Annotated in this window: 60 protein-coding genes (2 of these 60 cut by a window edge); 43 read left to right on the forward strand and 17 right to left on the reverse strand. The window is 35.3% G+C overall.

The window, feature by feature from the left end:
• On the reverse strand, positions 1–246 hold the beginning of the coding sequence (locus tag RT228_RS09790; RefSeq protein ID WP_313138635.1) for a riboflavin synthase. It extends 348 nt beyond the left edge of the window; 246 of the gene's 594 nt are visible here — the first part of the coding sequence; it begins with the start codon at positions 244–246; its stop codon lies off the left edge, out of view.
• Positions 247–303: 57 nt separating this feature from the next.
• Here RT228_RS09790 and pdxA point away from each other — a divergent pair, with 57 nt between their 5' ends.
• From pdxA to trpA, 30 genes are all read left to right on the forward strand, one after another.
• A complete protein-coding gene (gene pdxA / locus RT228_RS09795) occupies positions 304–1374 on the forward strand; it encodes a 4-hydroxythreonine-4-phosphate dehydrogenase PdxA (protein WP_313138636.1) in 1071 nt (356 codons plus the stop codon).
• Positions 1375–1424: 50 nt separating this feature from the next.
• Positions 1425–2048 carry a DUF177 domain-containing protein gene (locus tag RT228_RS09800; RefSeq protein ID WP_313138637.1) on the forward strand — a complete coding sequence of 208 codons (624 nt, stop codon included), beginning with the start codon at positions 1425–1427 and terminating at the stop codon, positions 2046–2048.
• Between the two features lie 9 nt (positions 2049–2057).
• Positions 2058–2255 (forward strand): 50S ribosomal protein L32, encoded by a 198-nt coding sequence (gene rpmF / locus RT228_RS09805; RefSeq protein ID WP_006257684.1) that lies wholly within the window; start codon positions 2058–2060, stop codon positions 2253–2255.
• 161 nt (positions 2256–2416) lie between these two features.
• Positions 2417–3415: a beta-ketoacyl-ACP synthase III gene (locus RT228_RS09810; protein ID WP_313138638.1), complete on the forward strand. Its 999-nt coding sequence runs from the start codon at positions 2417–2419 to the stop codon at positions 3413–3415.
• A 24-nt stretch (positions 3416–3439) separates the two neighbouring features.
• Positions 3440–3928, forward strand: a complete 489-nt coding sequence (accB, locus tag RT228_RS09815) for an acetyl-CoA carboxylase biotin carboxyl carrier protein (RefSeq protein ID WP_006257686.1) — start codon at positions 3440–3442, stop codon at positions 3926–3928.
• 72 nt (positions 3929–4000) lie between these two features.
• Positions 4001–5350, forward strand: coding sequence for an acetyl-CoA carboxylase biotin carboxylase subunit (accC, locus tag RT228_RS09820; RefSeq protein WP_006257687.1), 1350 nt, complete (start codon positions 4001–4003; stop codon positions 5348–5350).
• Positions 5351–5604: 254 nt separating this feature from the next.
• Positions 5605–5805, forward strand: coding sequence for a cold-shock protein (locus tag RT228_RS09825; RefSeq protein ID WP_006257689.1), 201 nt, complete (start codon positions 5605–5607; stop codon positions 5803–5805).
• Between the two features lie 209 nt (positions 5806–6014).
• Complete coding sequence (locus RT228_RS09830) at positions 6015–6380, forward strand: NADH-quinone oxidoreductase subunit A (protein WP_006257690.1); 366 nt, start codon at positions 6015–6017, stop codon at positions 6378–6380.
• A 14-nt stretch (positions 6381–6394) separates the two neighbouring features.
• Positions 6395–6946, forward strand: a complete 552-nt coding sequence (locus RT228_RS09835) for an NADH-quinone oxidoreductase subunit B (protein WP_006257691.1) — start codon at positions 6395–6397, stop codon at positions 6944–6946.
• 1 nt (position 6947) lies between these two features.
• The gene (locus RT228_RS09840; protein ID WP_006262590.1) at positions 6948–7469 is read left to right on the forward strand and encodes an NADH-quinone oxidoreductase subunit C; all 522 of its coding nucleotides are present in this window, start codon (positions 6948–6950) and stop codon (positions 7467–7469) included.
• A gap of 19 nt (positions 7470–7488) precedes the next feature.
• Entirely contained in the window at positions 7489–8724 is a 1236-nt protein-coding gene (locus RT228_RS09845; RefSeq protein ID WP_006257693.1) for an NADH-quinone oxidoreductase subunit D, read from the forward strand.
• A gap of 4 nt (positions 8725–8728) precedes the next feature.
• Positions 8729–9259 (forward strand): complex I 24 kDa subunit family protein, encoded by a 531-nt coding sequence (gene nuoE / locus RT228_RS09850; RefSeq protein ID WP_006257694.1) that lies wholly within the window; start codon positions 8729–8731, stop codon positions 9257–9259.
• 4 nt (positions 9260–9263) lie between these two features.
• Positions 9264–10622 carry an NADH-quinone oxidoreductase subunit NuoF gene (gene nuoF, locus RT228_RS09855; RefSeq protein WP_006257695.1) on the forward strand — a complete coding sequence of 453 codons (1359 nt, stop codon included), beginning with the start codon at positions 9264–9266 and terminating at the stop codon, positions 10620–10622.
• Between the two features lie 41 nt (positions 10623–10663).
• Positions 10664–11689 carry a 2Fe-2S iron-sulfur cluster-binding protein gene (locus RT228_RS09860; protein WP_006257696.1) on the forward strand — a complete coding sequence of 342 codons (1026 nt, stop codon included), beginning with the start codon at positions 10664–10666 and terminating at the stop codon, positions 11687–11689.
• A gap of 12 nt (positions 11690–11701) precedes the next feature.
• Positions 11702–12736, forward strand: coding sequence for an NADH-quinone oxidoreductase subunit NuoH (nuoH, locus tag RT228_RS09865; protein WP_006262589.1), 1035 nt, complete (start codon positions 11702–11704; stop codon positions 12734–12736).
• A gap of 2 nt (positions 12737–12738) precedes the next feature.
• On the forward strand, positions 12739–13284 hold the full coding sequence (locus RT228_RS09870; protein WP_006257699.1) for a NuoI/complex I 23 kDa subunit family protein: 546 nt from the start codon (positions 12739–12741) through the stop codon (positions 13282–13284).
• A gap of 2 nt (positions 13285–13286) precedes the next feature.
• Positions 13287–13802, forward strand: coding sequence for an NADH-quinone oxidoreductase subunit J (locus RT228_RS09875; protein ID WP_006257700.1), 516 nt, complete (start codon positions 13287–13289; stop codon positions 13800–13802).
• A 2-nt stretch (positions 13803–13804) separates the two neighbouring features.
• Complete coding sequence (gene nuoK / locus RT228_RS09880) at positions 13805–14125, forward strand: NADH-quinone oxidoreductase subunit NuoK (RefSeq protein WP_006257701.1); 321 nt, start codon at positions 13805–13807, stop codon at positions 14123–14125.
• 6 nt (positions 14126–14131) lie between these two features.
• Positions 14132–16024 carry an NADH-quinone oxidoreductase subunit L gene (gene nuoL, locus RT228_RS09885; protein ID WP_016650020.1) on the forward strand — a complete coding sequence of 631 codons (1893 nt, stop codon included), beginning with the start codon at positions 14132–14134 and terminating at the stop codon, positions 16022–16024.
• 9 nt (positions 16025–16033) lie between these two features.
• On the forward strand, positions 16034–17467 hold the full coding sequence (locus RT228_RS09890; RefSeq protein WP_131540481.1) for a NuoM family protein: 1434 nt from the start codon (positions 16034–16036) through the stop codon (positions 17465–17467).
• A gap of 54 nt (positions 17468–17521) precedes the next feature.
• Entirely contained in the window at positions 17522–18895 is a 1374-nt protein-coding gene (locus RT228_RS09895) for an NADH-quinone oxidoreductase subunit N (protein WP_006266141.1), read from the forward strand.
• Positions 18896–19388: 493 nt separating this feature from the next.
• Entirely contained in the window at positions 19389–20174 is a 786-nt protein-coding gene (locus RT228_RS09900; RefSeq protein ID WP_313138639.1) for a lipopolysaccharide kinase InaA family protein, read from the forward strand.
• Positions 20175–20610: 436 nt separating this feature from the next.
• A complete protein-coding gene (locus RT228_RS09905; protein WP_131540480.1) occupies positions 20611–21576 on the forward strand; it encodes a carbohydrate kinase in 966 nt (321 codons plus the stop codon).
• A 269-nt stretch (positions 21577–21845) separates the two neighbouring features.
• Positions 21846–23231: an anthranilate synthase component I family protein gene (locus RT228_RS09910; RefSeq protein ID WP_025125774.1), complete on the forward strand. Its 1386-nt coding sequence runs from the start codon at positions 21846–21848 to the stop codon at positions 23229–23231.
• Positions 23232–23234: 3 nt separating this feature from the next.
• Complete coding sequence (locus RT228_RS09915) at positions 23235–23795, forward strand: anthranilate synthase component II (RefSeq protein ID WP_025125773.1); 561 nt, start codon at positions 23235–23237, stop codon at positions 23793–23795.
• Positions 23796–23799: 4 nt separating this feature from the next.
• Positions 23800–24792 carry an anthranilate phosphoribosyltransferase gene (gene trpD / locus RT228_RS09920; RefSeq protein WP_313138640.1) on the forward strand — a complete coding sequence of 331 codons (993 nt, stop codon included), beginning with the start codon at positions 23800–23802 and terminating at the stop codon, positions 24790–24792.
• The gene (gene trpC / locus RT228_RS09925) at positions 24789–25577 is read left to right on the forward strand and encodes an indole-3-glycerol phosphate synthase TrpC (RefSeq protein WP_313138641.1); all 789 of its coding nucleotides are present in this window, start codon (positions 24789–24791) and stop codon (positions 25575–25577) included. Before trpD ends, trpC begins: the two co-directional genes overlap by 4 nt.
• A 6-nt stretch (positions 25578–25583) precedes the next feature.
• Positions 25584–26219, forward strand: coding sequence for a phosphoribosylanthranilate isomerase (locus RT228_RS09930; protein ID WP_313138642.1), 636 nt, complete (start codon positions 25584–25586; stop codon positions 26217–26219).
• On the forward strand, positions 26206–27393 hold the full coding sequence (gene trpB, locus RT228_RS09935) for a tryptophan synthase subunit beta (protein ID WP_006262579.1): 1188 nt from the start codon (positions 26206–26208) through the stop codon (positions 27391–27393). Before RT228_RS09930 ends, trpB begins: the two co-directional genes overlap by 14 nt.
• Positions 27386–28156, forward strand: a complete 771-nt coding sequence (trpA, locus tag RT228_RS09940; RefSeq protein WP_071307104.1) for a tryptophan synthase subunit alpha — start codon at positions 27386–27388, stop codon at positions 28154–28156. The genes trpB and trpA overlap by 8 nt, the downstream gene beginning before the upstream one ends.
• A gap of 110 nt (positions 28157–28266) precedes the next feature.
• Here trpA and RT228_RS09945 read toward each other — a convergent pair whose 3' ends face one another.
• From RT228_RS09945 to RT228_RS09960, 4 genes are all read right to left on the reverse strand, one after another.
• Positions 28267–28398: a FeoB-associated Cys-rich membrane protein gene (locus RT228_RS09945; protein ID WP_006257716.1), complete on the reverse strand. Its 132-nt coding sequence runs from the start codon at positions 28396–28398 to the stop codon at positions 28267–28269.
• Positions 28399–28405: 7 nt separating this feature from the next.
• Positions 28406–30514, reverse strand: a complete 2109-nt coding sequence (feoB, locus tag RT228_RS09950; RefSeq protein WP_313138643.1) for a ferrous iron transport protein B — start codon at positions 30512–30514, stop codon at positions 28406–28408.
• A gap of 26 nt (positions 30515–30540) precedes the next feature.
• Entirely contained in the window at positions 30541–30771 is a 231-nt protein-coding gene (locus tag RT228_RS09955) for a ferrous iron transport protein A (RefSeq protein ID WP_006260493.1), read from the reverse strand.
• Between the two features lie 220 nt (positions 30772–30991).
• Positions 30992–31702, reverse strand: coding sequence for an SCO family protein (locus RT228_RS09960; RefSeq protein WP_006257719.1), 711 nt, complete (start codon positions 31700–31702; stop codon positions 30992–30994).
• Positions 31703–31863: 161 nt separating this feature from the next.
• Between RT228_RS09960 and RT228_RS09965 the strand changes: the two genes are divergently transcribed.
• On the forward strand, positions 31864–33930 hold the full coding sequence (locus RT228_RS09965) for a M13 family metallopeptidase (RefSeq protein ID WP_006266129.1): 2067 nt from the start codon (positions 31864–31866) through the stop codon (positions 33928–33930).
• A 355-nt stretch (positions 33931–34285) separates the two neighbouring features.
• On the opposite strand, the gene RT228_RS09970 is transcribed toward RT228_RS09965, so the two are convergent.
• Both RT228_RS09970 and RT228_RS09975 read right to left on the reverse strand, forming a co-directional pair.
• Positions 34286–35863 (reverse strand): S41 family peptidase, encoded by a 1578-nt coding sequence (locus RT228_RS09970; RefSeq protein WP_313138644.1) that lies wholly within the window; start codon positions 35861–35863, stop codon positions 34286–34288.
• A gap of 12 nt (positions 35864–35875) precedes the next feature.
• The gene (locus RT228_RS09975; protein ID WP_006257722.1) at positions 35876–36304 is read right to left on the reverse strand and encodes a deoxycytidylate deaminase; all 429 of its coding nucleotides are present in this window, start codon (positions 36302–36304) and stop codon (positions 35876–35878) included.
• Between the two features lie 266 nt (positions 36305–36570).
• Between RT228_RS09975 and RT228_RS09980 the strand changes: the two genes are divergently transcribed.
• Entirely contained in the window at positions 36571–36999 is a 429-nt protein-coding gene (locus tag RT228_RS09980; protein WP_313138645.1) for a TerB family tellurite resistance protein, read from the forward strand.
• Positions 37000–37054: 55 nt separating this feature from the next.
• Here the strand turns inward: RT228_RS09980 and fbp are convergent, their stop codons facing one another.
• Positions 37055–38059: a class 1 fructose-bisphosphatase gene (gene fbp / locus RT228_RS09985; protein ID WP_006257725.1), complete on the reverse strand. Its 1005-nt coding sequence runs from the start codon at positions 38057–38059 to the stop codon at positions 37055–37057.
• Positions 38060–38155: 96 nt separating this feature from the next.
• Between fbp and RT228_RS09990 the strand changes: the two genes are divergently transcribed.
• Positions 38156–38629: a GNAT family N-acetyltransferase gene (locus RT228_RS09990; RefSeq protein WP_006262576.1), complete on the forward strand. Its 474-nt coding sequence runs from the start codon at positions 38156–38158 to the stop codon at positions 38627–38629.
• Positions 38630–39883 (forward strand): aspartate kinase, encoded by a 1254-nt coding sequence (locus tag RT228_RS09995; protein ID WP_006257727.1) that lies wholly within the window; start codon positions 38630–38632, stop codon positions 39881–39883. It begins immediately after the preceding gene.
• Between the two features lie 239 nt (positions 39884–40122).
• Here the strand turns inward: RT228_RS09995 and RT228_RS10000 are convergent, their stop codons facing one another.
• A complete protein-coding gene (locus RT228_RS10000) occupies positions 40123–40326 on the reverse strand; it encodes a hypothetical protein (RefSeq protein ID WP_006257728.1) in 204 nt (67 codons plus the stop codon).
• A gap of 122 nt (positions 40327–40448) precedes the next feature.
• Here RT228_RS10000 and RT228_RS10005 point away from each other — a divergent pair, with 122 nt between their 5' ends.
• Positions 40449–40898: a GNAT family N-acetyltransferase gene (locus RT228_RS10005; RefSeq protein ID WP_006257729.1), complete on the forward strand. Its 450-nt coding sequence runs from the start codon at positions 40449–40451 to the stop codon at positions 40896–40898.
• Between the two features lie 301 nt (positions 40899–41199).
• Here RT228_RS10005 and RT228_RS10010 read toward each other — a convergent pair whose 3' ends face one another.
• From RT228_RS10010 to RT228_RS10025, 4 genes are read right to left on the reverse strand one after another with little or no spacing between them, the layout of a single operon-like run.
• A complete protein-coding gene (locus tag RT228_RS10010; protein ID WP_006266128.1) occupies positions 41200–42012 on the reverse strand; it encodes a DUF3592 domain-containing protein in 813 nt (270 codons plus the stop codon).
• Positions 42013–42023: 11 nt separating this feature from the next.
• On the reverse strand, positions 42024–42854 hold the full coding sequence (locus RT228_RS10015; protein WP_006266127.1) for a DUF3592 domain-containing protein: 831 nt from the start codon (positions 42852–42854) through the stop codon (positions 42024–42026).
• A gap of 2 nt (positions 42855–42856) precedes the next feature.
• Positions 42857–43606 carry a hypothetical protein gene (locus RT228_RS10020; RefSeq protein ID WP_006266126.1) on the reverse strand — a complete coding sequence of 250 codons (750 nt, stop codon included), beginning with the start codon at positions 43604–43606 and terminating at the stop codon, positions 42857–42859.
• Between the two features lie 28 nt (positions 43607–43634).
• Positions 43635–44366 carry a hypothetical protein gene (locus tag RT228_RS10025; RefSeq protein WP_071307099.1) on the reverse strand — a complete coding sequence of 244 codons (732 nt, stop codon included), beginning with the start codon at positions 44364–44366 and terminating at the stop codon, positions 43635–43637.
• A gap of 316 nt (positions 44367–44682) precedes the next feature.
• On the opposite strand from RT228_RS10025, the gene RT228_RS10030 reads away from it, so the two are divergent.
• The 3 genes from RT228_RS10030 (at position 44683) to RT228_RS10040 (ending at position 46293) form a co-directional block, all read left to right on the forward strand.
• Positions 44683–44901, forward strand: a complete 219-nt coding sequence (locus tag RT228_RS10030; protein ID WP_006257734.1) for a hypothetical protein — start codon at positions 44683–44685, stop codon at positions 44899–44901.
• A gap of 402 nt (positions 44902–45303) precedes the next feature.
• Positions 45304–45864 (forward strand): 2'-5' RNA ligase family protein, encoded by a 561-nt coding sequence (locus RT228_RS10035; protein WP_025124876.1) that lies wholly within the window; start codon positions 45304–45306, stop codon positions 45862–45864.
• An 81-nt stretch (positions 45865–45945) separates the two neighbouring features.
• A complete protein-coding gene (locus RT228_RS10040) occupies positions 45946–46293 on the forward strand; it encodes a tRNA-binding protein (protein WP_006262569.1) in 348 nt (115 codons plus the stop codon).
• 310 nt (positions 46294–46603) lie between these two features.
• Here RT228_RS10040 and RT228_RS10045 read toward each other — a convergent pair whose 3' ends face one another.
• A complete protein-coding gene (locus RT228_RS10045) occupies positions 46604–48265 on the reverse strand; it encodes a hypothetical protein (protein ID WP_313138646.1) in 1662 nt (553 codons plus the stop codon).
• Between the two features lie 40 nt (positions 48266–48305).
• Complete coding sequence (locus RT228_RS10050) at positions 48306–49409, reverse strand: DUF2891 domain-containing protein (protein ID WP_071307096.1); 1104 nt, start codon at positions 49407–49409, stop codon at positions 48306–48308.
• 139 nt (positions 49410–49548) lie between these two features.
• On the opposite strand from RT228_RS10050, the gene RT228_RS10055 reads away from it, so the two are divergent.
• From RT228_RS10055 to metG, 5 genes are all read left to right on the forward strand, one after another.
• Entirely contained in the window at positions 49549–50991 is a 1443-nt protein-coding gene (locus RT228_RS10055) for a DUF5074 domain-containing protein (RefSeq protein ID WP_313138647.1), read from the forward strand.
• Positions 50992–51137: 146 nt separating this feature from the next.
• Entirely contained in the window at positions 51138–51701 is a 564-nt protein-coding gene (locus RT228_RS10060) for a hypothetical protein (RefSeq protein WP_006266118.1), read from the forward strand.
• Positions 51702–51706: 5 nt separating this feature from the next.
• Complete coding sequence (locus tag RT228_RS10065) at positions 51707–52177, forward strand: cytochrome d ubiquinol oxidase subunit II (protein WP_259637946.1); 471 nt, start codon at positions 51707–51709, stop codon at positions 52175–52177.
• A gap of 31 nt (positions 52178–52208) precedes the next feature.
• Positions 52209–52457, forward strand: a complete 249-nt coding sequence (locus RT228_RS10070) for a hypothetical protein (RefSeq protein ID WP_006266117.1) — start codon at positions 52209–52211, stop codon at positions 52455–52457.
• Between the two features lie 190 nt (positions 52458–52647).
• Positions 52648–54708: a methionine--tRNA ligase gene (gene metG / locus RT228_RS10075; protein ID WP_006257745.1), complete on the forward strand. Its 2061-nt coding sequence runs from the start codon at positions 52648–52650 to the stop codon at positions 54706–54708.
• 76 nt (positions 54709–54784) lie between these two features.
• Here metG and RT228_RS10080 read toward each other — a convergent pair whose 3' ends face one another.
• Both RT228_RS10080 and RT228_RS10085 read right to left on the reverse strand, forming a co-directional pair.
• Positions 54785–55735: an aldo/keto reductase gene (locus RT228_RS10080; RefSeq protein WP_313138648.1), complete on the reverse strand. Its 951-nt coding sequence runs from the start codon at positions 55733–55735 to the stop codon at positions 54785–54787.
• A 93-nt stretch (positions 55736–55828) separates the two neighbouring features.
• Positions 55829–57671: the 3' portion of a carboxypeptidase-like regulatory domain-containing protein gene (locus RT228_RS10085; RefSeq protein ID WP_313138649.1), read on the reverse strand. Its footprint extends 1007 nt past the window's final position; only the last 1843 of its 2850 coding nucleotides appear in the window; its start codon lies beyond the right edge, outside the window; the stop codon is at positions 55829–55831.

Raw genomic sequence — 57671 nt, forward strand, 5'->3', positions numbered from 1 at the left:
TAGATTTAGCTCCTGCCCTACTTGCCACTGCCCTATACTTGTCACATCTATCGTTTCTTTAATAGCAGTAACAGTATATTCACCATCTGCCAGTGCTACTACTGTCAAACAGATACCGTTATGTAAAACGCTCTGATCGATCTGTAACTCACTAACAAATGCAGATTCTACTGTGATATGTAAGTTTTCTTGCTCTTTTTCTATTCTTTTGATATTTCCGATGTTTTCAACTATTCCTGTAAACATAACTCCATTTATTTTATTAAATTTGCTTTCAAAAGTAGGAATAATTTAAACGAAACTATGAGCCACAAAGAAGAAATTATAAAAGTAGGTATCTCTATCGGGGACCTAAATGGAATAGGCAGTGAAGTTATACTCAAATGTTTCGAAGACAGTAGAATGCTAGAAATCTGCACTCCTGTTATATTCGGAAATTCAAAGCCACTATCATATATAAAAAAAACGATTGATAATAATACTGCGATACAAGGAATAGATAGTTTAAGTCAAATCGTTCCAAATAGATTAAACGTATTAAACCTATGGAAGGAAAACGTTAATATTTCATTTGGTAAAAACGACCCTATCGTTGGAAAATATGCTATAAAATCATTTGTTGCAGCAACAGAAGCTTTAAAAAATGGAGAGATAGATGTACTTATAACAGCTCCTATCAATAAATATAATAGCGTAGACGACGAGTTTAAGTACCCTGGACACACTGATTATTTAAATGAACAGTTAGATGGACAGGCTCTTATGCTACTAGTAAGTGAAGATCTAAAAATAGGGTTATTAACAGATCATTTACCAATACAAGATGTAGCGAAAGCAATCACTCCTGAATTAATCGAACAAAAAGTAAAAACGATAAACAATACGTTAATTCAAGATTTCAATATATTTAAACCACGCATTGCTATCTTAGGATTAAACCCACACGCTGGTGACGGCGGTGTTATAGGTAATGAAGAATTAACAATCATAAAACCGACAGTAGAAAAACTTAATGATGAAGGCATTCTAATTTCAGGCCCATTTCCTGCAGATGGTTTTTTCGGATCAGGAACACACAAACACTTTGATGCAGTGATAGCGTGCTACCACGATCAAGGTTTAGCCCCTTTCAAAGCACTTTCTTTCGGTCATGGTGTGAACTATACTGCTGGTCTAGACAAGATTAGAACATCTCCAGACCACGGAACTGCTTATGAAATAGCTGGAAAAGGCATTGCAGACGAAACTTCTTTTAAAGAAGCGCTATATCTAGCTATTGATATTTATAACAATAGAAGTAGAAATATCGAAGCAGCAGCAAACCCTTTACAGCCTCAAGAAAAAGATTTTAGCACAAAAAAATTTGATAACTAGCTTGTAATTATAATAATTTTTTATCTTTGCACGCTCAAATCATGTATTCCATGAATATTGAAAAAGACTTTTTAATACCTTTTACAGGATTAAAAAACGGAAAGCATTCGTTTGATTTTAAGGTAGATGACCGTTTTTTCGAAAACTACAACTACAGTGATTTCAATCATATTAATGCTGACATAAACGTTCTTTTAGACAAGAAAATTAATCTATTTGAGTTACACTTCACTGCAAAAGGTATAGCAAATGTACCTTGTGATGTGACAAACCAAGATTTTGACATGCCAGTAGAGAGTGAAATTGATTTGGTAGTTAAATTTGGAGATTCATTTAATGATGATCACGATGAGATATTAATCATCCCATATACTGAACTTCAAATAAATGTAGCTCAATATATATATGAAATGATCGTTCTAGCTATACCTCAAAAAAGGGTTCATCCTGGAGTAAAAGATGGGACATTAGATTCTGCAGCATTAGATTACTTAGGTTACGTTAATGAAGAAGATGAAGACGAATTTGACAGTCTATTCGATGATGAAGATGACGAAATCTTCGACTTAATAGACGACCTAGAAGATGATGATGTAGAAGAGGAAGAAGAAAATACAAATAAAGATATTGACCCTAGATGGGCAGAATTAAAGAAACTATTAACGGATAAATAATATAGTAAAATGGCACATCCTAAGAGAAAAACCTCGAAAACAAGAAGAGATAAGAGAAGAACTCATTACAAAGCTGTAGCTCCAACAATCGCTACATGTCCTGTAACAGGAGAAGCTCACTTATATCACAGAGCTTACTGGCATGAAGGAAAAATGTACTACAGAGGGCAAGTTGTAATCGACAAAACAGCTGAAGTAGAGGCATAACTTTAGACAAAGTACAAATTAACTCTCACAATGTGTGAGAGTTTTTTTTTGGTATATAGCCCAAAAAACGTACTTTACGCCTCCAAAGAACCGTTAATTCGTTTTTTTTTTGTAATTTTCGCTTCTTTTTGGAATGTTTTTATAAAGTAAAGCAACACCATATGACAAAAATACACGCAGCCATTACAGCGATCGGATGCTACCTACCAGAAACTAAGTTAACCAATACGGACTTAGAGACGATGGTAGATACAAACGACGAATGGATAACTAGCCGTACAGGAATTAAAGAAAGAAGAATTCTTAAAGAACCTGGTGAAGGAGCTTCTTATATGGCTATCAAAGCCGCAGAAGATTTATTAAGCAAATCAGGCACAGACCCTAAAGATATCGATTGTATAATCCTATCGACAGCGACACCTGATATGCCTGTAGCTTCTACAGGAGTTTATGTTGCGACAAAAATTGGAGCAACGAATGCATTTTCATTTGATTTACAAGCAGCTTGTTCTAGCTTTTTATATGGTATGTCAGTAGCTTCTGCATATATCGAATCAGGTAGATATAAAAAAGTATTGTTGATTGGATCAGATAAGATGTCTTCAATCATCGATTATACAGATCGTGCAACTTGTATTATCTTCGGAGATGCTGCTGGAGCAGTATTATTCGAGCCTAACACAGAAGGCTATGGAGTACAGGATGAATACTTAAGAAGCGACGCTGTTGGCCGTGAGTTCTTAAAAATCGAAGCAGGTGGATCTATCTTACCTGCAAGTGCAGAAACTGTTGCAAACAAACAACACTATGTATTCCAAGATGGAAAAACAGTATTTAAATATGCTGTATCAAACATGGCTGATGTGAGTGAAAAAGTTATGCAACGAAACAATCTTTCTCATGAAGATGTGACTTGGTTAGCTGCACACCAAGCGAACAAACGAATCATTGATGCTACAGCTCACAGAATGGGCTTAGATGACTCAAAGGTATTAATGAATATCGAAAGATACGGAAATACAACGTCTGCCACTTTACCATTACTACTTTGCGATTATGAAAAACAACTTAAAAAGGGTGATAATATTATTTTTGCTACTTTTGGAGGTGGTTTCACGTGGGGTGCAATGTACTTAAAGTGGGCGTACACAGCGAAATAAAAACAACTAACCAATACATTAGGTATGGACATTAAAGAGATTCAAAACTTAATTAAATTTGTAGCAAAATCAGGAGCTACAGAAGTAAAATTAGAAATGGATGATTTTAAAATCACCATTAAAACAACTGAAACAGGTAATACTGAAACTACTTACATCCAACAAGTACCAGTAGCTTCTGCTTTATCTCAAACTCCTGTTGCTCAACAAGCTGCAACTCCAGCTGCACCAGCTGCTGCTGCAACTGAAACTGCAGCTAACGAAGATTCTAAATACATCACTGTAAAATCTCCAATCATTGGAACATTCTATAGAAAACCAGCTCCAGACAAAGAACCATTTGCTGAAGTAGGAAAAACTATTAAAGCAGGAGATGTAGTATGTGTAATTGAAGCAATGAAATTATTCAACGAAATCGAATCTGAAATTTCTGGTAAAATCGTTAAAGTATTAGTTGACGATGCTTCTCCAGTAGAATTTGATCAACCATTATTCTTAGTTGATCCATCTTAAGAAATTTATAACACACCAATTTTTACTTTCTAACGAAGTAAACTCACTAAAGTTAAATTAAAGTTTCAAGAGATGTTTAAAAAAATATTAATCGCTAATAGAGGTGAAATTGCCTTACGTGTTATCAGAACATGTAAAGAAATGGGCATTAAAACTGTAGCAGTTTACTCTACTGCGGATGCAGATAGTTTACACGTTCGTTTTGCGGATGAAGCTGTTTGTATTGGACCTGCTCCAAGTAACTTATCGTATTTAAAGATTTCAAACATAATAGCTGCTGCTGAAATTACAAACGCAGATGCTATACACCCTGGTTACGGTTTCTTATCAGAAAACGCTAAATTTTCTAAAATCTGTCAAGAGCACGGTGTGAAGTTCATCGGTGCTGGACCAGAGATGATTGAAAAAATGGGAGATAAAGCTACAGCTAAGGAAACAATGAAATTAGCTGGAGTACCTACTGTACCTGGTTCTGACGGATTATTAGAATCATTAGAACACGCCAAAAAAACAGCTAAAGCTATCGGTTACCCAGTAATGATGAAAGCTACTGCTGGTGGTGGTGGTAAAGGTATGCGTGAAATCTTCAAAGAAGAAGAGCTAGACAGAGCATGGGAAAGTGCTCGTCAAGAAGCTTCTGCAGCTTTCGGTAACGATGGTATGTACATGGAGAAACTAATCCTTGACCCACGTCACATCGAGATCCAAGTAGTAGGAGACTCTTATGGTAAAGCATGTCACCTTTCTGAGCGTGACTGTTCTATCCAAAGACGTCACCAAAAACTAACAGAAGAAACACCTTCTCCATTCATGACAGATGAATTGAGACACAAAATGGGTGAAGCTGCTGTAAAAGCTGCGGAATTCATTAAATATGAAGGTGCTGGTACTATCGAATTCTTAGTAGACAGAGACAGAAACTTCTACTTCATGGAAATGAATACTCGTATCCAAGTAGAACACCCTATCACTGAACAAGTAATCGATTATGACTTAATCAGAGAGCAAATTTTAGTTGCAGCAGGCACACCAATTTCAGGTAAAAACTACTTGCCTAAAATGCACTCAATAGAATGTCGTATCAATGCAGAGGATCCATTCAATGACTTCCGCCCATCTCCAGGGAAGATTACAACTCTTCACACACCTGGTGGACACGGTGTACGTCTAGACACTCACGTGTACTCTGGATACTCTATTCCTCCGAACTATGACTCTATGATCGCTAAGTTAATTACAACTGCTCAAACAAGAGAAGAGGCAATTAACAAGATGAGAAGAGCATTAGACGAATTCGTAATCGAAGGAATCAAAACGACTATTCCATTCCATAGACAATTAATGGATGATCCAAACTATATCGCTGGTAACTATACAACCGCATTTATGGAAAGTTTCACAATGAAACCTTTAGAGGATTAATCTATATCAGATATCTCAAAGGGCTATTCTTAATCGAATAGCCCTTTTTGTTTTTAATAGCACTCTCCCCTACTACCACAAAAAGCAAATTGCGCTGGAAGTAACACAAACTATTCGAAATCTATTATAGAATTAAAAATAAAAATCTCCTCATCAATTAAATAAACATTAATTTTTTAAAAAAAATCAAAAAAAACTAAACTTAGTTCGAAACAAACATTATATTTGAACATAATTTTATTTATTTCAATACAATGCATACAGGCGTAATTAAGTTCTTCAATGAAGACAAAGGATTTGGCTTTATCACAAATGAAGCTACTAAACAAGACATTTTTGTTCACATCACAGGTTTAAAAACTAAAAGCATTAACCAAGGTGACCGCGTTTCTTATACTGAAGAAAAAGGTAAAAAAGGTTTAATCGCTGTAGATGTAGAAGTGATAGGAAATTAATTTTTTACAATATAAATTTTCAATTACGAAGAAGCTATTCATTTCAAAAATGGATAGCTTTTTTTATTACCTTGCCTTCTATTTATAATTAATCTAAATACATATTAAGGCATTAGAGTCAAACTAGGCAACACCTAGAGTACCAAAGCTTTGTAAAACGAGAACTCGAATGTATATTTGTATGTTGTATTAATATAAATACTTTAGATATGCAGGCAAGTCAACTTGATTTCATCCCAATCTTAATGCAAATAGCACTAGCTGCTGGGTTTGTATCCATGACAATTTGGGTTTCTAGTAAATTAGGTCCCAAAAAATCTTCTAAAATTAAAGACAGTACATGGGAATGTGGATTAGAGTCACTAGGTAGTGCACGTATCCCATTCAATGTAAAATACTTCCTTGTAGCAATACTATTCGTATTATTTGATGTAGAGGTAATCTTCTTATACCCTTGGGCAGTTAACTTCCAAGAGTTCGGTTGGGACGGTTTAATGAAAATGGGAATTTTCTTATTCCTAATCATAATCGGATTACTATATGAATTCAAGAAAAAAGGACTAGAGTGGGATTAATAAAATAGATAGAGATGAGCGATAAAAAATATAATACAGTAGAAGCTCCGGAAGGATATGTAGGAGAAGGATTCTTTGCTACTAAATTAAGTTCAGTAGTTGGATTAGCACGTGCTAATTCAATGTGGCCTCTACCTTTCGCAACTTCTTGTTGTGGAATTGAATTCATGGCAACAATGGCAGCTACGTATGACGTAGCTCGTTTTGGTTCTGAGCGTATGAGTTTCTCTCCTAGACAAGCAGATATGCTAATGGTTATGGGAACTATTTCTAAAAAAATGGCTCCAATCTTAAGACAAGTATATGAACAGATGGCTGAACCAAAATGGGTTATTGCTGTTGGAGCTTGTGCTTGTTCTGGCGGGATTTTTGATACTTACTCTGTACTACAGGGAATAGATAAAGTAATCCCAGTAGACGTTTATGTACCAGGGTGCCCTCCTAGACCAGAACAAATTCTAGATGGTGTACTAAGACTACAAGAAATTGTAAAATCTGAATCTGTTAATCGCAGAGGTACGAAAGAATATGATGAATTATTAAATTCTTACAACATAAACAAATAGTATGGCATTAGATAATACTACATTACAAAAAAGGCTAATTGAAACATTTGGTATGTCAGTTAGTGAATTTCATGAACAACATGGAATGTTGTCTTTTGAAGTTGCAACTAATGCTTCACATGATGTTCTTAAGTTTTTAAAAGAAGATAGTGAGATGAACTTTAACTTCCTTACAGATGTTTGTGGAGTTCATTATGCTGACTTACCTTCGGAACGTCAATTAGCGGTGGTATACCACATGCACAACTGGACAGATAATATTAGAGTTCGTTTTAAAACCTTCTTAGATATCAAAAACCCAGTTGTAGAGTCTGCTACAGATTTGTTTAAAAGTGCAAACTGGCAAGAAAGAGAAACGTATGATTTTTATGGAATTATCTTTAAGAATCATCCTCAATTGAAGAGAATATTAAATATGGACCAGATGGAATCTTTCCCATTAAGAAAAGAGTTCCCAATGGAAGATGCAGGTAGAACAGACAAAGATGATAGATTCTTTGGTAGAACGGTTCATAATTCTTAATACTTAAAGGAACGAGACTATGTCAGATTTATTATTACCTCCTGAGCAACGATATGCTAAACTTATTGAAGAGAAATTTCAAGAAGACGGGACAGAATTACAGATATTAAACTTAGGACCTACACACCCTGCTACACATGGTATCTTTCAGAATATCATCTTACTAGATGGAGAGAAAGTACTAGATGGAGAAGGAACAGTAGGATATATACATAGAGCATTTGAGAAAATAGCTGAGAACAGACCTTTTTATCAAATCAACGTATTAACAGATCGTTTAAACTATTGTTCTTCACCAATCAACAATACTGCTTGGTGGTTAACTGTAGAAAAAGCATTAGGTATTGAAATCCCTAAAAGAGTTCAATATTTAAGAGTTATCGTAATGGAATTGGCTCGTATAGCTGACCACATTATCTGTAGCTCAGTAATGGGTGTAGATACAGGAGCTCTTACAGGGTTCTTATATGTATTCCAGTACAGAGAAAAAATATACGAAATATTCGAAGAAATTAGTGGTGCACGTTTAACTACTAATATGGGAAGAATCGGAGGATTTGAGAGAGAGTGGTCTCCAAAGGTATTCCAACTAATCGAAGAATTCTTAAGAGAATTCCCTGCAATCTGGTCTGAATTTGAAGGGTTACTTACGCGTAACAGAATCTTTATGGACAGAACAATAGGTGTAGGTGGAATCTCTGCTGAAGAAGCTATTAACTTCGGATTCACAGGTCCTAACTTAAGAGCGGCAGGAGTTGACTATGACGTACGTATTGCTTCACCATATTGCTCTTACGAAGACTTTGACTTTGATATTCCAGTTGGTACAAGTGGTGACTGTTACGACAGATTCTGCGTTCGTAATGCTGAAGTATGGGAAAGTTTAAAAATCATCAGACAAGCATTAGACAAAATGCCTGAAGGTCCATACCATGCAGATGTACCAGATTATTACCTTCCTCCAAAAGAAGATGTTTATACTAATATGGAAGCACTTATCTACCACTTTAAAATAATCATGGGAGAAGTACCTGTACCAGTTACAGAACTATACAATCCTGTAGAAGGTGGTAATGGAGAATTAGGTTTCTACTTAATCACTGATGGTAGTAGAACTCCTTATCGTTTACACTTTAGAAGACCTTGTTTTATCATCTATCAAGCATATAATGACATCGTAAGAGGAGGTATGTTATCAGATGCAATTATTACACTGTCAAGTTTAAATATTATCGCAGGAGAATTAGACGCTTAAGATTATGGAAGTTAAAAAATACAAACAAAACATAAATATCACACCAGAGTTGCAACAACGCATTGATGAGTTGATTAGCCACTACCCTGCTGATAAAAGAAAATCAGCGCTATTACCAGTCTTACATGAGGTACAAGATGCTCATGACAACTGGTTAAGTGCAGAACTAATGGACAAAGTCGCTGAAATGCTAAACATAACTCCTATCGAAGTATACGAGGTAGTTACATTCTATACAATGTACAACCAAAAACCGGTAGGTAAGTATATGTTCGAATTCTGCTTAACATCTTGTTGTGGAATTAGAGGTGCTGATGATATGATGGAATACGCTTGTGAAAAGCTAGGCATAAAACCAGGAGAAACAACTCCTGATGGAATGTTCTCTATAGCAGGTGTTCAATGTTTAGGTGCTTGTGGATATGCTCCAATGATGCAATTAGGAGATTTCTATAAAGAACACTTGACAAAAGAAAAAATAGATCAAATCATAGAAGATTGTAAAGCTGGTAAAGTAATTCTTCACGACAAATAGTAATATGGCAACAAAAATATTATTAGATAAAATCAATATCCCAGGGATTAAGTCTTATGAAGTATACCGTCAAAATGGTGGTTATGCTTCTGTAGAGAAAGCTATAAAATCTATGACTCCTGATGAAATCACGGAAGAAGTAAAAGCTTCTGGTTTAAGAGGTCGTGGAGGTGCTGGATTCCCAGTAGGATTAAAATGGAGTTTCATCGATAAAAAGTCAGGCAAACCAAGACACTTAGTTTGTAATGCGGATGAATCTGAACCAGGTACTTTTAAAGACCGTTACTTAATGGAACATATTCCTCACTTGTTAATAGAAGGAATGATTACATCAAGTTTCGCTTTAGGGGCTAACCTATCTTACATCTATATTCGTGGAGAATATATGTGGGTTTTTAAAATACTAGAAAGAGCTATAAAAGAAGCTTATGCTGCTGGATGGCTTGGTAAAAATATCTTAGGGTCAGACTATTCATTAGATCTACACGTACACTGTGGTGCAGGAGCCTATATCTGTGGAGAAGAAACTGCTCTTATCGAATCACTAGAAGGTAAAAGAGGTAATCCTCGTATCAAACCACCATTCCCTGCTGTAAGTGGACTATGGGGTAATCCTACAGTGGTAAATAACGTAGAGTCTATCGCTAACGTTCCATGGATTGTAAACAACTCTGGAGAAGCGTATTCTAAATTAGGATTAGGGAGATCAGCTGGTACAAAACTTATTTCTGCTTCAGGACACATCAAAAAACCTGGAGTATACGAAATCGAAATGGGTATCACTGTTCATGAATTTATTAACTCAGAAGAATACTGTGGTGGTATGATAGATGATCGTCCTATCAAGGCATTAGTTCCTGGGGGATCTTCAGTACCAATCTTACCAGCGCATTTAATCTATAAAACAGCTAATGGTGAAGATCGTCTAATGACGTATGAATCGTTATCTGATGGAGGATTCGAAACAGGATCTATGTTGGGTTCTGGAGGATTCATCGTTTATAATGATACAGCTTGTATCGTTAGAAACACTTGGAACTTCGCTCGGTTCTATGCTCATGAAAGTTGTGGACAATGTTCTCCATGTCGTGAAGGTACAGGGTGGCTTGAAAAAGTATTGCACCGTATAGAGACAGGTAACGGAACTATGGATGACATCGATTTATTATGGAGCATCCAGAGCAATATTGAAGGAAACACTATTTGTCCTTTAGGAGATGCTGCTGCATGGCCAGTAGCTGCAGCCATAAGACATTTTAGAGAAGAGTTTGAATATCACGTTTTATATCCAGAGAAAGTTAAAGATAGAAATCACTATGTGAATGAGCCTTTCTCAACAGTAAAACACTTGATCAATAAATAATATACGCTGACTAAATATTCAGCTTAAACAAAGCACAGTTTATGAAAGTTACTATAGACGGACATGAAATAGAAGTAGAACCAGGGACATCCATTCTACAAGCAGCAAGAATGATAGGAGGCGAATCAGTACCTCCTGCAATGTGCTATTATTCAAAACTAGAAGGTACAGGAGGAAAATGTAGAGCATGTTTAGTGGAAGTATCTAAAGGTAGTGAAGCAGATCCACGTCCTATGCCTAAGTTAATGGCTTCTTGTAAAACAGGAGTTATGGACGGTATGGAGGTAAAAAGTATTTCTTCTCCAAGAGTACTAGAAGCACGTAAAGCAGTTACTGAATTCTTATTAATCAACCACCCTCTTGACTGTCCTGTATGTGACCAAGCAGGTGAATGTGATTTACAAAACCTAGCTTTCGACCATGGTAAAGGTCAGAAACGCTTCAAAGAAGAAAAAAGAACATTCGCTCCTGAAAATATCGGAGACAATATTCAACTTCACATGAATCGTTGTATCCTTTGCTATAGATGTGTTAAGACAGCAGAACAACTAACAGATGCACGAGTACACGGTGTATGTGGACGTGGTGATCACGCACAAATATCAACATATATATCAGCTGCAATTGATAATGAGTTCTCTGGAAATATGATAGATGTATGCCCTGTAGGAGCATTAACAGATAAAACATTCCGCTTTAAATCACGTGTTTGGTTTAACAAACCTTATAACGCACATAGAGATTGTCCTACATGTTCTGGTAAAGTAACAGTATGGATGTTCGGAGAAGAAATCCAAAGAGTAACAGCTCGTAAAGATGAATTCCACGAAGTAGAAGAGTTTATCTGTAACAGTTGTCGTTTTGACCACAAAGACACAAAAGACTGGGTTATTGAAGGACCACGTAAGTTTGAGAAATTCTCTGTTATCAATCAAAACAACTACACTAAGAAATTAGATAAAGTAGTAATGAAAACAGAAAAACATATCTTAGAAGGACGTGATCAAGACCGCGTTAAAATTAGTATGAAGGAAATTCCTTTTACAGATAATGAATCTAAAGAATAAATCGGCATAAGTATGGATAAAACTATTATTATAGATAAGGCAGTTATCATTGTAGTTGTGTTTGCAGTTACGATGCTTATGGCGATGTATGCCACGTTAGCAGAACGTAAAATTGCTGCCTGGATACAAGACCGTCTAGGTCCTAACCGTGCTGGTAAAGGAGGTTTATTACAACCACTAGCAGATGGTTTAAAACTATTCGCTAAAGAAGAGACACAACCAAATACACCAAATAAGTTCTTATTTAAGTTTGGACCTTTCCTGGCGATGACATTAGCATTAATGACTAGTGCTGTTATTCCTTGGGGAGATAAGTTTCATTTATTTGGAAGAGATATTATATTACAAGCTGCTGACTTAAATGTTGGCTTACTATATATCATCGCAGTACTTTCTGTAGGAGTATACGGTATCATGATTGGAGCTTGGGCATCAAATAATAAATACTCTTTAATGAGTGGTATTCGTGCTGCTTCTCAAATGATTTCGTATGAAATCGCAATGGGACTTTCACTAATATCATTACTATTAATGACTCAGTCATTAAGCATGCGAGAAATAGCATTACAACAACAAGGAATGAACTGGAACGTATTCTACCAACCAGTTGGTTTTTTAATATTCTTGATTTGTTCATTTGCTGAAACTAATCGTGCACCTTTTGACTTAGCAGAATGTGAGCAAGAACTAATTGGAGGATTCCACACAGAATATTCTTCTATGAAGATGGGATTCTTCCTTTTCGCTGAATATGCAAACTTATTTATCTCATCAGCTATCATCTCTGTACTATACTTCGGAGCGTATAACTATCCAGGTATGTCATGGGCTGTAGAAAACTGGGGAGTGAATATTGCAAACGTAATAGGTATTTTCGCTCTATTCGTTAAAATATGTTTCTTCATATTTGTTTATATGTGGGTACGTTGGACTTTACCACGTTTCCGTTATGACCAATTGATGAACTTAGGATGGAAATCATTAATTCCATTAGCATTGTTGAATTTAGTGATTACAGCTATTGTAATCTTACTAGTAAAAAGTTAAGCATGTCGACAAATACTTATTCATTATCAGGAAGAAAAAAGGAAGTTTCTAATAAGAAGCTGACTTGGACAGAGAAGATCTACTTAGTAGCTATCTTCAAAGGAATGATGGTTACCTTAAAACACATGTTTAAGAAAAAAGTGACTATCGCTTATCCAGAACAACAACGACCTTTCAGTGATGTATATCGCGGAAGACATATGCTAATGCGTGATGACGAAGGTAGAGAGCGTTGTACAGCTTGTGGTTTATGTGCATTATCATGTCCTGCAGAAGCGATCTCAATGAAAGCGGCAGAACGCAAACCTGAAGAAGCACATCTTTATCGCGAGGAGAAATACGCTGAGATATACGAGATTAATATGCTTCGTTGTATATTTTGTGGTTTATGTGAAGAGGCTTGTCCTAAACAAGCAATTTACTTGACTACATCTAAACAAATTGCTAAAGCAGATGTTACTCGTGAGAACTTCATCTTTGGAAAAGACAAATTAGTTATGCCACTAGATGTAGCAATTGAAAATACTAAACAACAGAATCAAGCTTAATCATGGTAGAAATATTATTTTATATTCTTTCGACTATAACACTCGGAAGTGCAGTACTTACCCTATTGAGCAAAAACCCTATCCATAGTGCTCTGTGGTTAGTGGTTAGTTTCTTTTCAATAGCTGGTCACTACATTCTATTAAACTCTCAGTTCTTAGGAATGGTACATATTATGGTTTACTCTGGTGCTATCATGATTTTAATGCTATTTACAATCATGTTAATGAACTTAAATATAAGCCATGAAGTCTCTAAACCTTTTATCACTAAAGTTGTTGCTACAATAGCTTTCTGTTTAGTAGGTTTATTATTGCTTTCTATTACTATGCGTGGAGCTCAAACTTATGAATTGCAATACGCAACTCATGGACAAGACTTCCAATCAGTACAAGTACTAGGTAAAGTATTATTAAATGAATACGTAATGCCTTTCGAAATGGTAGCTGTTCTATTATTATTATCTATGATAGGTGCAGTACTAATCTCTAAAAAGGACAAAACCGATAAAGAAGCATAATTATGGAGAATGTAATTGAAATAATTGGTATAGACAGATACATTTACTTATCGATCATATTATTCTGCATCGGAGTATTTGGTATTCTATATAGACGTAACGCAATTGTAATGTTTATGTGTATCGAGATTATGTTGAACTCTGCTAATATGCTATTAGTAGCGTTTTCTACATATCATCAAGATGCACAAGGACAGGTATTCGTATTCTTTACTATGGCGGTAGCAGCAGCAGAGGTTGCGGTAGGACTAGCGATATTAGTAACGATATACAGAAATATTGGATCAATTGATATTGATAAATTAAAAAACTTAAAAGGATAATTCCGCATGGATACGAACGTAATTTTACTTTTATTACTGGCTCCTTTATTAGGGTCACTAGTTAATATTTTCTTCGGAAAGAAATTAGGTAATAGTGCTGGAATGATTGCTACCCTTGCAGTTTTAATTTCATTCATTATTACAGTAATAGCATTTGTACAAGTAAACGGTACAGGTGAACCAATACAAGTTGACTTATTTAATTGGATGTCAACAACGAGATTTGATATCTCTTTCGGATTCTTATTAGATCAACTTTCATTGTTATGGTTATTATTTGTTACAGGTATTGGTACACTGATACACTGGTACTCTACTAGCTATATGAAAGGTGATGAGAACTATGGAAAGTTCTTTGCTTACCTTAACTTATTTATCTTCTTCATGATTTTATTAGTTACAGGTAGCAACTTACTAATCACATTTATTGGTTGGGAAGGTGTAGGACTTTGTTCATACTTACTTATCGGATTCTGGCATAAGAACCAATCATATAACGACGCAGCTAAGAAAGCATTTATCATGAACCGTATAGGAGATTTAGGTTTCCTAGTAGGGGTATTCATTTTAGCATTCTTATTCCAGTCGTTAGATTATATGACAATTAAAGAAGCTATTCTAAGCGGAACTAACCACCAAGTAAATACTTGGATTGGATATGCTGCTTTAGCTCTTTTCATTGGAGCAGTTGGTAAGAGTGCACAGATACCTTTGTACACTTGGTTACCAGATGCGATGGCAGGACCAACTCCTGTATCAGCATTAATCCACGCTGCTACGATGGTAACTGCAGGTATATTCTTAATCACTAGATTAAACTTTGTATTTGATCTTGTACCTCATATTCAAAACATAATCGCTATCGTTGGAGCATTTACTGCTTTATTCGCAGCAACTATTGGTCTTGTACAAAACGATATCAAAAAAGTACTTGCTTACTCTACAGTATCTCAGTTAGGATTAATGTTTATGGCTATTGGTTTTGGAGCTTATGAGATTGCTGTATTCCACGTAATCACACACGCTTTCTTTAAAGCTTGTTTATTCCTTGGATCAGGATCAGTTATACACGCTATGGGCGGAGAACAAGATATGCGTAAAATGGGTGGTCTACAACCATTCATGAAAGTGACTTACTTAACGTTCTTAATCGCTACATTGGCTATCTCAGGATTCCCATTCTTCTCAGGTTTCTTCTCTAAAGATGAGATCTTATTAACAGCGTTTAAACACAATACTGTATTATACATTATTGGTTCATTAGCGTCTATTATGACAGCTTTCTATATGTTCCGTCTATTCTTCTTGACATTCAAAAAGAACTTTAGAGGAACTCAAGAACAAAAGAACCACTTACACGAAAGCCCTGCTGCTATGACTACACCATTAGTAGTATTAGCTGTACTTTCTATTGTTGGTGGACTTATCAGCTTACCTGGTAATGGAAACTCTTGGTTAAACGAATATCTTAAACCTGTTATCGTAAATACAGTGACTAAACACAGTCATGAACTAGGTACCTTAGAATATGTTTTAATGGGGGTTGCTACTATTGGTTTCTTAATCGGACTAGGTCTTGCTTACTCTAAGTACATTAGTAAAAATGAAGTACCTCAAGAAGACGAACAAATCGTTGGTTTCCATAAAGTACTTTACAACAAATACTACATTGATGAAATCTATCAAAAAGTAATTGTAAACCCTATCTACACACTAGCTACATTCTTAAGAGATGTAGTAGAAGTAGCTTTATCAGGAACTATATTTGGTTTAGGAAAGATAGCAGACGGATTATCTCTACAAGGTAAAAAAGCTCAAAACGGTAATATCGGATTGTACTTATTTGCTTTTGTATTCGGAATCTGTTTGATTTTATATTATTTATTCATTGCAAGATAACTTAGAGAGATGAACGTAACTATATTATTATTAACGTTATTAGTCGGAGCTATAGCGACCTACTTAGTAGGTAAACAATCAGCTGCTAAAGTAGCCTTGTTATTCGGACTAGTTGCTTTTGTAGAAACTTTAGTTCTAATCTGTTCACATAATTCTGGGGTTGACACAGGATATGTAACGCAATGGATGACTAACCCTAATATTCATTTAGCCTTTAAAGCAGATGGTTTAGGATTAGCTTTAGTTTTATTAACGACAGCATTAACTCCTGTGATTATATTATCATCATTAGGAGATCACATAGAGAAATCTAATGCATTCTATGCATTAGTAATGTTTATGTCATTCGCTATGACAGGAACATTCTTAGCATCTGATGGATTCTTGTATTACATCTTCTGGGAGTTATCATTACTACCTATTTACTTCATTGCTTTATTATGGGGTAATGACAGTTTCGAAGCACGTAAGAAAGCAATCTTTAAGTTCTTTATTTACACATTTGCAGGTTCATTATTCATGTTAGTTGGATTTATCTATCTATACCAACGTGCTGGTAGCTTTATGCTAATCGACCTGTATAATGCTAAACTATCAGCTACAGAACAGTACTGGATCTTCTTAGCATTCTTCATTGCTTATGCGATTAAGATTCCTGTATTCCCATTCCACACATGGCAGGCTTCTACTTATGAGAAAGCGCCTACTGTAGGAACAATGTTATTAGCTGGTATCATGCTTAAGATGGGGTTATACTCTATCATCCGTTGGCAATTACCGATCTCTCCTATAGCAGCGAAAGAGGTAATGCCTACTATCTTAGTACTGTGTATCATCGGTGTTGTATATGGATCTATCGTAGCATTAAAACAATCGAATATCAAAAGATTCTTTGCATATTCTTCATTAGCACACGTAGGTCTTATTGCAGCAGGAGCATATTCATTGACATTAGACGGATTAAGAGGAGCTGTTTTACAAATGATAGCACACGGATTCGTTATCGTAGGTTTATTCTACGTAGCAGAGATTATTTACAAACGTTACCTGACTAGAATGATTGGTGAAATGGGAGGTATTAGACAACAAGCTCCTAAATTCGCTTCATTATTCATGATCTTAATGTTTGCTTCAATAGGATTACCAGGAACATTCAGTTTCATCGGAGAATTCAACCTGCTTTTAGGATTATCACAAGTGAATATATGGTATGCTATCATCGGTGGTACCTCTATTATCTTAGGTGCATTCTATATGCTTAGAATGTTCCAAAAGTCGATGTTAGGAGAAACTAATACTAAAGTATTCGCTGATGTAAATACTAAAGAAGTAGTGATCTTAGGCGTATTAGCAGTAGCTGTTATATTCTTCGGAATATTCCCACAGCCATTATCTGACTTGATCACACCTAGTTTGGTTGAAATAATGTCTTATATTAAGTAATAAATAGTAAGGAGTCAGTACTTAACTGATGAATTTAATTCCAAAATAAAACAAATGAATACATTAATAGCAATTGGAGTATTAGCGGTTTTAGTACTTGTACTAGAAATCATCAATTTGCGCAAAGTAGTCATTCCTGCGACACTTTTAGGATTACTAGGTATCTTGGGATATACTGTATGCAATATTGATGTGGTGCAAGCATATTATAACAATATGTTTGTGAGCACTAAATTTTCTACCGCATTTTCATCTTTATTTATAGCCTTAACTATTTTCTTAGTAGCATTAAGTAAAGATTTTTATAAAACAGAATTCTCAAAGATATCAGACTATATCTCATTAAAACTTTTCCTTTTAATGGGAGCGATATGTATGGTAAGCTTTGGTAATATGGCTATGTTCTTCCTAGGACTTGAGATCCTTTCTATCACATTATACATCTTATGTGGTACAGATCGCAAGAACATTAAGAGTAACGAAGCTGCGATGAAGTATTTCCTTTTAGGATCATTCGCTTCAGGAGTAGTATTATTCGGTATTGCTTTAATCTATGGAGCTACAGGGTCTTTTGACGTAGTTAAAATAAAAGAAGTAGCACTAGCAGGATCATTACCGATATGGTATGCACTAGGAACTACGATGATTATCATAGGTATGTTATTTAAGATAGCAGCTGTTCCATTCCACTTCTGGGCACCAGACGTGTACCAAGGAGCACCAAGTCTTACGACAGCATTGATGAGTACATTAGTTAAAGTAGCTGCTGTAGCTACGCTATACAGACTAAGCATGTACTTATTAGTAGATATGCCAAGTCAATATATCAACGTAATCGTAGTAATCGCTATTCTAACGATGACGGTAGGTAATATCATGGCTATCCGTCAAGATAATATGAAGCGTCTATTAGCATACTCTGGTATATCACATGCTGGATTTATGATGATGGCACTTACAGCATTAGGTACAGCATCAGCTAACCTATTCTACTATGCATCAGCGTATGCTGTAGCAGGTATAGCAGCATTCACAGTATTAATCATCGTGACAAAGAATAAAGAAAACGAACAAATATCTAACTTCAATGGGTTAGCGAAGAAGAATCCTCTTCTTGCTATTATCCTTTCTGTAGCGTTATTATCTATGGGAGGTATACCTATTTTTGCAGGATTCTTTGGTAAGTTCTTCTTATTCTCACAGGCGATAAGTAATGGATTTATAGCATTAGTTATCTTCGGGGTGATTAACTCATTTATCAGTATCTATTACTATCTAAAAGTAATCATTGGTATGTACGCTTCTACAGAAGAAGATACAGAGCACATCCAAGTACCGTTAACTTATAAGATCGTTGGGGTTACAGCCATCGTTATTAACATCGTTATCGGTCTATGTCCATCGATACTTTTAAACCTATTCAATTAGAACAAAATAAATAACAACTCGATAGATTACCCTAAAGGTGGCGTTTTATTAATAAAACGCCACCTTTTTTTATAACCCACATCACAATCAGTGTGATACAACCGAAAACCTCTAAAATATAAGTGATCATTATTTTGTTTAATTTTCATTTAAAAGACATTTAATTTTAAAAAGCATATCTTTTTAAGACATTTCTATCTAATTCCGTATAACTTCAAAAAACTAAAAAAACTCGCATTTTATCACGTTTATTTTATTCTAAATCAGCACTTGTGACAATTATCTAGACTTAATAAAACTTATCACTAGCAATATCTCATTATAAGCATTAAAATAGTTAAAAAGCACAAAAAAAACAAATGCTAAATCCTTCATAAAACAAACATAAATACAAATCAACACACTGAAATACAACAATTTAACTCCTTTAGTTTAATAATTTCGTTTCCTAAGCATTCTTTATCTTTAGTGCTTAATTGTAATTACTTTTTATATGAAGAAGTTGAAAGTAAATGCGATAATACACACTCAATATCAAAACCTTAAAAAGGAACTAACGGAAATCATTGAAGCCTATGACGAAATAGATACTTATATTGCTAAAGGGACTAGAAATAGTATCAAGCTTGTAGAGCTATCTACTGGTCAGAAGGTTGCTATCAAGTCCTTTAAAAAGCCAAATCTCATCAATAGATATGTATACAGAAATATACGTAAATCTAAAGGTCTGAGATCTTTTGAAAACGCCGAAAGATTAAACAACTTAGGGATCAATGCTCCACATTCGATCGCTTATTTTGAATACGTCTCTAAAGGCGCATTAAGAAACTCATACTACATATCAGAATCTATTGATACAGATATCACTTATAGGGATCTAGCACAAAACCAAGATTGTCCTAACAGGGAGAGAGTTCTTGAGGAATTCGTTGAATTCTCTTTTAAATTACATGAGAATGGTATTAATTTCTTAGACCACTCACCAGGTAATACTCTAATCAAGGTAAGAGAAGATGGTTCGCATGAATTTTATCTAGTAGATATCAACAGAATGAAGTTTGACCAAGAGATGAGTTTCTCACATCGAATGAAAAACTTGTCACACTTGACTACAAACATTCAAGATATCGAGAAGATGGCTACCCATTATGCTGAGCTTATTGGTAAGAGCTCACGTGATGTGTTTATAAAACTTTGGTTAGAGACTATCAAGTTTCAGTACAGGTTTTATAAAAAGAAATCCATAAAGAATAAAGTAAAAAAAATGTATTATCAATAGCGTTTAAAACACCTCAGTATCATCTAGAGGTGTTTTTTTATATCCCTTCTGCAGTTATTTGGCTCATAATACCTCCTTATGCCCTTATTGATCTCCTTTGCTCTTTTTGCCTAAGATTGCACCATCTAAAAACACTTAAACAACTACTTATCAGATTATTAAAATAAACACATCCCAAATCCTTCGGAAGCCATTCGGAAACAACCAGTATCTACACGGGTTAAAGATCATTTTTCAAAAGCACACCCTATCTCTACCCGAAGCATCTACTACCTACCACCTCATCACTTAAAACTTCTAAAACCAACATTTCTTACTTAAACTAAAAAACCTTATCAATACGCATATACCAAATAGAATATAACTAACGTTATTTATCTTCAACAAAGATTTTTGTAACTTAGTAAAGTCTAATTATATATAAGAACTATCCTTTATGTCAGATAATACACATTCTCCTATAGTAGTTTGTTTTGGTGAAATACTATGGGACATCTTCCCAACGTATAAGAAGATCGGCGGAGCGCCCTTAAATGTAGCTTATCACCTACATAAGATGGGAATAGACTCACACATTATTACCAAATTAGGTACAGATGACGCTGGTCAAAAAATTATTTATAGACTAAAAGAAGTAGGTGCATGCACTTCCTACATACAGACAGATACTACCAAAAAGACAGGTACAGTATTCGCTACATTCGATGATCACAATGAAGCTAGTTACGAATTTTTAAAGAATAGCGCTTGGGACTTTATCGACTTTAAGCAAGAAGATAGTGATCTAGTAGCGCAGTCAGATGCCTTTGTATTCGGTACTTTAGCGAGTAGAACTCCTCATACTAGAGAAACATTACATAAACTGCTAGATGTAGCGAAGTATAAAGTCTATGATGTCAATCTTAGACCTCCTCATTATGAATTAGAGTTCGTAGTAGAACTCATGCATAAAGCAGATCTACTAAAGATGAATAAGTTCGAACTAAAAGAGATTCTTGAGTATCTAGAAGAACCCTATACAACAGAAGAAGACGCTATCAAGTTTGTTCAAAAACACTTTGATTGTGATGAGATTATCATTTCTAAAGGGGATAAAGGAGGACTGTATTTAAACAAAGAAATGCTCTATAGCTATCCTGCAGTTGATATCGTGATTAGAGATACCGTAGGTAGTGGAGACTCTTACCTTGCAGGTTTCTTAGCAGCTAAGTTGAACGGGCATGATCCTATTCAGATTATTAAAACAGCAGCATCACTAGGTGCCTTTGTCACTTCTCATACAGGAGCTAATCCGGAGTATGAAAGAGAAGATTTTGACATTTTTTATTATGAAACAATATTCAAAGATGAATTAATTACGAGTAAAAACATCTTAGAAGAGCTGAAAACACCTGAAAAATAAGAGAAAAACAGCTTTTTTGAAAAAAAAACACTTTGATATTAAAAAAAAGTATAATTTAGCACCTATAACAAAAGACGAAAATGAATACACAATTTTTAAATACTAATTGGTGGTGGCTAGCTAAATCCTATCAGGGTTCGGTTGGTCGTACTATGTATTTAAGTTGTGATTAGTTATAGATAGAATTATATACACATATTATATAGATAAAGCCTGCTAGGACCCCCTAGCAGGCTTTTTTTTGCTTTAAAATCAAATAATTACAAGAAATGAAACTTCACATCAATCACAAAAAGATACTTGGAGACCTATACACTCCTATCGAAATATACCTCAAACTAAGAGATAAATTCTCTAATAGCTTCTTATTAGAGAACTCTAGTAACCACTCTAGAGAGAACAGTTGTTCTTACATCTGCTTTGAGCCGATGATGTCTTATATCGTTACTGCAGATACGACTACAATACAGACCTTAGAGAACACCACGACATATCCTACAGCAGATATCAATGTATTAGATCAGTTACAATTATTTATCAAAGAGATCAAGGTAGAAAATGCCAATCAATATGATTACTTAAAGGCAGGTATCTATGGATATACGAGCTATGACAGCATCCCACTAGTACACGATATACAGTTTAAACCAAGTGATAACAGCCTTCCATTAATGCAGTACCACTTCTTTAAGTACATCATAGTATATGATCACTATAAGAATGAAATGCACTTAGTAGAATACACACTTACAGGAGAAGAAAGCCAATTAACTAAGATACATGCCTATCTAAACACCAATAGCATTACTCCCTACCCTTTCAAAACGGTAGATGCTCCGAAGACTCCTTATACAGACGAGGAGTTTCTAGAGATTATAAAAAAAGGAAAAGAACACTGCTATAGAGGAGATGTATTCCAGCTGGTACTCTCACGTAAGTATAAGCAACAGTTTACCGGAGATGAGTTTAATGTATATAGAGCACTTCGTTCTATAAATCCTTCTCCTTACCTATTCTACTTTGATTATGGAGCATTTAAGATATTCGGTTCATCTCCTGAAGCACAGGTAGTCGTTAAGGAGAATAAAGCGTATGTCAATCCAATAGCAGGCACCTTTAGAAAAACAGAAGACAAGGCTCAGAACGAGATACTAACACAGCAGTTACTTAATGACCCTAAAGAGAATGCAGAACACATTATGCTAGTAGACTTGGCTAGAAATGACCTAAGTATCACAGGAACAGAGGTCACAGTAGAAGAGTATAAAACGGTAGAACAATACTCTCATGTCATCCATCTAGTGTCTAAAGTCAGTGCTACTATAGATATGCAAAAAGATAGCCTTAATGTATTCGCCAACACCTTCCCTGCAGGGACACTATCAGGAGCGCCTAAGCACAGAGCCATGGAACTAATAGATCAATACGAACCAGAGAGTCGAGGGTTCTATGGAGGTACGATAGGCTTTATCACCTTAGATGGAGAAATTAACCATGCCATCTTTATCCGATCAGCTCTGAGTTATCAGAATGAGTTACACTATCAGGCAGGATGTGGTATTGTGACCAAGTCAGATGACTTATCAGAATTAAAAGAAATAGAAAACAAACTAAGTGCTATCACTCTAGCTATCCGTGAAGCCCAAAACATATAAGTTATGAAAGTATTAGTAATCGACAACTATGATTCCTTTATCTACAATGTGATACACATCTTAAAAGAACTAGGAGTAGAAACAATAGATATCATCAAGAATGATAAGATCGAACTTGAGCAAATAGATCAGTACGATAAGATTATCCTTTCGCCAGGGCCAGGTATTCCATCAGAAGCAGGAAAACTAATGGACGTGATAGCCTACGCTGCTGACCATAAAGACATATTAGGGATCTGTCTAGGACATCAGGCTATAGGTGAGTACTATGGCCACCAATTAAAGAGATTAGAAACACCCTTACACGGAATATCATCACCTATGCAGCTCGCTGCACCTGATGAACTATTCCAGTCTATTCCAGATCACTCCCCTATCGCACATTATCACTCGTGGGTAATAGAAGAAAGTAATAGTGAACTAGCGATAACAGCCTATGACGAGCAACAACATATCATGGCGGTGAAGCACCGAACACTTAATGTCAGAGGAGTACAGTTTCACCCAGAGTCGATACTTACTACTTATGGGAAAGAGATAATTAAAAATTGGATTAAAAACTAATGCTATGAAAGAGATACTAAATCACTTAATACAACATAAAACACTTACTACAGAACAAGCCAAAGAGATAGTCATCAACATGGCTAATGATAAGTACACAGATGCACAGATGGCTTCTCTACTGACTACATTTATCATGAGACCCATCATATTAGATGAGCTAAGAGGCTTCCGAGAAGGAATGCTACAGCTTGCTAATAAGGTGGATCTATCCGACTATAACCCTATGGACTTATGTGGTACAGGAGGAGACGGAAAAGACACTTTTAATATATCTACACTATCATCCTTTGTGACAGCTGGAGCAGGTGTACCTGTAGCTAAGCATGGTAACTATGGTGTATCATCTATCTCAGGATCATCAAGTGTGATGGAGAACTTGGGTATACATTTTAAAAGCACAGAAGCAGAGCTAAAAGAACAATTAGCTGAAGCCAATATCTGTTTTCTACACGCACCACTATTTCACCCTGCTATGAAGAGAATCGCTCCTATGAGAAAAGCACTTGGAGTGAAGACATTCTTTAATATGCTTGGCCCATTGACTAATCCTGCTCAGCCTAAAGTACAATTAGTAGGACTGTTTAACCTAGAGTTATTGAGAATGTATAAATACTTCTTACAAGAGGAGAATACACAGTATAGCATTATACACGCCTTAGACGGCTATGATGAATGTAGCTTGACTAAATCAGCTAAGCTAATCAATAACAAAGAAGAGAAACTAATAGACGCTTCTTACTTTAATAGTCCTGTCATCCGTGAAGAAGATATCAAAGGAGGAAAAACAGTAGAAGAGTCAGCTTATATCTTCTGGCAAATACTTAAAGGTAAAGGTACTCCTGCTCAGAATAGTGTAGTCCTTGCTAATAGTGCATTAGCTATTAATACTTACTATCCTGAACTAAGCATCTTAGAGGCAAAAGCAAGAGCAGAAGAATCACTACTAGGAGGAAAGGCAAAAGAGAAGTTTGAAATACTAAAAGAATTGAGATGAAGATATTAGAACAAATAAAAGCACATAAACAAATAGAAGTAGCCCAACGCAAGACTATAAAGAGTATTGCTGAACTAAGAAATACTCCATTATACAACAGAACACCGATTGATTTTAAAGCTTGTATCACGGCTAAAAACAACAGAGCCATCATCGCAGAGTTTAAAAGACAGTCTCCTTCTAAAGGAATCATTCATCCCAACGCGAATATCACTGAGATAGTAAAAGGATATGAAGCGAATGGAGCAGCGGCTTTATCTATTCTAAATGACAGTCAATTCTTCGGTGCTCTACCCACTGACTTTGCTAACGCACGTGCTTCGGTAAACCTGCCTCTATTACAGAAAGACTTTATCCTAGACGAATACCAGATAGAAGAAGCTAAATCTATAGGTGCAGACGCCATTCTATTGATTGCTAAAATGCTTCCCATAGAGCGTGTCAAAGTATTGACTGATTATGCACATCAGCTTGGCTTACAAGTCTTATTAGAAACACATACTGAAGAAGAAATACGAGGCCATTTACATACTGAGTTTGACCTCATCGGGATAAATAATAGAGATCTAAACACCTTTGAGGTAAATATTCAGCACAGTATCGCTCTAGCTAATCTATTACCTCAGCAGGCAGTGAAGATAGCAGAAAGTGGTATACAGAATGCCGCTACGTTATTAGAATTAGCTGACAATGGATTCTCAGGGTTCTTAATGGGAGAATACTTTATGAAGATGGCTAATCCTGCTGAACAATTAAGGCTATTACAACAAGAGATTAAATTGTAAACAGCGATGAAGAAGATAAAGATCTGTGGGATGTTTGATATAGAAAATATTAATTCTGTTGGACAAGAGCACATTGACATGATGGGATTTATCTTTTATCCGAAATCAAAGCGATATCTAAGTAGAGATATTAACAAGGCTGTTGATAACCTACCTCATCATATTCAGAAAGTAGGTGTATTCGTCAATGCTACAAGACAAGAAATAGCACAACGCATAAAGCAGTATAAACTAGACTATATACAACTTCACGGTAACGAAAGCCCAGAAGATTGTGCTTACCATAAAGAGCAAGGAATAAAGGTAATCAAGGCTTTCTCTATAGGAGTAAAGGAGGATTTCAGTCAAATAGAACAATACGAAGCATACTGTGACTTATTTGTATTCGACACCCCTACTCCAGAGTATGGAGGTAGTGGATTATCATTTGATTGGGATGTATTACAGCATTATCAAGGTAGTACCCCTTATCTACTAAGTGGAGGATTAGGATTACACAACATACAGTCCGCTTTGCTATTACGAGATGATAGATTAGCAGGCTTTGACCTCAACAGTAAATTAGAAAACGATCAACATCATAAAGACATAACACTAGTGAGAAAACTAGTAAAAGAAATAAGAGACTATGAAAGAATTTAACCCAAACGAACAAGGATATTACGGAGAGTACGGAGGTTCATTTATCCCTGAGATGCTGTATAAGAACGTATCAGACTTACAAGAGAGCTACCTAGATATCATACAGACAGAAGATTTTCAACAAGAACTAAATAAGCTACTTAAAGATTATGTAGGAAGACCTACTCCTCTATTCTATTCTGCTAACTTGTCTGCTAAATATAAAGCAAAGATTTATCTGAAAAGAGAAGATCTAAATCACACAGGAGCCCATAAAATCAACAATACGATAGGACAAGTACTCTTAGCCAAACGTCTAGGCAAAAAGAGAATTATAGCTGAGACAGGTGCAGGACAGCACGGGGTAGCTACTGCTACTACTTGCGCACTATTAAATCTAGAGTGTACTGTATTTATGGGAGCACATGATATCGAACGTCAGAAACCTAATGTAGAACGCATGCGTATGCTAGGGGCAAAAGTAGTAGCTGCTGAGAGTGGGAGCAAGACTTTAAAAGACGCTACAAATGAAGCCATACGCGAATGGATCAATAATCCACAAGAGACCTATTATGTGATTGGTTCTGTAGTAGGTCCTCATCCTTATCCTGATATGGTAGCGAAGTTTCAATCTATCATCAGTAAAGAAATAAAAGCACAGCTCATAGAGCAAGAGAATACTCCTAATCCAGACTATGTAGTAGCATGTGTAGGTGGAGGAAGTAATGCGATGGGCGCCTTCTATCACTTTATAGATAATGGTCATACAAAGTTAATTGCAGTAGAAGCGGCAGGTCTAGGAGTAGAAACAAGACAGACTGCAGCTACTATCGCCTTAGGAAAACAAGGTATTATCCACGGTAGTAAGACTTACCTTATACAGACTGAGGATGGACAGATTATAGAGCCTTATTCTATCTCAGCCGGATTAGATTATCCTGGTATAGGACCTGCACATGCCTATCTGAGTGATACAGGTAAGATCACTGTAGGTAGTATCACAGATGATGAAGCGATCAAAGCTGCTTTTGAATTAACGCGTATAGATGGGATTATACCTGCACTAGAATCAGCACACGCCTTGGCTTACCTAAATAAGATGGAGCTAAAAGAAAGCGATATCGTAGTGGTAAACTTATCAGGACGAGGCGATAAAGACATGATTACTTACTCTAAATACTTTAACCATGAATAACAGAATCAACACACTCTTCACCGAGAAGAAATCCAATATACTTTCTATATACTTCACAGCTGGTTATCCTGCTATAGAAGACACCATGACCATCTTAAAGAATCTAGATAACGCTGGTGTAGATTTAGTAGAAATAGGCATGCCTTTCTCAGATCCACTAGCAGACGGGCCAGTTATACAGCACAGTAGTGAGCAGGCTTTACTAAACGGTATTACAGTCTCTAAGCTATTCGAACAATTAAAAGAAATGAGACAGCACATTACTATACCTGTTGTCTTAATGGGGTATCTAAATCCAGTACTAAGATATGGTGTAGAGGCATTCATAGCGAAATGCGCAGAAGTAGGTGTAGATGGTATTATCCTTCCAGACTTACCTATAGACTACTACTTATCACATTTCAAGACACACTGTGATAAACACAACGTCAGTAATATCATGTTAATAAGTAATGATACTTCGATAGAACGCGTGCGCCATATAGATGAGCAGACAGATGGTTTTATCTATTTAGTTTCTTCTAATGGAACTACAGGCTCTAACAAGTCTTTAGAAGAACAACAAACATACTATAAACACATTCAAGATTTAAAGCTTAAAAACCTAGCACTTATTGGCTTTGGGGTAAGAGATAAACACACCTATGACCTCACGAATCAATATAGCTCAGGGGCGATTATAGGAACAGCCTTTATGAAGCATATTAATGAACATGGTATTAGTGAGGATAGCATTCTTAACTTCGTCAAGAGCATTAGGTAAGTATAGCCCTAATTATGGCGAATTCGCCACATTTAAGATTTAACGATATATACTAAACAAAATAGGCAACTCGCATGAGTTGCCTATTTTGTTATTTTAAAGAATGGTGATTAAGAACATCCGCAGCTACCTCCGCCACAAGAACCTTTCTTATTCGTTTTATTCTTCCAAAAGCCTTTTTTAATGATGTACCCCAATGCAATAATTACAATTGCATAGGCAATTATTTCTTGGTAACCCATAATTACTTTATTTTAAAAGTTGATATGCTATTAAAGCTGCGACATACGCAAGAACAGTCATAAACACTAATTGGTAGATAGTCCATTTCCAAGACTTAGTCTCTCTTTTCACAATCGCTACTGTAGCTGTACACTGCATCGCAAAAGCATAAAAAAACATTAGTGACACCCCACTGGCTAGCGTGAAGACTGGTTGTCCTGTATCAGGCCATATCTCAGCTGCCATTTTTTGTTTAATACGTCCATCTTCATCATTCTCATCCCCAGATCCTACATTATAAATAGTTCCAAGTACTCCTACGAAGATTTCACGTCCTACGAAAGAAGACAATACTGCGATACCTACTTTCCAGTCATACCCTAGAGGTTTGATTACAGGCTCTATTGTTTTACCTAGAATACCGATATAAGAATTCTCTAATCTATAACTAGCGATATGCTCGCTTAATTCTTCTTCGCTTACCTCTTTATCTTGATATACTTCTGTAATATGTTTCTCAGCATTCTCAAAGCGTTCTCCTGGTCCATGAGCACCTAAGAACCAAATGATGATCGATAATACGAATATAATCTTACCCGCACCTACTACGAATGCTTTAGTCTTCTCATACATATTCACCACTACGTTCTTAATAATCGGAGTACGGTAGTTTGGCATCTCGATTACGAAGTATGACTTGCGCTCGCTTTTGATGTATTTACTCAATGCCCAAGATGATAACAAAGCTGCTAAGAATCCTACTAGATAGAATAACGTCAATGTCAATCCTTGTATACTTAAGAATCCAAATACACGTGTATCAGGAATTACTAAGGCAATAATGATAATATATACTGGAATACGAGCAGAACACGTAGTAAACGGTGTTACAAGTATTGTAATCAATCTTTCTTTAGGGTTCTCGATATTACGAGCTGACATAATCGCTGGAATAGCACATGCATTACCAGAGATAAGTGGCACTACTGATTTACCACTTAATCCGAATGGACGCATTAATCTATCCATTAAGAACACCACTCTACTCATATACCCTGTCTCTTCTAAGATAGAAATAAACATAAATAGAATAGCAATCTGAGGAATGAAAGGCATTACCCCTCCGATACCTGGTACGATACCATCCGCTATCAAATCTGTAAGCTTACCTGGCTCCATCGTATCGTGTACCCAAGAACTAAGATTAGCAAACTGCTCATCAATCCAATCCATCGGAATACTTGACCACTCAAAGATAGCCTGGAAGACCAACATCATAATCGCAAAGAAGATTAGGTATCCATACACTTTATGGGTAAGTATTCTATCTACTTTAGAACGAAGATCTGTAGCTTTATTGACATCACGTGAGTACGTTTCTTTTAAAACGTCGTTGATAAACTGATATCTCTTGATTGTCTTTTTGTGTTGAAGTTTTTTGATTTCACTTTCTGACAACTGAACTCCTTTAGCCTCTATCTCTTTCTTCCCTATATTCCCGATCTTGATGTCTTGTGAATAGATCATCCACAATTTGAATACAGAAAGGTTAGGGAATGTCAAAGCAAGTTTACTAAAGAACTCTGTGTCTACAGCTGTAGCATTCACACATGGTTCTATAGAATACGTTCTATAATTTAATATTGCTTGTTTTAACTCTTGAATACCAAGTTTTTTCTTCGCACTGATTAAAACAATCTTTGTATTTAATTTCTTTTCTAACTCCGCTATCTTAAGACTAATCCCCTTCTCGTCCATATGATCAGCCATATTAACAGCTAATATCGTAGGAACACCAAGTTCTTTAACCTGAGTAAATAGTAATAAGTTACGCTTTAGATTTTCTATATCAGCTACTACAACAGTAACATCTGGAAAGTCATCATTAGTAGGATCAAATAATAAGTCTAATACAATGCGTTCATCTTCAGAACTCGCATTAATACTATATGTTCCTGGTAAGTCGATAATAGTAGCATTTACTTTATCATCTAACTTCGCTACTCCAGATTTTTTATCTACAGTAATACCAGGATAATTTCCTATCTTATGGTTAAGACCCGTCAAGGCATTGAATACAGAGGTTTTCCCTACATTAGGATTACCTATTAGGGCAACTTTTATATCTTTTTTCATCAACTATATGTAATATCTTAATCTAATTAGCCAATTAATTCTACTTGTATCTCTTTAGCTAATTCTTTTCGAATAGATAAATGTGTATCATTAATACACAGATATATTGGGTCACCTAGAGGGGCTACCTCTAGAAGTTCCACAGCATTACCTGGTAGACATCCCATCTCTAATAGTTTTAAAGGAACCTTGTGCATATCGAAGTCTGCTATCACTCCTTTTTCATTTCTTTTTAATAAGTCTAAAGTTGTACTCACCTTATTTAGATTTAATTCATATTGCAAATTTAGTCAATTAAAAAGATTATAGAACTATATTCCTAATAAATATCAGTATTAATACTACTATAATTACCACACAACTTTTTCATTATTAGCTTATTTTGATTCATAACTTAGAAACAGAAATATTCATATATAAAAAATCCCTCTACATCAACTAATAAATGTAGAGGGATTATACTGTATAATTATTTAATTACTTTGACTTACTATTTTCATGCTCATACAACCATTGGATGTCTTCCCATAGCTGCTGCATATTCTTAGCTTCTTTATCAGGAGTATCTAGATTAGTACCGTCATAGAACCCGCGGATACGGCCATTGCCATCTACTAGAATAAAGTTTTCGGTGTGTACCATATCATACATCTCTTCTGGAGACCCTGTCTTGACAGCTAAGTAAGAATTACGAGCAATATAATAGATATCTCTTTTATCCCCTGTTACTAAGTTCCATATCTTATCATCAGCGCCTTTGTGTAATGCATATTCTTTTAGCACAGGTACACTATCGATATCAGGAGTTACTGAGTGTGATAATAATTTAACGCCTGGCAGAGTCTTAATCTTATCTTGAAGCCAAACCATATTATCACTCATGATAGGACAGATCGTAGTACATGTTGTAAAGAAGAAATCAGCTACATAGATATGTCCTTCATAATCTTTATTCGTAATTGTATCACCATTCTGGTTTAAGAACTTAAATGCAGCTATCTTGTGCTTCTGTTTATTGGCCTCATGTTGGATTAAACTATCTACCATTTCAGGGTTCACCATAGCTGGTGTATATACTGGTAGTGATTTTCTATACTTCAGTGCATTGTAGAACATCACCATGATTCCTGCACATAAAAGGAAGAAGAAAATAAAAAAGTATTTATATTTCTTGAAAAAGTGTAACATTTTAAATAGAGTTTCGACAAACTTACAAAATCCCTTTTAACCTGAAGGTTAAAGACATGATAAATACAAGATGTCTTATTTAAAGTATAGAAAAATACGATTATAAAAGATATTTTCTATTTTTGTTAGAATATCAATAGGAACAAAATTAATTATATACTATGAACAAAAGAGTTTTATTAACCTCTGCCTTCGCTGTAGTATCATTAGTAGCTTGTAAAGATGCTAAGAATACAACAGAGCAAGAAGATCAAGTAGCTCATGGAATCAACCTAGAATACATGGATAAAAATGTAAAGCCTGGTGATGACTTTTTCCGTTATGTAAACGGTGCTTGGTATGACAAAACAGAAATTCCAAATGACAGAACACGTTGGGGAAGTTTTGATGAATTAAGACAAAACACTGATAAGGATGCCCTTGCTATCCTTAGAGAGGCTGCTGAAGACTCTAAACTTGATCCTAAATCTGATCAAGCTAAAGCTGTAGCTGTATTCCAAACTTACTTAGATGAAGCTAAGAGAAATGAGTTAGGAGTAGCTCCTCTTAAACCTTACTTAGATAAAATCAATGCAATCAAAACTCCAGAAGATGCGACTAAACTAATCAACGAATTAGTAGCTGAAGGAGGATTAGGATTATATTCTATCTACGTATATGCAGATGCAAAAAGCTCTCAAGAAAATACAGTATACATCAGTTTAGGTTCTTTAGGTTTACCTGATCGTGACTATTATGTATTAAAAGATAAAGACATCACTGAAAAACGTGACCAATACGTAGCACACGTAGCGCGTATGTTAGAATTAGCTGGTGAGCCTAAAGAAGAGGCTACTACAGATTCTAAACGTGTATTAGCGATCGAAACTAAAATGGCAGAACCTCGTCTTACTAGAGTAGAGCGTAGAGATAGCCGTCTTACTTATAACCCTATGACAGTAGCTGAGCTTCAAAAATTAACACCTGCTGTTGATTGGAATGCTTATATCGCTGCTACAGGATTAAAGAACGTTGAAAAGCTAATTGTATCTCAACCGAAATACATGAAAGCACTTAACGAAATCCTTTCTGCTAAAAATATCGAAGATATCAAAGCATATATGAAATGGACTTTAGTGAACAAAAACGCTAGTTACTTATCTACTGAGATGGAGAAAGCGAACTGGGAGTTCTACTCTAAAACATTAGAAGGTGCTAAAGAACAAAGACCTGTTGACGAAAGAGCATTAGCTGTAGTTAACGGTACTGTAGGAGAAGCTTTAGGACAATTATACGTTGCTAAAAAATTCCCTGCTGAAGCGAAAGCAAAAGCTCAAGCAATGATTAAAAACGTACTTACAGCTTTCGGTGATCGTATCAAAGCATTACCATGGATGGCTGAAGAAACTAAAAAAGGTGCTTTAGAAAAATTAGCAACTACAACAGTGAAAATCGGTTACCCTGACAAATGGGAAGATTACTCTGCTATGGATATTAAAGCTCCTAAAGACGGTGGTAATCACTTCGAAAACATGAAGAATGCTACTAAATGGGATTTTGCTAAAAACATGGAAGACTTCGGTAAACCTGTAGATAAATCTCGTTGGGGAATGGCTCCACAGACAGTGAACGCTTACTTCAACCCTATCTATAACGAAATCGTATTCCCTGCTGCTATCTTACAACCTCCATTCTATGATTATAAAGCTGACGAAGCGATTAACTATGGTGGTATCGGAGCTGTAATCGGACACGAGATCTCTCACAGTTTTGATGACTCAGGAGCTCGTTATGATAAAAACGGAAACTTAAACAACTGGTGGACTGACGCTGACTTAGCTAGTTTTACTAAATTAGGTGATGCTTTAGCTGCTCAGTACAGCGCATTAGAGCCTCTACCAGGTGTATTCGTAGACGGTAAATTCACTTTAGGTGAGAATATCGGAGACTTAGGTGGTGTTAATGCTGCTTATGACGGATTACAAATCTATTTAAAAGAAAACGGTGATCCAGGTCTAATCGACGGATTCACACCTGAGCAACGTTTCTTTATCTCTTGGGGAACTATCTGGAGAACTAAAGCTCGTGATGAGGCAATTAAAAACCAAGTGAAAACTGACCCTCACGCTCCTGGACACTACAGAGCGTATGTACCTCTTCAAAACGTAGATGCTTTCTACAAAGCATTTGATATTAAAGAAGGTGATAAATTATACATCAAACCTGAGGAAAGAGTTAAAATCTGGTAATCAGAACACAATAAATAACGATAAAGGAGTCTCAATGAGGCTCCTTTATTTTTTTATCCATACGACAAGGCTAAGCCTACACAAAACCCAAACAACAACCTCAACTTCAACACCATACATTCAAAAACAGCGCTTCGCTATATCAAACCTAATTGGACTTATCGCATAGTGGTCGCATAGTTATGGGATACTGCTCGCATAAAAAAGGGCTAAAAGTATGCGACCACAATGCTATCGTTATCCTTTGACTGTTCTATCATAGACTACAAGAAATAAACAAGTAACACTATATCCCACAAAAAAAGCATTGTGATAATCACAATGCTTTACTATTAGTATTTTGAGTTCTTCCTAACTATAAGGTTTTCTCGTCTATCTTTTTAATCATAGGATCTACTTCTAACATCCATAGATAGTAATCCTCACTAGTGTATAATTGACTTAAAAACTCTCCGACTAAGAATCGCTTCACAATCTGTTTTCGCTTATCTAATTTGAAGAATAGTTTATTGCCTTCTAGATGTTTAATATAAGCTTTAAATACTTTATCAGAAGACATCACATAGTCTATCACCTCTTCTTTAGACATATTAGTAAACTTCGCTCTTTCTTTATCGATCTCTTGGAATACAAAGAAACTCACAATACCCGATTTCATCAGAAGTACCACAGTGTCATCTCCATGCTTATTCCCTATCGGAACAAAGATATCCGGTACTATACCACCACCTCCATAGACTACACGTCCTTTTAAGGTTTTGTACTGTAGGCTATCGGCTACTTTTATACTATCAGCAGCATATAACTCTCCATGTGCATATCTCGTTCTAAAATCGTTATTATACTCTTCTACCCCCATCGTATAAGGCTTCTGTATAGATCGTCCAGAAGGAGTGAAGTAACGAGCTGTAGTCAATCTAATAGCAGAACCATCCCCGAGCATCAATTCTCGTTGTACAAGTCCTTTACCGAAGCTTCTACGCCCTACGATAGTACCTCTATCATTATCCTGTATCGCTCCAGCTATAATTTCACTAGCAGAAGCAGAATTCTCATTAATCAATACATAAAGAGGCTTATCTGTAAAGAGACCACTTCCTTTAGACTTTGTGACTCTCTCTTGACCACCTTTATTTACAGTCTTTACGATTACCTGATCTTTCTTTAATAAATCATTTAGCATATTCACTGCTTGATCCATATACCCTCCTCCATTATCTCTCAAATCTAGGACTAGGCTAGAAATATCTTGCGTAATCAGATCCTCTAACGCCTTTTTAAACTCCTCGTAAGTTGTACTAGAGAATCTATTGAGCTTAATATATCCTCTACCGTCTGATAACTTAAATGCAGCATCTACACTCTTGATAGGAATAGGCTGTCTATTGACCACAATGTCTAGCTTCTTACCTACAGTCTTACGATAGACTTCTAATTTTACATCAGTATCCCTTTCCCCTCTTAAGTATTTAGCGATACTATCAGAGGTCATCTCCTTTCCATACAGATGCTGTCCGTCAGCACTTATGATACGGTCACCCGGCTGTATACCAGATTTAAAAGCGGGGCTATCTACGATATCTTTGATTACAGCGACACTATCTTTATAGTAATAGTAGTTCACCCCTATCCCTACGAAACTACCTTGCATAGACTCTGTCACAGACTGTAGCTCACTCTTGCCGATATAGATAGAGTGTGGATCTAGTTGTTCTAGAATAGTAGTCACCGTTCTATCGACGATAGAGTCAGTATCTACATTATCTACATACTCCTTCTCTATAAAATCAATTAGCCGATTTAATTTAAGCTTATTGTGATTGGTATAAAAACCTGTTTTTCCACGATAAGAAGCAGATACAAGAAAGCCTCCTAGTAAAATACCTAAGGATAAAGAAATCGATATAATCAGAGGCCAAAAAAACTTTTTCATCTACAGTGGATATTAATCAAGGTCAGGAAGAAATACGACATCCACCCCTGCTTTTTCTAAAAAGTCTACCCCTTCTGTATCACGGTAACCTTCACTGTACACCACTCTAGTAATCCCTGCCTGATGGATAAGTTTACTACAGTCTCTACATGGAGACATCGTGATATAAAGTGTAGCCCCTTGACAACTCTGTGTAGAACTAGCTACCTTCAAGATAGCGTTAGCCTCAGCATGTAGCACATACCAGTGCGTAGTATCGTTTTCGTCTTCACAACAATTCTCAAAACCAGTAGGTGTCCCATTGTATCCGTCAGAAATAATCATTCTATCTTTTACAATAATAGCGCCTACCTTTTTTCGTTTGCAATACGATAGTTGTCCCCATTCGCGAGCCATACGCAAATAAGCCTTATCATATTTAGTTATTTTTGATTCATTCATATCAGAAATATTTACAAAGTTCTCTATCCCTTTGATCTAACAAAAATACACAAACCTTTTTGTTAATTCACCAATCTTAGAATAGGAACTTACTTCGTTTATCTAATTTACTATCTAAACGAATAATCTATTATAAACTCACTACTAAAAACACACATCATTATGATAAGCATAAAAATATCATAAAAAAACTATGGACTCCATAATTTATCATTATATTAGATATAATAAACCGAACCAATTTACTAACCAAAAAACAAACAAAAATGTCATACTCAGAATTATTTGATTTAGGATTTAGAGAGAGAAACAAAGGCCACTTTGCTTCGATAGTACGTGTGGCGTTAGCGAATGGACATTGTAGTACAGAAGAAAAGGCTTTCTTAGATGAACTAGCTATTCGATTAGAAATCAGTGATGAGGACTATACGAATATATTAAAGAACCCAGAGAGCTATCCTGTTAACCCTCCCTATCTAGAGACCAATCGTATCGAAAGATTATACGATTTGGCAAGAATGGTATATGTAAATCACGTATTAGGACCAAAACAAAAAGAGATATTAAAGAAATTTGCTGTTGCCTTAGGTTTCACTAACAATATAGATTTCTTAGTAGATAAATCTCTATCGTTATTAGTCTTAAATGTTGATATAGATACCTTCATAGAAGAAATTCACAACCTTAAAAAATAAAAAAAGTGAGCTAATCTTTAGGATTAGCTCACTTGTTATTTTATAGAAATACTTCTTATTTCTTCATAAACTCTTCAGCCTTTTCTACCATGTTTTTACTACCACAGAAGAAAGGAACACGTTGGTGTAACTCCGTTGGCTCTATCTCCATGATACGAGTATAACCATCAGATGCTCTACCACCAGCTTGCTCAATGATGAATGCAATAGGATTACACTCATATAACAATCTTAGTTTCCCTTTAGGAGCTTTAGTACTAGTAGGGTAAATGTAGATACCTCCTTTTAGAATATTACGGTGAATATCAGATACTAAACTACCGATGTATCTAGAAGTATATGGTCTATCATTCTCTTCTGCTTGACAGTACTTTAAGTAATCTTTTACCCCTTGTGGGAAGTGTACATAGTTCCCCTCATTGATAGAGTAGATATGCCCATCCTCATTAATCTTCATATTCGGGTGAGACAAGAAGAATGTACCGATCGCTGGATTTAATGTAAACCCGTGTACTCCATTACCTGTAGTATAAACTAACATCGTAGAAGAACCGTATACAATATATCCTGCTGCTACTTGATTCTCTCCTTTTTGTAAGAAGTCTTCTTTTGTTACAGGAGTTCCGATAGGAGTCACACGTCTATAAATAGAGAAAATAGTACCTACTGATACATTCACATCGATATTAGACGAACCGTCTAGTGGATCCATTAGCACTACATACTTGTTCTCGTTGCTATTATCTCTACCGTGGATAGAAATAAAATCATCCTCTTCTTCAGAAGCGATACCACATACGATTTCTCTATTGATAAGTGTTTTAATGAATACTTCGTTTGCAAAAACATCAAGTTTCTGCTGTTGCTCACCTTGTACATTTTGTTTTCCAAAAGCACCTACGATGTCAACTAAACCTGCTTGGTTAACTTGGTGACTTACTACTTTAGCAGCTAGTCTAAGAGAGTTAATTAATCTTGATAACTCACCAGAAGAGTATTTAAAGTCTTCTTGTTTTTCAATGATAAACTCTCCTAAAGTTTGAGATCTTTCTGTTGTCATTTTCAAAAATGATTCTTAAGTTGTGTATTTTACAGTGCAAATATCGTTAATTTTGTTGTCTAACCGAAGACATTAACCATTAAATCAATAACTAAAATGAATATTAGATCTGCAACCCCTCAAGACATGCCTAATGTATTAGCATTAATACAAGAACTAGCAACTTTCGAAAAAGAACCTGATGCTGTCGTAGTTACCGCTGAAGACCTAATCAGAGATGGTTTTGGAGCAAATCCTTTATTTAATGTTATTGTTGCTGAGCTAGACACTAAAATCATCGGCATGGCTTTATTCTACAATAGATATTCTACCTGGAAGGGTAAGACGATTCACTTAGAAGATCTTATCGTCACAGAAGCTGCTAGAGGTACAGGAGCGGGATATGCACTGTATGCAGAAATAATGAATATCGCGAAGAAAGAAGGTGTACGAAGAGTAGAATGGGTAGTTCTGAACTGGAATGAACCGGCTATTAACTTTTATAAAAAATCCGGAGCGACAGTATTAGAAGATTGGTATACTGTACAAATGGATCAAAACGGAATAGAACAATTTAGTCAATCTAAGTAAATGAGAGTATTCAAATTTGGAGGAGCCTCAGTAAGAGACGCAGAAAATGTAAGAAACGTTTGTAACGTATTAAAAACAGTGGGCTATGAAGATAGCCTAATCATTGCTTCTGCAATGGGTAAAACGACGAATGCCTTAGAGGTAGTCGTACACAACTATTTTCAGAATAGATTTGACTTAGCAGAGTCTGTTGATGTAGTTAAAGATTATCACTACACGATCGTTAGAGAATTATTCCCTAATGAAGATCACGATATCTATGCATCGCTAAAAGAGCTATTTGATTCTATTACTTACTTCTTACTGAACAATAAATCTCCTAATTACAATTTCGTTTATGATCAAATCGTAAGCTATGGAGAGATTATCTCTACGACTATCTTACACTATTACCTACTAGAATCAGGTATAGACAACACTTGGCTAGACTCAAGAAACTTAATCAAAACAGATACAGTCTATAGAGACGCTGATGTAAACTGGGATATCACGATAGAGAATATCAAAAAAGAGATTTGTACAAAACAATTATTCATTGTACAAGGATTTATTGGATCTGACTACAACGGTTTCTCTACTACATTAGGCAGAGAGGGGTCTGACTACTCAGCCGCTATATTTGCTTATGCCTTAGACGCTGAGAGTGTAACGATATGGAAAGATGTACCAGGGGTACTGAATGCTGATCCACGTTATTTTGAAGATACGACTCTACTACAACATATTTCTTATCAAGAAGCAATAGAACTAGCATTCTACGGTGCGTCAGTCATCCATCCGAAGACCTTACAACCATTGCGTCAAAAAGAAATACCCTTATATGTAAAGTCATTCTTAAATCCATTATTACCAGGAACGAATGTATCTAAAGGAGCACCATTGACTCCTCATGTTCCATGTTTTATTGTGAAGAAGAACCAATTATTAATATCACTATCTTCTAAGGATTTCTCTTTTATCATGGAGCAGAATATCAGCGATATTTTTAAATTATTCGGAGAGTATAATATTAAAGTGAATGTCATACAGAACTCTGCTATTAGCTTCTCTGTATGTGTAGAAGATAAGTTTAATCACTTCGAAGATGTAAGACTATTGCTTACAGATAAATTTAAGGTGAGCTATAATGAGAATGTGTCTCTATATACCATAAGACACTTCGATGATCACTCTGCACAGAAGATACTTGGTGATAAAACATTATTATTAAAACAAGTGAATAGAGAGACAATGCAGATTGTCACTAAAGAATAATATCACAAAGGCTGTCTCACGAAGACGGCCTTTTTAATATACTATACTAAATAACCATACATTGACCATAGTTATAAGACTCATTGTCTAATCTTCTTTTTACCTAATCTACAGGTGTGTAAAAAGAACTTAGCCACTGCATATATCAGGATATAGATTCCCCATAATAGCAACCCGTGTATATAGACTATACCCATTAAGACTTTCTTCATAAGCTATTCATTAAAACCAAATATTAGCTATAAAGCAAGATAAAACAGCACCCACTCAAAGGCTAATGCGATGATAAAGCTACCTATAAAAGCAATGATATACTGCACTTTAGTCACTTCTTTCTTTTTAATATCCTGTATTACTTTATACAATATAGCACCGAAGACACCTATCACAATACTCGATAGTATCCATACCATATAAAATCTACTTTCATAATCTAAGTCCATATCTACACTTGCTTTTAATAATCACGTTCTATAAAGATACGCAACTTTAACGAATAGTTTTTCTCTAATGAAATAAATAGCACTTTAAAAAACAGTATTTTTAACCCACAAAACATCAAGCTATGCTAACCATTACAAGAACTAACTCTGACAATAAAGACTTTCTAAACCTCATCACAGAACTAGATAAATACCTCAAAACAACTGATGGTGATGAACATGACTTCTTTGATCAGTACAATAAAGTAGATCATATCAACCATGTTATTGTTATCTATGAAGATAGTCAGGCTATAGCCTGTGGAGCTATCAAAGAATATGACTCACATACTATGGAAGTTAAGCGTATGTACACTGCTCCTATCGCTAGAGGTAAGGGTGTCGCTTCTATTGTACTAGCTGAACTAGAAAAGTGGAGTCTGGAGCTAGGTTATACACGCTGTATCTTAGAGATGGGTAAGCTACAGACACAAGCAGAGATATTATACAGAAAGAATAACTATACTGTTATCCCTAACTACGGTCAATACGAAGGTGTGGAGAGTAGCCTGTGTTTTGAGAAGGTGTTGTAGATCTATTTATTTGATAATTATACTTATTCCTATATTATCTTTGAAATTAATAACTCTATATAGCACAAAAAACATAACTTAGTAACAAACAAATAATTATGAATAAAAAGATATATTACTTTTTATGGGTTTTACTAGTTATTAACCTACTTTGGTCTTTGCTAATTGACAGAAAAGACTTTATTAGTTCTTTGTTGTATAGTCTATTTATGTTTTTGATATTAGGTATATACTATATTTTTGAATCTAAAAGAAATAAAAAACCGTCTTAGTATTTCCTAAGACAGTTTATATCATTCAACTAATTTGGTTTCCATGCTATTATCTTCTGAATAATACCATTCTCAGACATAACAGTTTTTAATACACCATATATTCCCGCGATTATAAGCAAAATAACGAAGATTAATACTAATGACATTCCTGCTGATACAGCATTACTATACAATAGTGTATAGATAAAAGCAAACATTAAAGACAACATACTTATAGGAATGACAAACAGAAACAGAAGATAAGTTCCTACCTTTTTATACTTCATCATAGGGGCACCAATCGCAAAACTAAACATTGTCACAAATACAAAAGCGATAAGAATAAATACTATACTAAATCCAGTAATCACAATCACATCACTTGTATTTAACGTTGTTATCTTTTCTGTCTTAGGATTATAATAGATTACATAGCCTTGTCCTTTAATAGGCATATCCCCTACAGAAGAATCAAGGGTATGAGTTATACTCACTTTATCCTTAGTTGTAAATGTAACTATTGGTTTATAATTGATACTTCCACTTCGACTCCCTCTTTTACTTCGACTCCCCTCAGTCTTATATGTTGTATAAGACACTACCTTAGCCATGTACTTATCACCATTACTAATAATATTAACTTTATTAGACACTACATTGTACAATAATGAGCCAGTACTATAAGTAACCCACATAATACCCAACAATATAAAATAAGTCCCCTTACCTAGGTCCTTTAAAATAGGAAGTGAGTTATATCTCTGACATCGTCTATTAATTAATTTACCTAATATTATACTAATGACTATCCCTATTATCACAGGTAATAAAAACATTAATTCTCTCTTAATTATATCCATACTTCCCGTATTTATCCCCTTCTCGTTGCATTCCCAAACCTAGTGTTATCTACTCTTCTTATTCCCTTTCTATTCATCCCCATATTCTTTAGACCATCTCCATAGATATTTTTGAGATAACCCCAAATAGCCAATGTCAGTACCAAACTAAAAAACACTAAGATGATATTAACCCAAAGCGGTTTATCCTTACCATCAAATAATGCCCATATCATAGCTCCATCAAACAAAATCATAATCAATGGCAATACTATAGCCAGTCCTAAGAATGCCCCTATCTCTTTATATCTATCCATAGACCAGTTCATCGCATATATCACCATACCGACAAAAAGATATACAAGTATAACGATCATCACCCCAAAAGCGAGTATCAACGCTACTGTCCCTAGCCCAAAGGTAGTTACACGCTCATTAGTCTCATCATAATATACTGTGTGCTGATCGCCTACGGTAGGCATACCACTACTAGAATAGTCAAGCTCATATTCTACCACTTCACCTCCTCTGGTAGTGAAGTGTACTGTAGGTGTATACATCGTGGTATAGCCATTATCATCAGAGTTACGACTCTCATAGCTAGTATAGGATACCACACGCGCCTCATATTTATCCCCGTTATATACAGTCTGTGTCTTCGTAATGATCATCATCGTCAAGGCTACAGTCCCACCTATTGCCAATGAAGAAATAGACGCCACGATAAGATAGATATACCCAATTCCCAGACATCCTGTTTTGGTTCCATTATGAGAAGAACGCTTTATTATTTTATAAGTCAGCCATATTGTATACAATATCCCTAACCCAAATGCCAACTGATTAATTCTGATTTCGTCCATTACTATCTTTTTTTACGTCTATTACTTCTGCGCTTCCACTCGTCATTATGAGGATTAGGCTTGTTAGTACGTTGAGTACTTCTATTGCTTTCTTGTCTAGAGTGATTAGCAGTCTGAGACCTTGTCACAGATTTATCTTGTGTTATTCCTTTTGTCTTATTCTCCTTACTTCTACTAGCGTTCTTTTCTTTTTCTATTAAGTCTGTTATCTCTTCCCTGATAATCTTCACATACAGTATAATCCCGATTAACAAGATCAAGATAAATACCATTAATAATACAGAAAGGGGAATATTGTATATATTAATAACAAGTGCGTAAATCAAAGCCCCTTCGAATACAAGCATAATCAAAGGAACTAATACTCCTAGTCCTAATAATCTAGCCAATCTATTATATCGGCGCATATCTCTTCCCATACCATAGAGCATAACACCTATAAATGCGAATACTAGCACCGCTACCATCGTCCCATAACAAATCAACTCTGCAAACAACTCAATACTGAATACTAGAGTTCCATTAATTAAGCTAGATAGTGTACGAATAAACATACTTCCAAAAGCAACACTCCCGAAAACAGTCAATCCAAACAAACCTCCGATAATTAAGAATACGCGTATTACATCTACACAACCCGCTTTTTCTTTTCGCCCTTTCGTAGTACGTTTCACTATTCTAGACGTTAACCAGCCTGTATATAATAATCCTAGTATTATAGACCACTGATTATAAATCACATCTTCTATCATAACTATTTTTCTGTTATCTAGATATTAATCACCTCAACTTAAACTCTTCTATTCTCTGTTTTATAGTTGACCTTAATGCTCTTATTGTCAAATATGTTGATATAATCAGATACACTACAATCATCACCCAAGAATAACGATATCCACTAAAAAAAATCAAACATATACACAACTGTATAATACTAAAGAATACTATAGTAAGAACCGCATAAGCTAACTCAACTCCTACCCACTTATACTTTATATGATTAGGCAATACACTATATGCAAGTAACCCTATAAGAAAGTATACAGCACCTATTAAAATTATGGCTATCAAAACTATACTAATCATCATCTGTACATCTATTACATAAGCTACTTTATCTACTTGATTATAATAGATTCTAAAATGACTTCCTTCAATAGGTTTCCCCATTGATGAATTTTTGGCTTTATATTCAATACTATCACCTGACTTAGTCACAAATTTATAAACAGGAATATATGCTATAGTTTTCATCTTACCACTCCCTTCTGTCACTGTATTATATCCAGTAAGTACAGCAGTATATCTATCCATACTTTTAAACTCTTCACTTTTTATTTGCCACTGTTTAGTAGCATAATTAATCATTCCAAATGCTACAACGGTGATAGACAAAATAAACAGACGTGTCCCACTGGCGCCTTCTTTAACATATACTCCTTTGTTTTTATGTATAGTTGGTACTCTATACATTAACCATCCTATTATCACAATACCTATCAGTACTAACATTTCTATCAACTTAACTTCTAAACTTAAACTCCTTCAATACCAAAAAATAGTATCAAGACTGCACCTGTTAAAAACAAATAACGCAAGACTATACTCATATTCTTTTTCTAAATCCTCAAACTACTTTACTAAACCTACTGCAAATGCAACTTTACTTTCTACTCCCTCTAAACACCGTTAAATATTAATGAAAATTTTAACAAATATAGTTTTCTTAAAAGTAATAAAGCACTGATATAAAATATTTTATCAACTCTATTTTTCTATCTACTTTATTATCCGTAACTTAATATATAATTTCAAAAACAACACAATCATGAAATACGTAAAAGAATTTTCAGCCTTAGATTTTGACAACGACATACTAGTTGTTGACTTTAAAGACCACCAAATAGAGAATCCTATTGTACAGGTATCTGAGATTATAGATGAATTTGTCTATCAAGTAAAGCCTTGTAAGATATTTATCTCTAAAGCTCATAATATAGATATAGCGACTGATGTCCCATTTAGAGGAAGAGTGGTTATACGATAATTAGAATGTTATTTATACTTCTATAAAGCAAGGAGACCTATCGAGAGAAGGTCTCCTTATTTTATTAGATACATCTTACTCCCTCAATACAATCCTTCATTAGAGATCCTTCGGATACAATCTGAATCTCGTTTGCAAAACAACCTCTAATCCCAAGTAAACACAGCTTATTTCCGAATAGCTTCCGAACAAAATCAAATCAAAAAAACACAATAAATTAGATCACAATTACTTACAATCAAAAAGACACTCCATATTAAATCAAAAGAAGCATATCTGATCAATATCTCCAAATAGAGGCAGAATAAGGCAATATGAACAGTGAAATAACGCAGTATTCATATCATAAAAAGAGATAAATACACTTGATATTGTTTATTTTTACTCTTTTAAACTTATGCTATGATTTCTAAATACTCCCTTTGTTTTCAACCTGATGAAGCTACACTCGAACTAGTAAAGCAAATGAAGCTACAGCTAGCCGATGAGATAGGGTGGTATAACAGTAAGAATTCCTTAGCTCATATCACTATCTCTAAGTTTAAAACTGACCTGAATGGTATCAAAAAAATAGCCGAATTAGTCAGAATACAATGTAGTACATTCACTCCTGTACAAGTACTATTTAACGACTATGGTCAATATCCTAACGGAGCGTTCTTCTTAGCAGTAGATGAGTTCTCTAAGCCTATTCTTCAAGAATATGCAAAAAAGGTAATGCGCAAAGTCGTTTTGCCCGAAATCTATAAGAGTAATGAGCCTCATATGTCTATCGCGCGCAAGCTAGACCCTGAGCGATTAGAACGTGCATTGGTTTATTTTCAGAAACCTGCTATCTCTTGTCTGTGTAATCATATCGCCTTACGCCAGTTTAATCCTGACAGAAGACAATACGATATCATCGCTACCTTCCCTTTCTTAGGATTGCCATCTAATGAACCAGAGCAGTTGTCGTTGTTTTAAAGCTATTCCTGTTAAAAACAAACGAGCTAATCGATTTTATTTTATTTTCCTTATTTTTGAAATTAATCACAAACCTAAAACATGGAAAATAACAACAATACATTGACTTGGGATGAGTTTTCTAAAGTAGAAATGAGAGTAGGTACTATCGTTGAAGCGGAAGTATTCGCTGAAGTGAGAAACCCTGCTTATAAGTTAGTAGTGGACTTCGGAGAAGAAATCGGAAAGAGAAAATCTTCTGCTCAGATTACTAAACTATATACGCCAGAAGAGCTGATCGGTAAACAAGTAGTAGCTGTAGTAAACTTCCCTCCTAAACAGATAGCTAATCTAATGAGTGAATGCCTAGTAATGGGAGCTGTAGAAGGAAAAGAGGTTACGTTAATGACTATGGATAAGCCTACTAAAAATGGCTTAAGAATAGGGTGATTTAGTTAACGGTTGACCGTTTACAGTTTACAGTATTTGCATACAATACATTGATGGCAAATAGTTGACAGTTTATGGTTAACGATTAGCTGTTGACAGTATTTGCCTACAGTACATTGATGATAAATAGTTGACAGTTTATGGTTAACGATTAGCAGTTGACAGTGTTTGCCTATGATATATCATATATTGAATATGGGCAGTTGGCGATTTTTCAGAGATATCAATGTTTTGCATCCCTCAGTCCTATAACAATAAAAAAATAACGGTTCACAGTCTGTGAACTGTAAACCATCAAATATTAACTTCATTATATCTTACCTAATTTCTTTAAAAAGGCTTCTTCTGCTTGATTAAAAGCATACATAGCTGAGTGAGTAGAGGTAAAGTTATCCGTCAGCTTTGATCTAAAAGCGCTATACTGTGTCTTACCATCTTCTTTAAAAAAATCAACTATAGCCGTATATTCTCCTGTATCTATATTATGTAGAATACGTGCTTGATAGTTACTCGTCTTATCTTTTCTACCGAGTTCTCTATACTTCTGATCATTATACATATATACATTAAAGAAGTAATCACTTACATATCCACCATCTATACGCTCTGAGGCCATCCCGTTACTCTCTATTAACTCTATAAATAGTCTATTAAAGCGCTCTGCTACAGTATCGTTGAAGTCCTTATAGACAGAGAAGACACTCTCTTTTAGTAACGTTTTGCCCATGCGCATCGCTTCTATAATGTCATCGTCATCTGGAAAGTATTCACCCCAAGTATGCTCTTCTTTGATCTCGTCTATAAACACATCACGTGTACGGTGTGTAGTCGGATATATATTAAGCATAAAGAAGGGTAGTCCGTCTTCGCCCTTTACTTGATCTAGAGCATGTACAGAGTTGTCTGAAATAATACTAGTAATGCGAATCTTATTAATATAACATGGCATATCTATAGAGACAATACATCTCACATCTAAGGTTCCCTTCACATGCAGTTCACCATGGTTATACTTAGCATATACTACCTCACCATAAACACTACCTCCTATATAATGTGTGTTTCCACAGAAATAAGCGTTCTTCACTACCAAGTCTCCCATCACAATCAACATCGGAGAAAAGTCTAGTTCCTGACAAAACAAAGAATCTGTTACCTTTAGATCACCTAAGAATATATATCCCTGTATGTCTATCTCATAGTCTTCTATGAAGTTAAGTACTTCTAGTTCTTCTAGTTCTGCATCATTATCTACTACTAAGAAGAAAGAGCTCTCATCACTTAAGTCATACACTAAATTGTCTAATGTAAATAACTCTTCGTTCTGATCATTTACTCCTTTTAGCCCTTTAAGTAGATCTAGTCCATTGCGTATACTGACTACGCGATACATAATCCCATTGTAGAATATGGAGTCTATCTCTGGCTCTTGATTAATAGCCTCTATGCTAAACATCTGTGCATGCTCCACCATATTAGCTATCTTGTCGTCAAACTCAAAAAAGTGATTAACAGAATACAATAGATCACATACACTACTAAACCAATCTACTGCTCTACTCTTATGCATTTCATCTTTAGGAGTCAGCAATGATAACTGATCATTATAAGCATTGTGCTCTTGGTAGAATACAAGTACATCACTTACATCCATCCCTACTCTGCGTATAAAGTAGTGATACATCTCTGCATCTTTTTCTCCTTCCCCATTAATATAATCTCGTGAGATAACGATACGAGTATTGAACTCGTCTTCTTGAAAATATATAGCAAACTGATTACTCGTTTCCTTATCCTTACCTATCACATCAAAAGCTTCTAAAAAATCTTCTACATTCTCATCATCTCTTAATAAAAGCCATCTATTATAATATAAACTCTGTACAATAGATAAGCTGAATATATTTCTTACTGCCTCTACAGATAGGTCTCTATCCTTATCCTCGATGCTAAACATTTCTCTTAATGTCATACTACTTCTATTGTGTTTTCTTATTTATCTACTATTAAGGTTACTGGTGTATTAATGTGTACAAGGCAAAAGTACCTAACCAGTGGCTACCCATATAATCGTCTCCTGTAATATTGCCAAACGAATTATTAAAGTGTTGAACTGACAACGCATTCAGATTAGGCGCTAACTCTGGTAATGCCTTCCCTATTTCTTTAAAACAAGTAGCTCTACTAAAGTTCAATCCATCTAAATGTACTAAATGTCCGTCTGATCGATCAGATACCTTAGCTACTTCTATGGTAAAGTTCTGATCAAATAACTGTGGTAAGAATGCCTTAGTCCAAGTGCGATACTCATCTTGATTCATTACTTGACTCATCAGACGAGCTTCCTCTAAACATGGTGATAAAAAGTCATGTCCACTAGGTTCGAAGGCAATATTACACCCCTTATCCTCACCATACAGGCGTTTAGCATTCGTTACTATTAATTGCTCAAATGCTTTATTACCCATCTGACGTGCATAATCTAGTGATAGTGATAGCCCGAAAGCAGTATTGTCATGTGTACCTGTGCGTATTGGGTATAATAGCTTAGGTAAGTACTCCGCATAACGCTCTTCCATAATCTTCGCTAATGGCTCTATCGTCTTCGCCCAGCGTTGCGCATCAGCATCTTGCCATTGGGTTAAAGCTCCATGAAGCTGAAACAACCATGCCCAACCATACGTACGTTCAAAGTTCTTATTATTAGGGTCATGGAAAAAAGCTAACTCCACTGCTACATTCTCATCTGTAATCAGATTATTTAGTCTAGTGCGTATCTGTCCATCTGCGTCTAACTCCGGAAACTTCTGTAATAAAGTAACAATAGACCAAAAGCCGTGTACTGAAGAATGCCAGTCAAAACATCCATAAAATATAGGACGCAATGCCTTAGGATTCTTTAGGTCATCATTACTGCCTAGTGTTTGTCCCAGTCGATTAGGATATTCTAATTCTATACAATGTAAAGGCAACTCTATAATCTTCTTCGCCTCAGCTACTGTAAGTGTTAATGCTGGTTGGTCTTCTGTATTGATTGGATTATTTGATGACTGTTGTTTCTCTGTACACGAAAACAACAATACACTCGCAAATAACAAACTTCCTATTTTTCTCATATTACTCTATTCTTTATTCCTCTAAAATAGTAAAATACTCCTATTTATAGGTGTTCTTTAAAAAAAGAAAACAAAAAGTCTTTGTTCGCATGGATGAAGCCTTATTTTTGTAGATAACATAAAAAACAAATAAACTACTATGACTAAAAAAATTTTGACTCGCTCACTAGTTTTTTCGCTTCTGGCATTAACCTTTGCTTGTAGCTCTGACGATAATAATCAAAATGAAGATGGTTTTAGAATCATCCCGCCTTCTGCACCTACTCCTCTGATACAACCTAGTGGTTTCTATATCGCTAATGAAGACTGGTTTGGAACAGATAAGGGAAGTGTGAATTTCTTAGACTATGGTTTAAATAGAAAATATAGAATATATAGAGAGGCTAATAATGGTAATACTTTAGGAGCAACAACTACAATGGGGGTAGCGTTCGGTGAGAATTATTACATTATCTCTAAACAAGAAAATAAATTAGTAATCACAGATAAGGACTTTAAGGAAGTAAAAACTATAAAAGAGATACCTGGTGTTGAAGCGAACTCTTTCGTAGGAATTTCAGATCATAAAGCATACATCGCTACGACTAACGGAATCGTTATTCTAAATACCAATGACAAGGTGGTTAGTGGTAATGTAGCAGGTGTTACCTCAATGACAGGTAATATGGTCTATGTAGATGGTAAAGTATATGCGGTAGTACAAGGTAAAGGCTTAACAATCATCAATACGGATACAGATACTATAATCGATACAAAGGCAGGTGGATATACACAAGTAACCTTAGACAAAAATGGTATCGTATGGGCAGGTAAAGGCAGTGAAATAGAACGTATCAACCCTAAAGACACACAAGACATTAAAACTTATAATATTGCAGCTGCTCCAATCCAAGGTAAATGGGGTGCATGGAATCCTGGTTCTATGTCTCCAAGTATGAAAGAAGATGCTATCTATTGGATAGCAAATGACGGAGCTTGGAATGGTGGAAACAAGATAGCTAAATTCGATACCAAAACAGGCGAGTTAAACAGTGAATTCTATGAACTAGGTCAAGATGATATGGGGAATAATCTAGAGTTCTATGCTGCTGGACTTAGAGTAGACCCTATCAAAGATGATTTAGTATTATTAATAAAAAGACCAGGATGGGGGAGTAATGGAAGTTATAACTGGACTAGAATAGTATCTAATACAGGTGCTCTAAAAGGTCAAGCCTTCATGGAAGGTGGAAATCAAGAATCTTCTTCTTATAATGACGTTAATGGTTATTTTTGGTTCCCTTCTGTACCTTTCTTCCAAGATAATAATGCTCCTGAAATCTTAGTGAACCAAATAGTATTAAAACCAAACAAAGAATTCAGAGTAGCGCTTAAAGATATCGTAGTAGATCAAGATAGCCCATATAACTTAATCGAAAAGTCTGTAAAGAACTTAGAAAATGAGTTTGGATATGCTACTATAGAAGGTGATGAATTAGTCATCAAAACAAATGAAAAAACAGGAAAAACATCAATGAATATGAAGGTTAGTTCTAATGGAAAGAAACTTCAAAAAGATGTTGAAATCTGGGTAAGAAACTAAATATTACTTAAGCATAAATAAACTAGAGGTCGCTACACAGCGACCTCTTTCATTATACATAAACACCTAATATTCAAACGACAAACATTTTTAAAATAGTTATCCATATAATCTCTTTTTTTGTACTTTTGGTTAAAATTTAAGCTATGAAAACAAGAACAATGCTTACTACATTATCACTATTTTTAGTGATATTATTGAGTAGTTGTAACAATAAGGATATTACTTCTTCTAAAGCTCTTGATACTATAGAAGCTCACTTAGAAGACAAACCTGAGTTTGAGAGTACAACAATTCAACTAGGAACTAAGAAATTTAGAAAGAAAAAAGACAGCCTTCAGATCAATCAATACAAAGTATTGGAAAAAGAAGGTTATATAGAATTTGAGAATGAGTCTGCTAAGAAAAAATGGTTGTCTAAAGACTCTATCTGGAATGTAACGGTAAAGCTAACTGAGAAAGCACACCCTTATGTGATCAATCAAAAAAGTGATAAGGTAACTGTCAAAACAATAGAATATACATTAGATAAAAGCAATAATCTACAACTGAATAACAGAAGTAAGAAATCTGCTACTGCCTCTGTCATGCTATCTAAACAGTACACTCCTTTTATCGTGTTCTCTAAAGATAAAAACCCGAATACTAAATTTATTACTAAGAAGTACAAACTTCGCTATAGTGAAGAAAACGGATGGTCTATTAACTAGAAATAATGGGAAAGAATATTACTATTTTAGTATTTATACAACTTAGTCTAGCGATAATATCTGCTGTACTTATCTCTAAGATGTCTTTCTTAGGAAGAGTAGGTATCTCACTAATGTATAAACAGTACGCTATATTTAAAACGCCTTGGAAGACTGCATTAATTATATTTGGTATTCAGGTAGCGCTAATTATTATCTTAGCTCTATTTAAGTATTTCTCTTCAAGACCGATTGCTAATATCGTTACAGTAGTTTTACTTATCATAGGAGTTATAGGTGCTTATTATACGTATATCGACTTTACTAGAACTTCGCACAAGCATATGAAGTTTTACTTCCATCTAGGAGGTTATATGTTTTGGTTTAACTGGATCTTCAGTTGTCTATTCTTCTTTTGTTTAAAAGGTAAAAGAAAAGCTTTACCTTTATCAACAACTGAATTAGATCAATCTGACATTCAACCCAAAATAGATTAGATTATATAAAAACAACAATACTACTCACACCATGAATAAACACATTATACTAATGGCTGCTATGGCAATCATGACTTTAGGCTGCAAAGAAAACAAAGCCACTACTCCTGCCGAATCAACATCAATAAAGTCTTCTACTACGAAAACAAATGATGACAATGGTACAATGGCTATACCTATGCACGGCACTGGAGAGAATAGTTCTTCTGCTACTAATGGAAGTTTCAAAATGGATGAGAGTATGAAAAAAAATATTCAAGAACAGAAAGCTCAGGAGTAAAAAGCTTTCTTCATTTGATAAATTAGTAAGGCCTTAGAATTATTTGACTAGTTCTAAGGTCTTTTTAATTTAAATTCAACAATAGATAACCTATCGCGAATTAAGCTCAAAAATAAATAGTCGTAATCCGTTACTATTGTTTATTTTTGCATTCTTATTAAATTCGTTTGATATTAACAGTAATTGATATATGATACAAGAACCTAAAAGATATACTATTACAGCAGCATTGCCTTATACGAATGGACCTATCCATATCGGGCACTTAGCTGGTGTATATGTACCTGCTGATATTTATGCAAGATTCTTGCGTTTGCAAGGAAAGGACGTAGCGTTTATATGTGGAAGTGATGAGCACGGAGTAGCTATTTCTATGAAAGCTAAAAAAGAGGGAATTACTCCTCAACAAGTAATTGATAAATACAATGGTATTATCAAGCAATCTTTTATGGACTTCGGTATCTCTTTAGACAATTACTCTCGTACTTCATCTTCTATTCACCATCAGACAGCTTCTGAATTCTTCAAGAAGTTATACAATGAAGGTAAATTCATAGAAGAAGTTACAGAACAATTATACGATGAGAAAGCTGATCAATTCTTAGCTGACCGTTTCGTAACAGGTACTTGTCCTAAATGTGGTAATGAAGAGGCCTATGGAGACCAATGTGAAAAATGTGGTACTTCATTAAACGCTACAGATTTAATCAATCCTAAGTCTACTATCACTGGAACTAAACCAATCTTAAAGTCAACTAAACATTGGTTCTTACCATTAGACCAATACGATACATTCTTACGTGAGTGGATCCTAGAAGGTCATAAAAATGATTGGAAACCTAATGTATATGGACAAGTTAAGTCTTGGCTAGAGGATGGGCTAAAGCCTCGTGCTGTAACGCGTGACTTAGACTGGGGTATCCCTGTACCTGTAGAAGGTGCTGAAGGAAAAGTTCTGTATGTATGGTTTGATGCTCCTATCGGATACATCTCATCTACTAAAGAATGGGCTCAGAGAGAAGGTAAAGACTGGGAACCATATTGGAAGTCTGATGATACTAAGTTAGTACACTTCATCGGTAAGGATAATATTGTATTCCACTGTGTGATATTCCCTGCGATGTTAAAAGCAGAAGGAAGCTATATCTTACCTGATAACGTACCTGCTAATGAGTTCTTAAACTTAGAAGGTAATAAACTATCTACGTCTAAAAACTGGGCAGTATGGTTACACGAGTACTTAGAAGATTTCCCTGGTAAACAAGATGTATTGCGTTATGCTTTGACTTCTAACGCTCCTGAGACAAAAGACAACGACTTTACTTGGAAAGACTTCCAAGCTAGAAATAACAATGAGTTAGTAGCTATCTTCGGTAACTTTATTAACCGTGTGGTAGTATTGACTAATAAATATTACGAAGGTGTAGTGCCTCAACCAAATGAGTTCTCTGAAGTTGATATCGCAACATTAACTGAGTTAAGAGCATATCCAAGTGTAATCGAAAGTTCTGTAGAGCGCTATAGATTCAGAGAGGCATTATCAGAGATGATGAATGTAGCTCGTCTAGGGAATAAGTACTTAGCTGATGAGGAACCTTGGAAACTAATCAAGGAGAACCCTGAAAGAGTAAAAACACAGATGTATGTAGCCTTACAAATAGCTGCTGCATTAAGTACTTTAGCTGAACCATTCTTACCATTCACTGCTAACAAACTGAAATCTATTCTAAAAATAGATACCCCTATCCAATGGAGTACTATCGCTGAAGATAAAGTATTATTACCTGCAGGACACACTATCGGACAAGCTGAACTATTATTCGCTAAGATAGAAGATGAAGAGGTGCAAAAACAATTGGATCGTCTAGAAGCTTCTAAAAAAGAAAATGCTGCTGCTGCAAAAGTAGTAGAGCCACAAAAAGAAACAGCTGTATATGAAGACTTCGCTAAGTTAGACTTACGTGTAGGGACTATCGTAGAAGCTGAGAAAATGCCAAAAGCAAATAAGCTATTGGTATTAAAAGTAGATACTGGTATGGATGTGCGTACTATCGTATCAGGTATTGCTGAACACTTCAAACCTGAGGATATCATCGGTAAGAGAGTGACGGTATTAGCTAACCTTGCTCCTCGTGCTCTAAGAGGGGTGGAGAGTCAAGGTATGATACTAATGACTGAAGACCAAGATGGCAAGTTAGTATTCGTGAATCCAGACGAACAAAATGTAAAAAACGGAGCTACGATTAATTAATCAGAGCTTTTACAATAACAAAAAGGCAGACTTTTAAAAGAGTCTGCCTTTTTATTTATTTTGAATTTATTATCTATTAATATTCACTCACTTTATCTAATAAAGCTATCTCTTCTACTGATAGCTTAATCTCAGTAGAACGTATTAAACTTTTTAACTGAGAGCTCGATGTAGCACTAACGATAGGGGTACTAATAGAAGGTTTGTGTACTTGCCATGCTATAGCAATCTCTGCAATAGTGGCATTGTGTTGTTTTGCTAATACCTCTAATTGATCTATAATACGCATTCCCCTCTCATTAATATACCCTTTCACCATATCCTTTCTAGAACTACCTTCTATATCATCTAAGTTTCTATACTTTCCACTTAAGAAACCACTTGCTAATGCAAAATAGCTCATTACAGCAAGTTTTTCTTCTTCTACCAAGGGCAAATATTCATGCTCATACTTCTCTCTATCATAAAGGTTATAAAGGGGCTGTATAGCGATATACTCTGCCCATCCCTTTTCTCGTGCAATAGCATTACTTGATTCAATGCGTTCAACCTCTAGATTAGACGCTCCTAAATATCTTACTTTACCAGCCTTAACTAAACTATTAAAAGTCTCCATCGTTTCTTCTTGTGAAGTCTCTAAGTCATCATAGTGAGAGAAATATAAATCAATATAATCTGTATTCAACCTCTTCAATGAAGCATCTACACATCCTTCAATATATCCTTTCTTAAGTCCTTTTGTTCCATCTCCCATAGTACCACCTACCTTAGTAGAAAGAACGATATCGTGACGCTTCTTACTTTCTTTAAACCACTTCCCTATTATTGCTTCAGATTCACCACCTACATTACCTGGCGCCCAATGAGAATAGTTATTAGCTGTATCTATAAAAGTTAGTCCATTGTCATATAACTCATCTAACATCTTAAATGATTCTTTCTCATCTAAAGTCCATCCAAACACATTACCTCCGAAAGACAAAGCTGGAACATATAACTCCGACTTTCCAAATTTATATTTTGCCATAATTTTACATTTTTATTATACCCCTAAAGTTAAGCAATAAAAAAAGGAGACCATAAATGATCTCCTTTTTTGTATATATTTTGTGATAACTTATTAGAAGTTATAACGTAATGTAAAGTTCCATGTTCTACCCGCACCTAATAAAACCTCGTTCTTCTCGCTAACGCCTTTCCAAGTTGCTTCACCTGGTCTAGCTTCATAGTTAGTTCTTGCTGAAGAAATATAAGTTGTATCAAATACGTTATTCACGTTAACACGCATAGTAACAGAATTTGTTTTTTCTTTACCAACAGGTAATCTATAAGAAAGACCAGCATCAAATAAATTAAATGCAGGAAGTTTCATAGATCCACTCTTACCTTCTGCATCAGCTTTATCTATTGCTAAAGATCCATAGAAATTATCATTGTATCTATAATTAGCATCGATTTTAAGTCCCTTAGCAATTTCGTAATTAGCTCCTAAGTTAATAATGAACTGTGGTGCTCCACCTACTTTTGCTCCATCGATGTATAATGTCTGCGTTTTGAATCCAGAGTTTGGATCACCTGGTGTATTATAGATAGGTGTATTATTTTCTTCATCGTAGTAGATACCAGATACATTAGATGCATATTTCCAATCTCCCCAAGAGAAAGACCCAGTAATATTTAATCTATCGATTGGATTATATAAGAAATCCATCTCTACTCCTGTATGAATTTGTTCAATTCCACTTAATGTAGCAGTAGCATTATTTTCAACCTCTTTACCATTCTCACCAATAATACCAGTCTTATATCTAGTAGATGCTCTTAGCACTCTGTCATTCCAAGAAGTTCTATAAACGTTAACGTTTGCTCTAAACTTCTCACTTCTGAAACCATAACCTGCTTCAAGTCCAAAAATCTTTTCGTTTGTACTACTTGGATTAACTGTATTTGAATTATTTAGGAAAACCCCATTATTCATAAATGGCTGTCTAGAATAATATCCAGTATTAAAGAACACATTATGATTCTCATTAATGTTATAGTTCACACCCCCTTTAACATTTCCTCCTAAGATACTTTCCCAAGATGTCTTTTGTTCACCAGAAGCAGCAGTATGATTAAAGTAATCTACTCTTTGCATCCATTGATTAGAAACAGCTCCTTGAACGAATACAGACAAATCATCTTTAGAATATTCAACTTGTCCAAATCCTCCTAACCACTTAACATTTCCATCATTGTGGTATCCTACTTTTTCTCTTCCGTTCCAATCAACCCAAGGATTCATTGAAGCTTTAGCATCATAAGTTTGACTCACAACATAAGAACCAGTATAATTTTTATTGTTATTAACAACAAAACCATCAGCCCCCATTAAGTTATCTAATAACTGGTAGTGATAACCTTTATAAATACGAGCGTCTAAACCAAAGTCAACAGTCCAATTCTCATTAACTTTTGCATTCATATTCATAACTGTTCCATACCAGTCATGTGAATTAATACTAGACCTTCTAGCCCATCCACCGTCTCCAGCATTTTTATAATTTGTATCCACATAATATTTACCATCTTCGCTAGCAATATTATTAGGATGCTTCCAATCAGCTACTGTCTCACCTCTATTCCATGCCGCGATATCGTCAAAACGCATATGTCCATTAGCATCTCTTACTTCAGTTCCGAAGTCTCTGTATCCACTTGGTCCACCACCAATTGTTCCAGTTCCTCCTCCACGTCCCCATGAAGCATAAACTACAGTACCAAATGTCCATGTCTCGTTAATATTGAAATCATAGTTCAAAGACATAACTGGTTTGTTATAGTAATTAGATTTAAAATTAAATCTCTCACCATTATAGAATCCTGTATCAGGATTATATCTCTTATTTAATTCTCCGTTATTATACTTCTTAATATTTTCGATTGACATAGAAGTACTACGTTGATCGTGATCTTGTTTA

This window comes from Myroides sp., assembly GCF_032073645.1.
In the GTDB taxonomy this organism is placed as follows: Bacteria; Bacteroidota; Bacteroidia; order Flavobacteriales; family Flavobacteriaceae; genus Flavobacterium; species Flavobacterium odoratimimum.

Coding starts and splice junctions, on each gene's coding strand:
- pdxA (WP_313138636.1), top strand. CDS start 304: ATGAGCCACAAAGAAGAAATTATAAAAGTAGGTATCTCTATCGGGGAC.
- RT228_RS09800 (WP_313138637.1), top strand. CDS start 1,425: ATGAATATTGAAAAAGACTTTTTAATACCTTTTACAGGATTAAAAAAC.
- rpmF (WP_006257684.1), top strand. CDS start 2,058: ATGGCACATCCTAAGAGAAAAACCTCGAAAACAAGAAGAGATAAGAGA.
- RT228_RS09810 (WP_313138638.1), top strand. CDS start 2,417: ATGACAAAAATACACGCAGCCATTACAGCGATCGGATGCTACCTACCA.
- accB (WP_006257686.1), top strand. CDS start 3,440: ATGGACATTAAAGAGATTCAAAACTTAATTAAATTTGTAGCAAAATCA.
- accC (WP_006257687.1), top strand. CDS start 4,001: ATGTTTAAAAAAATATTAATCGCTAATAGAGGTGAAATTGCCTTACGT.
- RT228_RS09825 (WP_006257689.1), top strand. CDS start 5,605: ATGCATACAGGCGTAATTAAGTTCTTCAATGAAGACAAAGGATTTGGC.
- RT228_RS09830 (WP_006257690.1), top strand. CDS start 6,015: ATGCAGGCAAGTCAACTTGATTTCATCCCAATCTTAATGCAAATAGCA.
- RT228_RS09835 (WP_006257691.1), top strand. CDS start 6,395: ATGAGCGATAAAAAATATAATACAGTAGAAGCTCCGGAAGGATATGTA.
- RT228_RS09840 (WP_006262590.1), top strand. CDS start 6,948: ATGGCATTAGATAATACTACATTACAAAAAAGGCTAATTGAAACATTT.
- RT228_RS09845 (WP_006257693.1), top strand. CDS start 7,489: ATGTCAGATTTATTATTACCTCCTGAGCAACGATATGCTAAACTTATT.
- nuoE (WP_006257694.1), top strand. CDS start 8,729: ATGGAAGTTAAAAAATACAAACAAAACATAAATATCACACCAGAGTTG.
- nuoF (WP_006257695.1), top strand. CDS start 9,264: ATGGCAACAAAAATATTATTAGATAAAATCAATATCCCAGGGATTAAG.
- RT228_RS09860 (WP_006257696.1), top strand. CDS start 10,664: ATGAAAGTTACTATAGACGGACATGAAATAGAAGTAGAACCAGGGACA.
- nuoH (WP_006262589.1), top strand. CDS start 11,702: ATGGATAAAACTATTATTATAGATAAGGCAGTTATCATTGTAGTTGTG.
- RT228_RS09870 (WP_006257699.1), top strand. CDS start 12,739: ATGTCGACAAATACTTATTCATTATCAGGAAGAAAAAAGGAAGTTTCT.
- RT228_RS09875 (WP_006257700.1), top strand. CDS start 13,287: ATGGTAGAAATATTATTTTATATTCTTTCGACTATAACACTCGGAAGT.
- nuoK (WP_006257701.1), top strand. CDS start 13,805: ATGGAGAATGTAATTGAAATAATTGGTATAGACAGATACATTTACTTA.
- nuoL (WP_016650020.1), top strand. CDS start 14,132: ATGGATACGAACGTAATTTTACTTTTATTACTGGCTCCTTTATTAGGG.
- RT228_RS09890 (WP_131540481.1), top strand. CDS start 16,034: ATGAACGTAACTATATTATTATTAACGTTATTAGTCGGAGCTATAGCG.
- RT228_RS09895 (WP_006266141.1), top strand. CDS start 17,522: ATGAATACATTAATAGCAATTGGAGTATTAGCGGTTTTAGTACTTGTA.
- RT228_RS09900 (WP_313138639.1), top strand. CDS start 19,389: ATGAAGAAGTTGAAAGTAAATGCGATAATACACACTCAATATCAAAAC.
- RT228_RS09905 (WP_131540480.1), top strand. CDS start 20,611: ATGTCAGATAATACACATTCTCCTATAGTAGTTTGTTTTGGTGAAATA.
- RT228_RS09910 (WP_025125774.1), top strand. CDS start 21,846: ATGAAACTTCACATCAATCACAAAAAGATACTTGGAGACCTATACACT.
- RT228_RS09915 (WP_025125773.1), top strand. CDS start 23,235: ATGAAAGTATTAGTAATCGACAACTATGATTCCTTTATCTACAATGTG.
- trpD (WP_313138640.1), top strand. CDS start 23,800: ATGAAAGAGATACTAAATCACTTAATACAACATAAAACACTTACTACA.
- trpC (WP_313138641.1), top strand. CDS start 24,789: ATGAAGATATTAGAACAAATAAAAGCACATAAACAAATAGAAGTAGCC.
- RT228_RS09930 (WP_313138642.1), top strand. CDS start 25,584: ATGAAGAAGATAAAGATCTGTGGGATGTTTGATATAGAAAATATTAAT.
- trpB (WP_006262579.1), top strand. CDS start 26,206: ATGAAAGAATTTAACCCAAACGAACAAGGATATTACGGAGAGTACGGA.
- trpA (WP_071307104.1), top strand. CDS start 27,386: ATGAATAACAGAATCAACACACTCTTCACCGAGAAGAAATCCAATATA.
- RT228_RS09945 (WP_006257716.1), bottom strand. CDS start 28,398: ATGGGTTACCAAGAAATAATTGCCTATGCAATTGTAATTATTGCATTG.
- feoB (WP_313138643.1), bottom strand. CDS start 30,514: ATGAAAAAAGATATAAAAGTTGCCCTAATAGGTAATCCTAATGTAGGG.
- RT228_RS09960 (WP_006257719.1), bottom strand. CDS start 31,702: ATGTTACACTTTTTCAAGAAATATAAATACTTTTTTATTTTCTTCTTC.
- RT228_RS09965 (WP_006266129.1), top strand. CDS start 31,864: ATGAACAAAAGAGTTTTATTAACCTCTGCCTTCGCTGTAGTATCATTA.
- RT228_RS09970 (WP_313138644.1), bottom strand. CDS start 35,863: ATGAAAAAGTTTTTTTGGCCTCTGATTATATCGATTTCTTTATCCTTA.
- RT228_RS09975 (WP_006257722.1), bottom strand. CDS start 36,304: ATGAATGAATCAAAAATAACTAAATATGATAAGGCTTATTTGCGTATG.
- RT228_RS09980 (WP_313138645.1), top strand. CDS start 36,571: ATGTCATACTCAGAATTATTTGATTTAGGATTTAGAGAGAGAAACAAA.
- fbp (WP_006257725.1), bottom strand. CDS start 38,059: ATGACAACAGAAAGATCTCAAACTTTAGGAGAGTTTATCATTGAAAAA.
- RT228_RS09990 (WP_006262576.1), top strand. CDS start 38,156: ATGAATATTAGATCTGCAACCCCTCAAGACATGCCTAATGTATTAGCA.
- RT228_RS09995 (WP_006257727.1), top strand. CDS start 38,630: ATGAGAGTATTCAAATTTGGAGGAGCCTCAGTAAGAGACGCAGAAAAT.
- RT228_RS10000 (WP_006257728.1), bottom strand. CDS start 40,326: ATGGACTTAGATTATGAAAGTAGATTTTATATGGTATGGATACTATCG.
- RT228_RS10005 (WP_006257729.1), top strand. CDS start 40,449: ATGCTAACCATTACAAGAACTAACTCTGACAATAAAGACTTTCTAAAC.
- RT228_RS10010 (WP_006266128.1), bottom strand. CDS start 42,012: ATGGATATAATTAAGAGAGAATTAATGTTTTTATTACCTGTGATAATA.
- RT228_RS10015 (WP_006266127.1), bottom strand. CDS start 42,854: ATGGACGAAATCAGAATTAATCAGTTGGCATTTGGGTTAGGGATATTG.
- RT228_RS10020 (WP_006266126.1), bottom strand. CDS start 43,606: ATGATAGAAGATGTGATTTATAATCAGTGGTCTATAATACTAGGATTA.
- RT228_RS10025 (WP_071307099.1), bottom strand. CDS start 44,366: ATGTTAGTACTGATAGGTATTGTGATAATAGGATGGTTAATGTATAGA.
- RT228_RS10030 (WP_006257734.1), top strand. CDS start 44,683: ATGAAATACGTAAAAGAATTTTCAGCCTTAGATTTTGACAACGACATA.
- RT228_RS10035 (WP_025124876.1), top strand. CDS start 45,304: ATGATTTCTAAATACTCCCTTTGTTTTCAACCTGATGAAGCTACACTC.
- RT228_RS10040 (WP_006262569.1), top strand. CDS start 45,946: ATGGAAAATAACAACAATACATTGACTTGGGATGAGTTTTCTAAAGTA.
- RT228_RS10045 (WP_313138646.1), bottom strand. CDS start 48,265: ATGACATTAAGAGAAATGTTTAGCATCGAGGATAAGGATAGAGACCTA.
- RT228_RS10050 (WP_071307096.1), bottom strand. CDS start 49,409: ATGAGAAAAATAGGAAGTTTGTTATTTGCGAGTGTATTGTTGTTTTCG.
- RT228_RS10055 (WP_313138647.1), top strand. CDS start 49,549: ATGACTAAAAAAATTTTGACTCGCTCACTAGTTTTTTCGCTTCTGGCA.
- RT228_RS10060 (WP_006266118.1), top strand. CDS start 51,138: ATGAAAACAAGAACAATGCTTACTACATTATCACTATTTTTAGTGATA.
- RT228_RS10065 (WP_259637946.1), top strand. CDS start 51,707: ATGGGAAAGAATATTACTATTTTAGTATTTATACAACTTAGTCTAGCG.
- RT228_RS10070 (WP_006266117.1), top strand. CDS start 52,209: ATGAATAAACACATTATACTAATGGCTGCTATGGCAATCATGACTTTA.
- metG (WP_006257745.1), top strand. CDS start 52,648: ATGATACAAGAACCTAAAAGATATACTATTACAGCAGCATTGCCTTAT.
- RT228_RS10080 (WP_313138648.1), bottom strand. CDS start 55,735: ATGGCAAAATATAAATTTGGAAAGTCGGAGTTATATGTTCCAGCTTTG.